General features: G+C 39.3%; 50 protein-coding genes and 2 rRNA genes (2 of these 52 only partly in view). 23 read left to right on the forward strand and 29 right to left on the reverse strand.

All coding sequences use genetic code 11. The annotated features are described in order from the left end of the window. Window positions 1–298 (forward strand): 23S ribosomal RNA (locus QE422_RS04095) (it extends 2,462 nt beyond the left edge of the window). A gap of 151 nt (window positions 299–449) precedes the next feature. Next, window positions 450–558: ribosomal RNA gene (gene rrf / locus QE422_RS04100) — 5S ribosomal RNA — on the forward strand. Window positions 559–1,015: 457 nt separating this feature from the next. Here rrf and QE422_RS04105 read toward each other — a convergent pair. The 7 genes from QE422_RS04105 to QE422_RS04135 form a co-directional block, all read right to left on the reverse strand. Then, window positions 1,016–1,531, reverse strand: coding sequence for a hypothetical protein (locus tag QE422_RS04105; protein ID WP_307455257.1), 516 nt, complete (start codon window positions 1,529–1,531; stop codon window positions 1,016–1,018). 7 nt (window positions 1,532–1,538) lie between these two features. Next, complete coding sequence (locus tag QE422_RS04110; RefSeq protein WP_307455259.1) at window positions 1,539–2,066, reverse strand: hypothetical protein; 528 nt, start codon at window positions 2,064–2,066, stop codon at window positions 1,539–1,541. Between the two features lie 7 nt (window positions 2,067–2,073). Then, the gene (locus tag QE422_RS04115) at window positions 2,074–4,803 is read right to left on the reverse strand and encodes a hypothetical protein (protein WP_307455261.1); all 2,730 of its coding nucleotides are present in this window, start codon (window positions 4,801–4,803) and stop codon (window positions 2,074–2,076) included. Further along, entirely contained in the window at window positions 4,796–5,596 is an 801-nt protein-coding gene (locus QE422_RS04120) for a WxL protein host-binding domain-containing protein (RefSeq protein ID WP_307455263.1), read from the reverse strand. The genes QE422_RS04115 and QE422_RS04120 overlap by 8 nt, the downstream gene beginning before the upstream one ends. A gap of 96 nt (window positions 5,597–5,692) precedes the next feature. Beyond that, complete coding sequence (locus QE422_RS04125) at window positions 5,693–6,271, reverse strand: hypothetical protein (RefSeq protein WP_307455265.1); 579 nt, start codon at window positions 6,269–6,271, stop codon at window positions 5,693–5,695. A 359-nt stretch (window positions 6,272–6,630) separates the two neighbouring features. Beyond that, window positions 6,631–8,235 (reverse strand): hypothetical protein, encoded by a 1,605-nt coding sequence (locus tag QE422_RS04130; protein WP_307455267.1) that lies wholly within the window; start codon window positions 8,233–8,235, stop codon window positions 6,631–6,633. 108 nt (window positions 8,236–8,343) lie between these two features. Then, window positions 8,344–9,138 carry an SDR family oxidoreductase gene (locus QE422_RS04135; protein WP_307455269.1) on the reverse strand — a complete coding sequence of 265 codons (795 nt, stop codon included), beginning with the start codon at window positions 9,136–9,138 and terminating at the stop codon, window positions 8,344–8,346. A 418-nt stretch (window positions 9,139–9,556) separates the two neighbouring features. On the opposite strand from QE422_RS04135, the gene QE422_RS04140 reads away from it, so the two are divergent. From QE422_RS04140 to QE422_RS04150, 3 genes are all read left to right on the forward strand, one after another. Continuing rightward, complete coding sequence (locus QE422_RS04140) at window positions 9,557–12,445, forward strand: SusC/RagA family TonB-linked outer membrane protein (protein ID WP_307455271.1); 2,889 nt, start codon at window positions 9,557–9,559, stop codon at window positions 12,443–12,445. Window positions 12,446–12,471: 26 nt separating this feature from the next. Then, a complete protein-coding gene (locus QE422_RS04145) occupies window positions 12,472–13,980 on the forward strand; it encodes a RagB/SusD family nutrient uptake outer membrane protein (RefSeq protein ID WP_307455273.1) in 1,509 nt (502 codons plus the stop codon). Window positions 13,981–14,050: 70 nt separating this feature from the next. Further along, the gene (locus QE422_RS04150; protein ID WP_307455275.1) at window positions 14,051–15,874 is read left to right on the forward strand and encodes an alkaline phosphatase; all 1,824 of its coding nucleotides are present in this window, start codon (window positions 14,051–14,053) and stop codon (window positions 15,872–15,874) included. Between the two features lie 74 nt (window positions 15,875–15,948). Here QE422_RS04150 and QE422_RS04155 read toward each other — a convergent pair whose 3' ends face one another. From QE422_RS04155 to QE422_RS04170, 4 genes are all read right to left on the reverse strand, one after another. Then, the gene (locus QE422_RS04155; protein WP_307455277.1) at window positions 15,949–17,181 is read right to left on the reverse strand and encodes a 3-phosphoshikimate 1-carboxyvinyltransferase; all 1,233 of its coding nucleotides are present in this window, start codon (window positions 17,179–17,181) and stop codon (window positions 15,949–15,951) included. Window positions 17,182–17,265: 84 nt separating this feature from the next. Further along, window positions 17,266–17,592 (reverse strand): nucleotide pyrophosphohydrolase, encoded by a 327-nt coding sequence (locus QE422_RS04160; RefSeq protein WP_307455279.1) that lies wholly within the window; start codon window positions 17,590–17,592, stop codon window positions 17,266–17,268. Further along, entirely contained in the window at window positions 17,592–17,783 is a 192-nt protein-coding gene (locus QE422_RS04165; RefSeq protein ID WP_307455281.1) for a hypothetical protein, read from the reverse strand. The genes QE422_RS04160 and QE422_RS04165 overlap by 1 nt, the downstream gene beginning before the upstream one ends. A gap of 15 nt (window positions 17,784–17,798) precedes the next feature. After that, window positions 17,799–19,211 (reverse strand): hypothetical protein, encoded by a 1,413-nt coding sequence (locus QE422_RS04170; RefSeq protein WP_307455283.1) that lies wholly within the window; start codon window positions 19,209–19,211, stop codon window positions 17,799–17,801. Between the two features lie 182 nt (window positions 19,212–19,393). Between QE422_RS04170 and QE422_RS04175 the strand changes: the two genes are divergently transcribed. After that, window positions 19,394–19,645 (forward strand): type B 50S ribosomal protein L31, encoded by a 252-nt coding sequence (locus QE422_RS04175; protein WP_002976190.1) that lies wholly within the window; start codon window positions 19,394–19,396, stop codon window positions 19,643–19,645. Between the two features lie 110 nt (window positions 19,646–19,755). Beyond that, window positions 19,756–20,916 (forward strand): GlmU family protein, encoded by a 1,161-nt coding sequence (locus QE422_RS04180; RefSeq protein WP_307455285.1) that lies wholly within the window; start codon window positions 19,756–19,758, stop codon window positions 20,914–20,916. Between the two features lie 122 nt (window positions 20,917–21,038). On the opposite strand, the gene QE422_RS04185 is transcribed toward QE422_RS04180, so the two are convergent. The 3 genes from QE422_RS04185 to QE422_RS04195 are packed head-to-tail and all read right to left on the reverse strand — an operon-like array spanning window position 21,039 to window position 23,758. Continuing rightward, window positions 21,039–21,689 carry a hypothetical protein gene (locus tag QE422_RS04185; protein WP_307455287.1) on the reverse strand — a complete coding sequence of 217 codons (651 nt, stop codon included), beginning with the start codon at window positions 21,687–21,689 and terminating at the stop codon, window positions 21,039–21,041. A 12-nt stretch (window positions 21,690–21,701) separates the two neighbouring features. Beyond that, window positions 21,702–22,271 carry a DUF6705 family protein gene (locus QE422_RS04190; protein WP_307455289.1) on the reverse strand — a complete coding sequence of 190 codons (570 nt, stop codon included), beginning with the start codon at window positions 22,269–22,271 and terminating at the stop codon, window positions 21,702–21,704. An 8-nt stretch (window positions 22,272–22,279) separates the two neighbouring features. Further along, complete coding sequence (locus QE422_RS04195; protein WP_307455290.1) at window positions 22,280–23,758, reverse strand: hypothetical protein; 1,479 nt, start codon at window positions 23,756–23,758, stop codon at window positions 22,280–22,282. A 256-nt stretch (window positions 23,759–24,014) separates the two neighbouring features. Here QE422_RS04195 and QE422_RS04200 point away from each other — a divergent pair, with 256 nt between their 5' ends. The 7 genes from QE422_RS04200 (at window position 24,015) to guaB (ending at window position 29,808) form a co-directional block, all read left to right on the forward strand. Then, a complete protein-coding gene (locus tag QE422_RS04200; protein ID WP_307455291.1) occupies window positions 24,015–24,365 on the forward strand; it encodes a helix-turn-helix domain-containing protein in 351 nt (116 codons plus the stop codon). An 84-nt stretch (window positions 24,366–24,449) separates the two neighbouring features. Beyond that, window positions 24,450–24,959 (forward strand): RNA polymerase sigma factor, encoded by a 510-nt coding sequence (locus QE422_RS04205; RefSeq protein ID WP_307455293.1) that lies wholly within the window; start codon window positions 24,450–24,452, stop codon window positions 24,957–24,959. After that, on the forward strand, window positions 24,934–25,593 hold the full coding sequence (locus QE422_RS04210) for a hypothetical protein (protein ID WP_307455295.1): 660 nt from the start codon (window positions 24,934–24,936) through the stop codon (window positions 25,591–25,593). Before QE422_RS04205 ends, QE422_RS04210 begins: the two co-directional genes overlap by 26 nt. A gap of 60 nt (window positions 25,594–25,653) precedes the next feature. Continuing rightward, the gene (locus QE422_RS04215; protein WP_307455297.1) at window positions 25,654–26,922 is read left to right on the forward strand and encodes a DUF4252 domain-containing protein; all 1,269 of its coding nucleotides are present in this window, start codon (window positions 25,654–25,656) and stop codon (window positions 26,920–26,922) included. Window positions 26,923–26,940: 18 nt separating this feature from the next. Continuing rightward, a complete protein-coding gene (locus tag QE422_RS04220) occupies window positions 26,941–27,447 on the forward strand; it encodes a DUF4252 domain-containing protein (protein WP_307455299.1) in 507 nt (168 codons plus the stop codon). A gap of 29 nt (window positions 27,448–27,476) precedes the next feature. Further along, complete coding sequence (locus QE422_RS04225) at window positions 27,477–28,181, forward strand: hypothetical protein (RefSeq protein ID WP_307455300.1); 705 nt, start codon at window positions 27,477–27,479, stop codon at window positions 28,179–28,181. Between the two features lie 166 nt (window positions 28,182–28,347). Next, a complete protein-coding gene (guaB, locus tag QE422_RS04230) occupies window positions 28,348–29,808 on the forward strand; it encodes an IMP dehydrogenase (RefSeq protein WP_307455302.1) in 1,461 nt (486 codons plus the stop codon). A 124-nt stretch (window positions 29,809–29,932) separates the two neighbouring features. On the opposite strand, the gene QE422_RS04235 is transcribed toward guaB, so the two are convergent. Beyond that, the gene (locus tag QE422_RS04235) at window positions 29,933–30,130 is read right to left on the reverse strand and encodes a KTSC domain-containing protein (protein ID WP_307455304.1); all 198 of its coding nucleotides are present in this window, start codon (window positions 30,128–30,130) and stop codon (window positions 29,933–29,935) included. Window positions 30,131–30,212: 82 nt separating this feature from the next. Further along, entirely contained in the window at window positions 30,213–31,283 is a 1,071-nt protein-coding gene (locus tag QE422_RS04240) for a DUF4407 domain-containing protein (protein ID WP_307455306.1), read from the reverse strand. A gap of 169 nt (window positions 31,284–31,452) precedes the next feature. Here QE422_RS04240 and QE422_RS04245 point away from each other — a divergent pair, with 169 nt between their 5' ends. Continuing rightward, window positions 31,453–31,863, forward strand: coding sequence for a hypothetical protein (locus QE422_RS04245; RefSeq protein ID WP_307455308.1), 411 nt, complete (start codon window positions 31,453–31,455; stop codon window positions 31,861–31,863). 52 nt (window positions 31,864–31,915) lie between these two features. On the opposite strand, the gene ruvC is transcribed toward QE422_RS04245, so the two are convergent. Further along, window positions 31,916–32,470 carry a crossover junction endodeoxyribonuclease RuvC gene (ruvC, locus tag QE422_RS04250; protein WP_307455309.1) on the reverse strand — a complete coding sequence of 185 codons (555 nt, stop codon included), beginning with the start codon at window positions 32,468–32,470 and terminating at the stop codon, window positions 31,916–31,918. A gap of 214 nt (window positions 32,471–32,684) precedes the next feature. Between ruvC and QE422_RS04255 the strand changes: the two genes are divergently transcribed. The 3 genes from QE422_RS04255 to QE422_RS04265 are packed head-to-tail and all read left to right on the forward strand — an operon-like array spanning window position 32,685 to window position 34,357. Beyond that, window positions 32,685–33,008 carry a PadR family transcriptional regulator gene (locus QE422_RS04255; RefSeq protein ID WP_307455311.1) on the forward strand — a complete coding sequence of 108 codons (324 nt, stop codon included), beginning with the start codon at window positions 32,685–32,687 and terminating at the stop codon, window positions 33,006–33,008. Beyond that, on the forward strand, window positions 33,005–33,622 hold the full coding sequence (locus QE422_RS04260; protein ID WP_307455313.1) for a hypothetical protein: 618 nt from the start codon (window positions 33,005–33,007) through the stop codon (window positions 33,620–33,622). The genes QE422_RS04255 and QE422_RS04260 overlap by 4 nt, the downstream gene beginning before the upstream one ends. Before the next feature lie 18 nt (window positions 33,623–33,640). Continuing rightward, window positions 33,641–34,357 (forward strand): hypothetical protein, encoded by a 717-nt coding sequence (locus QE422_RS04265; protein ID WP_307455315.1) that lies wholly within the window; start codon window positions 33,641–33,643, stop codon window positions 34,355–34,357. Window positions 34,358–34,532: 175 nt separating this feature from the next. Here the strand turns inward: QE422_RS04265 and QE422_RS04270 are convergent, their stop codons facing one another. Next, window positions 34,533–35,243, reverse strand: coding sequence for a diphthine--ammonia ligase (locus QE422_RS04270; RefSeq protein WP_307455316.1), 711 nt, complete (start codon window positions 35,241–35,243; stop codon window positions 34,533–34,535). 62 nt (window positions 35,244–35,305) lie between these two features. Here QE422_RS04270 and QE422_RS04275 point away from each other — a divergent pair, with 62 nt between their 5' ends. Continuing rightward, the gene (locus QE422_RS04275; protein WP_307455318.1) at window positions 35,306–35,920 is read left to right on the forward strand and encodes a tetratricopeptide repeat protein; all 615 of its coding nucleotides are present in this window, start codon (window positions 35,306–35,308) and stop codon (window positions 35,918–35,920) included. A gap of 34 nt (window positions 35,921–35,954) precedes the next feature. Here the strand turns inward: QE422_RS04275 and QE422_RS04280 are convergent, their stop codons facing one another. The 3 genes from QE422_RS04280 to QE422_RS04290 all read right to left on the reverse strand — a co-directional run bounded on the left by QE422_RS04280 (window position 35,955) and on the right by QE422_RS04290 (window position 41,741). After that, window positions 35,955–37,079, reverse strand: coding sequence for a polysaccharide deacetylase family protein (locus tag QE422_RS04280; RefSeq protein ID WP_307455321.1), 1,125 nt, complete (start codon window positions 37,077–37,079; stop codon window positions 35,955–35,957). After that, a complete protein-coding gene (locus QE422_RS04285; RefSeq protein ID WP_307455324.1) occupies window positions 37,079–38,239 on the reverse strand; it encodes a tetratricopeptide repeat protein in 1,161 nt (386 codons plus the stop codon). Before QE422_RS04285 ends, QE422_RS04280 begins: the two co-directional genes overlap by 1 nt. A gap of 136 nt (window positions 38,240–38,375) precedes the next feature. Further along, window positions 38,376–41,741, reverse strand: a complete 3,366-nt coding sequence (locus QE422_RS04290) for a methylmalonyl-CoA mutase family protein (RefSeq protein ID WP_307455328.1) — start codon at window positions 41,739–41,741, stop codon at window positions 38,376–38,378. 235 nt (window positions 41,742–41,976) lie between these two features. Here QE422_RS04290 and QE422_RS04295 point away from each other — a divergent pair, with 235 nt between their 5' ends. From QE422_RS04295 to rpsB, 4 genes are all read left to right on the forward strand, one after another. After that, window positions 41,977–42,309, forward strand: a complete 333-nt coding sequence (locus QE422_RS04295; protein WP_307455331.1) for a hypothetical protein — start codon at window positions 41,977–41,979, stop codon at window positions 42,307–42,309. 270 nt (window positions 42,310–42,579) lie between these two features. Continuing rightward, entirely contained in the window at window positions 42,580–43,035 is a 456-nt protein-coding gene (rplM, locus tag QE422_RS04300; protein WP_042722889.1) for a 50S ribosomal protein L13, read from the forward strand. Between the two features lie 5 nt (window positions 43,036–43,040). Continuing rightward, the gene (gene rpsI / locus QE422_RS04305; protein ID WP_072883409.1) at window positions 43,041–43,427 is read left to right on the forward strand and encodes a 30S ribosomal protein S9; all 387 of its coding nucleotides are present in this window, start codon (window positions 43,041–43,043) and stop codon (window positions 43,425–43,427) included. A 207-nt stretch (window positions 43,428–43,634) separates the two neighbouring features. Continuing rightward, window positions 43,635–44,396, forward strand: a complete 762-nt coding sequence (rpsB, locus tag QE422_RS04310) for a 30S ribosomal protein S2 (protein WP_146943200.1) — start codon at window positions 43,635–43,637, stop codon at window positions 44,394–44,396. A 98-nt stretch (window positions 44,397–44,494) separates the two neighbouring features. On the opposite strand, the gene QE422_RS04315 is transcribed toward rpsB, so the two are convergent. The 8 genes from QE422_RS04315 to QE422_RS04350 form a co-directional block, all read right to left on the reverse strand. Beyond that, window positions 44,495–44,962, reverse strand: a complete 468-nt coding sequence (locus QE422_RS04315) for a DUF6759 domain-containing protein (RefSeq protein WP_307455335.1) — start codon at window positions 44,960–44,962, stop codon at window positions 44,495–44,497. 44 nt (window positions 44,963–45,006) lie between these two features. Next, a complete protein-coding gene (locus tag QE422_RS04320; protein ID WP_307455338.1) occupies window positions 45,007–45,633 on the reverse strand; it encodes a DUF6759 domain-containing protein in 627 nt (208 codons plus the stop codon). Window positions 45,634–45,795: 162 nt separating this feature from the next. Continuing rightward, window positions 45,796–46,473: a tRNA (guanosine(46)-N7)-methyltransferase TrmB gene (gene trmB, locus QE422_RS04325; RefSeq protein ID WP_307455341.1), complete on the reverse strand. Its 678-nt coding sequence runs from the start codon at window positions 46,471–46,473 to the stop codon at window positions 45,796–45,798. 82 nt (window positions 46,474–46,555) lie between these two features. After that, window positions 46,556–47,341 (reverse strand): DUF6759 domain-containing protein, encoded by a 786-nt coding sequence (locus QE422_RS04330; protein ID WP_307455343.1) that lies wholly within the window; start codon window positions 47,339–47,341, stop codon window positions 46,556–46,558. 214 nt (window positions 47,342–47,555) lie between these two features. Further along, window positions 47,556–48,344, reverse strand: a complete 789-nt coding sequence (locus QE422_RS04335; RefSeq protein ID WP_307455346.1) for a hypothetical protein — start codon at window positions 48,342–48,344, stop codon at window positions 47,556–47,558. Window positions 48,345–48,507: 163 nt separating this feature from the next. Next, window positions 48,508–51,909: a T9SS type B sorting domain-containing protein gene (locus QE422_RS04340; RefSeq protein ID WP_307455349.1), complete on the reverse strand. Its 3,402-nt coding sequence runs from the start codon at window positions 51,907–51,909 to the stop codon at window positions 48,508–48,510. Between the two features lie 263 nt (window positions 51,910–52,172). Then, on the reverse strand, window positions 52,173–55,025 hold the full coding sequence (locus QE422_RS04345) for a T9SS type B sorting domain-containing protein (protein ID WP_307455352.1): 2,853 nt from the start codon (window positions 55,023–55,025) through the stop codon (window positions 52,173–52,175). Between the two features lie 138 nt (window positions 55,026–55,163). Then, window positions 55,164–57,671, reverse strand: the 3' portion of a protein-coding gene (locus QE422_RS04350) for a gliding motility-associated C-terminal domain-containing protein (protein WP_307455354.1). Its footprint extends 591 nt past the window's final position; the window shows 2,508 of its 3,099 coding nt (coding positions 592–3,099); the start codon falls outside the window, past its right edge — the gene reads right to left on this strand; its stop codon occupies window positions 55,164–55,166.

Here is a 57,671-nt window from a genome sequence, read left to right on the forward strand (position 1 = left end):
GAACGTCGTGAGACAGTTCGGTCTCTATCTATTGCGGGCGTTAGATGTTTGAGAGGGCTTGATTCTAGTACGAGAGGACCGAATTGAACAAACCTCTGGTGTATCAGTTGTACCGCCAGGTGCACCGCTGAGTAGCTATGTTTGGAAGAGATAAACACTGAAAGCATATAAGTGTGAAACTCGCCTCAAGATGAGACATCTTTTAAGGGTCGTGGGAGATGACCACGTTGATAGGCTACAGGTGTAAAGTTGGTAACAGCATAGCCGAGTAGTACTAATTACCCGTAGATTTATTGCCTATTGGTTCTCAATAAAGCCTTATAAGTGCAACCAAGGTTTTGCCTTTGTGATGAAATTTACCGATAAATTGATTTAAGGTTCAATGTTTAAAATTCAAAATGATAAACTTTGAACATACAACTAAAAACCTTAAACCTATATACAACCTTTAGGGTGGTTTTAGCGGTGGGGCTCACCTGTTCCCATTCCGAACACAGAAGTTAAGCCCACCAGCGCCGATGGTACTGCGAATAGCGGGAGAGTAGGTCGCCGCCAGTTTTTATTAAAAGTCTCATGCATTCATTTGCATGAGACTTTTTTTTGCTCAAGATTCAACATTCAACATTCAACATTCAAAATTCAAGGTTCAATATTCAAAGTTCAAGGTTTAAAGTGGATACTCACAAGACAGGAAAGATACAGCAGCAATCATAGCACAACAACCATTACAAAATCTTATCATTCATCATTTATCAATTATCAATTATCACTCATTGCTCATTACTTATCGTTTATTGCCCTAATTTTCCTTCTAACAGACTTACATTTAAATATCGGCATCTCCCTAGCCCCGATAGTAGCATATACCCCGCAGCAAGTGGTGGAAAGCGAGGCACCAGCCAAGGAAAAGCCAAGGCGTGAGGAGTAGAAGCAAATAGCGGGAAATTGCTCCTGAAAAGAATAGTGATGCTCCAACAACAGCTTTTAATATTTTACACATAATCTAAAATCACCTTTATAATGCACCAATCGTAAAAACAATACGGCTGCTGTAAGTACCTGTGGGAATGGTGACAGATACGCCGGCTAATTCCAGCTGAACCGGAATATTGGTATAGGAAGCCAAAGCCAGAACCGCTGTTATTCTGAATAATTCAACATCAGTGGTCAAAGGGATATTGGTATAGGTCGTTCCGCCGGTAATCGTACATGTTGTGCATGATGTTGTTCCGTTGCCGGTACGCCGTGCACGTAAAAGAAGGTTTGAATTCCAAGTAGGATTAGCTTCATAATGCATGGTTACCTTTCCATTTCCCAAAACTAATGGGACGGAAGCGTTCAGGAGAATTTCGTTGGACGCACTTTCATAAGTTCCGGAATAGTTATTTCCGGCTTCTGTGATGGCCGGAATATTTACCACCCAGTTTGTTCCACCGACGGTTAATGTCCTCTGGGATTTTATTTGTGAGAATAACAGAAAAAGGACAGGTAAGATGATTTTTTTTATATGATTGTTCGGCAGTAATTTCATTTGTTTCTTATTCGGTGATGGTATAGGTAATAACTATAGGAGTATTGGATCTGGCGGTTACATTAGCATAAGAATTTGTAGTTAATGTTATCGTTAACTGATGCCCATTGTTGGTTCCGTTCCCGGTAAAAGCTCCGCCAATTCCACTGATGATGGTTTGCGCTGCAGTTGTCAGGGTTGTTTGCGCGGAAGGTGTTCCCAAAGTACCACCTCCCGATCCGGAAGCTGCGGCTGCCTGAATTCTGATATCAGTTCCCGGAATTACCTGGTTAACGGCAGCGGTAATTCTTCTTGTAACACCTGAGGTCGCAATGGCAGAAGTATAATTGATCCATTTTGTTGTATTAGCTGCAGGAACAATTATCGGGTTTCCGGCTTCGGTAGGCGCTGTATAGTTCAGGCTGATGGTTCCTGCAGGTTCCACATCCATTAATGTTACAACAGGCAATGTTAAGGTAACTGTTCTGTTGCCTGTGGTCTGTGAAAATAGAGAACAGGAAAGCAATAGGCTGAGAACAAAGGTGAGTTTTACCATATTCAATTTATTTTTTGCTATAACTTACCCTGATTGATTCCTGTTGAAATTTGACCTCCGTCTGCTGTTTGATAACATGGAATGTAACCATCTTTGTTTCCGAAGGTTTTAAATGAAGCTCACACTGCTCTATTGGAATTTTATATTTTTTGTCGAGGCCGTTTCTGTAAATTTTCACCTTCCATTCGCCGGGGCGGAGATAGGTAAAATCAAAAGGTTCTCCCAAGGCTGCCATTTTCCGGTACGTTTGGTCGCCATTCGAAGTTTCTACAATAATATAATCTTTTTTCTTTTTATCTTTTATTGACGGTAGCTGGGCAAAACTGGGCTGTCCGGTTTCAGAATAGTCTATGGTTCCCTGAATGATTGCCGCTTCAGTAAGACCGAAATTGAAAGTGTTTTCTTTACCTGTTAAATGCAGAGAAGCGGGAATATTCACATTTGGAATATCATTGATGTTTATGGTCGAGCGGTCAATCTCCAGTACATAATCTCCGGGAACTATATTTTTAAATGTAAAATTTCCGTTTTGATCTGTTATCGATAAATGATTTCCAAGCATCAGCCGAATGCCTTCCACCTTTTTAACCCCGAGATTACTGATATTTCCGTAAAGAGTGGTATAGTCTGCTTTTTTTTGCGTAGGAAGATGCAAGCGTAATGTGTAACGGAGAGAAAAAATAAAATCTTTGTTTCCCAGTTCTCCGCGCTGTAAAGTGTATCTGCCCGAAAGATCAACTTCATGTCCCGGAGAAATCTGCTGATGATATAATAGTTCAAATAGGTTCCGGTCTGCAAAGTATTCCTCAGGCATATAATTGTTCTGATAAAACACGCTGAAACTGCTTTTGTCTGAAAAACGGTTTAATATCCTGGCTCCGTAATATACCTGTTTCTGGTTGGGCATCTGATACCGTGAAGTAATAGCGTAGCTTCCGTATAGATTAAATGAAGTCCTGAATTTTTCGAAACTGATATTCGCCGTGTAGAAACTCGAGTTTCCTGAAAACCCTAAAAGATAATTATCTGTTTTGCCGAACTGACCCTGCAAGTTTATCTGAAAGATCCCCAGCTGCTGATCAAGGCTGAGCCGGAAAAACCTTTCTTTATAATCGAATTCTTTGGGCATCAGCCGGTCTTCATAACGCTGAAATCCGCTGTAGAGCATTAATGATCCGTTTTTATTATATTTATATTGGATTCCATACTGAAGATATTTCCTATAAGGCGCTGCCAGAAATAAAGTATCCCGCTGAAAATTCTTGGCATCCTGTACATAATTAGCCATAATATTAATTTTTCTGAAAATTTGGTATTGAAAATTGCCGTTGAAGGTACTGGTATTGTTGAAATATCCTGCATATTCCGGGCTGGTCCGCATATACATCATGTTGCCGCTGATTTTATCGAGACTTACAACGGTTTGAAGCATCGATGCATTTCCACTTGTTTTATCGGTTTTGCTGAAAGATACCTCTCCCGAAACTTCGATATTTTTATTAATTTTAAATTTACCTGTCACATAAGGAAGATGGGCATTTGAATCTAACCGGAAGGTTGAAAACCCAAATCCTGTATTTTCTGTTCTTGGGATTTTGTATAAATAACCGGCAGTAATTTCGGATTCTCCGGTGATTTTATACTTTGTATAAACATTGAATTCATCTTTGATATCCCTGAAGAATCTCGGGTGGTTATAAAATCCTCCAAAACCGAATTTTTTCGTATTCAACCGGACTTCCATTCCCCGGCCGTATCTTGCATATTCCGTTAAGAAAGAAGAAGAATAATTTTTATCTCCCGCATGAACAAATACATGATCTCTTTTAAAATTTACAAAATATTCTTCGTAGGGCGTAAAAGAATTGAATTCGATGGGATTTCTAGTGACAGCATGAAATTCGATGAGATTTTTATGATCTTTATCCAGACTTCCTTTTCCGTACAGTTCGCCCTGAAATCCGTCATGATATTCGCCACGGTTCTGCATTCCGATAAAAGAAACCGATGCAGCCACCGGCAACCGGTGAAAAATATCCTCTTCACCAGGATTCGTGGAAATCACTTTAATACTGCTGTACGCACTTTGATTTTCCTTGGGATAGTCTGCAGAATATACTGAGAGATTTACATTCTGATATTCATTTTTTCCCAAGGCCGGATCGGTATTTTTCGTTACTGTAATTATTCTTTCTTCCCCTGCTGATAGTGTAATAGCTGCCTGATGGTCAATAACTGCATTTTTGCTTTCCAATACCAGGTTTTCCAAAACATTTCCATTGTTTTTTAAATGGAAAGTGGATGTAATGATTTCCCCGGCTTTTACAAATTCAGGAGAACTTAGAGCAGTTAAGGAGATTTGTCTTTTACCGGCAACCATAAATCCAATTTGCTTATTAAATTTTTCACTGCTGTTTTTTCCTATACCTTTTAATCTGACGAAATATTTACCTTGCGGAGTTTCCACTGCAATTTTCAGAGGGACGATATACACACTTTTTCCGTTGCCTGGAATTTCTGCTTCCCCCTGTTGAACGACAGGAATAATAAAGGAGTCTGAAGTTTCTATCTGCAGATCATATCGTTGGGTTTCATTAGTAGGATTTTCGAGAATAAAGGAAACAGAGGTAATTGTTCCCGGCGGTAAACTATCTTTTTTGTCTACAAAATCTTTTTGTTGGGAAAAGGTGAGTACCGGAAAGAGTGAGAATATATATAATTTAAATTTTTTAATCATCCTTTACTTCTAATTCCACAGTAAGGGCGAAAACATTCTCATCATCATCGGTAGCAATGAGTACGGCGTTATATCGGGCAGGAGGGATTTTTTCAAGAGGAATTGGAAATGATTTTGAGGTCTGTGGCAACAATCCCATCGCCTGGCTTGAAAAAGTCCCGATTTTCTGTCCGCTGGTGTTATGATAAAGTTCAACAGCTACCGTCGGTTTGCAGTATAGATTCCCCTTATTGGAGATAGCCACATTCAGAAACCTGCTTCCGCCTTCCTTTTCTATTTTTACCCCTTCAAATTTCAGTTCCGGTTTTGCTTTTTCGGAATCCAGATCGGTAATTACCTGTACAGCATACCGTATCACCGAAGAAATGCTTACTCCCTGTGTCTTCTCATCAGGTCGTATATCTTCTACAGGCTCTACAATAACAACACTCCAATAACTTCCGGAAGCAATAACCTCATCTGGAATAGTAATCTCATAAAGAATCTCTGTTTTTTCCTTTGGCTTAAGACTGACCAGATTGGTATTCATACGGATCCACCCAGTATTGGTTCTGCTATTGCTTCCCGGCTTCAAGTACTGGATCGTACCATCCGATTCATAGCTGAAATCCTGAAGAAAAAGTTTTATATTCTGAGGTTGTTTACCATTATTTTCAATAGCAATTTTTCCCCGGTAGACTTTTCCTTTTTCTACTTTGTGCAAGTGGGATAATCCGTTAAGAACCACAATGCCCGCTTGTAAAAAACAGAACTGAAAGAAAAAGATCAGCAATAGCGATATACGCTTTATCATAATCATGTAAAGTTTAATTGTAATTGTTGGCAATAAAAATCCTGAAAGAAACTTTACCGTGTTTCTTTCTTAGTCCAATCTGAAGAACAGTGAATGTTAGTTGTCTGAAATAGTATAGGTAACAGTAGCTACTGTAGTGGCGGTTGCCTGCAGGTCTGCGTATACGGCAACACCGCCGGGACCGCTTCCCGGAGCCAGGGAATACGTAAGATTATGACCGTTATTTGCACCATTTCCCGTGTAAGCGCTTCCGATGCCTGAAATAATGGTCTGGTCTGCGGCACTTAGCGTAAGTTGGGCGGCCGGAGTTCCCAGGGTACCTCCTCCCGCACCGGTAGCTGCAGCTGCAGTTACCCGGATATCGATACCGGGAATGATGGCATTTAATTTTACGGAAACGTTGCGTGTAGGATCGGCAACCGATTTAATGGAAGAATAGTTGAGCCACAAGGTATTGTTGGCAGCATTGGCGACAACGGGATTACCGGCTTCGGTAGGGGCTGTGAATCCTAAGGTAATATTCTTGGTAGCGGCCGGTTCGATGTCTACCAGCGCGACTTCAGGAACAGAGATCGTTATCGTGTGATTGTCGGTGTTGGTGTCTTGTGCACTGAGGCCTGTAGTTGCGGCCAATGCAGCGAAAGACAAAGCAAGGGTAAGTTTAAATCTTTCCATGGTGATATATTTTGTGAAATGAAATTAATAAAATTCAGCATTATATAAAAGTTTTTTAACAATAAAATTCATCCTTATGATTTCGATATCAATTTATTAGTAAAATAATTCGTAACGAAATTTTCAGGAATATTAGTCAAAAATGGTTTTATAATTTTATGACTGAAGTCAAGTTTGCAAAATTTTTTATTGACCTAAAGGTGAAACGTAAATATATTTCGCTGAAAGCAGGGAAAGAGAATAGCAATGTCCCATTGTTTTATGAACCTTAACCCGTTGATGATTTTCTGATAGGCAACGTAAAATGAATGGGAAATTTGGGATAAATTATTTCTAAAAATAATTTTAAAGAGTAATATTTAAAACCTGCTCAGGATTCCCCAATGGATTTTTATATCATTGAACTTAAAAGGATTTCCAAACTCGTTACCGTTCGAAAGCTGGAAGCTCATCAGACCGATCGGAATGAAGAAATTAAAGCCGAGACCTACACTATAAAGCTTGGGCCTGACGTTGAGCGATTTATTGTTAAGCTGCCCATACTGCCCGAAGACATCAAAGAATGCCTGGCTCCCGATCAGGTATCGATACTCCAGTCCTCCGTAATAATAAAAGTCGGCCGCCAGGGAGTTTTCGTTGAACCCCCGCATGGAATTCCAGCCTCCGAAGCGGTACAGTTCATTCGCCGAAAAATCAATCTTCGAGTCCATCATGGCGCCTTCCGCTTTGATGTTCAGGAAGTGGTTGCCGTTGATGTGGTAATTATGCTCTCCGAAAAAGTAAAACTGGTTTTGCGGTGCGGTAATGTTATCTTTAGTATAAGTCGTCGTCAGGTAATCATACCCGCCGTTGATTTTCGTTTTGTAAAGGAAAAGGTCGATATCCGTAGGTTCTACCATTTCGAACCAGATCCCGATTCCCTTTTTGTTATAATCTTTCCCCTGAACATAGAGGGTATCGATAATGCTGGAGCTTTCAAAAGTTCCTCTCAGACCGATTTTGTTCCGGGAATTGATGTGGTAATAAAATGCGGGAAGTGCCTTCACATTCGCAAAAGTGGAATCCTGCCGGAAAATATTTACTTTCATATTCAATCCGACATTGGATTTGAAAAGGTAAGGAATATCCGTCTGCAGATCGAACGTCTGTCCTTTATCCGGATTCCGCTGCCAATATAAATTTACGGTTTCAAAACCGTTGAAAATATTCCTGAAATTTACATTCAAAGTACCGTTCAACGTGAATTTATCGGTCTTGTCATTCCCGAAACCGATCACCCCGTCGAAACTGTTTGTCTTTTTCTTTTCCATGAAAAGATAAATGCTCGTCGAATCTTTGGTAAACAAGGTTTGCGGCGGCCGTTCCAAGGTTACAAACTGATGGCTCTGAAAACTTTTATTAATGGCAATCAGGTTTTTGTCGTCATAGGTCTTTCCCTTGAATTCCTTTTCCAGATTTTTAATGAATCTTTTGGGAACGCTGGTGTAGCCTTTCACCACAAAACCGTCAATGGTTCTTTTGTTGTTTTTATTAATATCCAGCTCTACAACAGGATACCCGTTTTTCTGGCCTTTGTATTTGGATTTGATCCTGCTGAACGCAAATCCGTCATCAATATAGGTTTTATTAATCCTCTTTTTCGTAGAATCCAGATTTTTCGTAAAGAACTCTTTTTGAATATTCGTCCGTCGAGCAATAGAATCTGAGAGGCTAACGTATGTCTGATTGAAATTTTTTCCCTTATCGTAAACAATTTCCGTACTGTCGCTCTTTTTTCTTACTTCTTTCAGTTGGGTGAAAAAGTAATTGGTTTGCGCCAGAGAATCTAAAAATTTCACGGCTGAAACAGAATCTTTTACTTTTTTCCTCACTTTCGTTTCCGAATCGATCAGGAAATAAGATTTCTTCTGCGCCTGGACGAAAACGCAAAACAGTACAAAAAATATTTTCAGAAACAGTTTCAAGCTTTAAATTATTAAACCATTTGGTTATTTTTGAGAAATTAAGTTAACTCGCCGAGAATCTAGTGGCCTAAAATAATAGGAATGTTATTTTTGTTTAAATAACTGAATTTACGCCAGTTTATTATATTTCTTCATTAAATTCTCATAAGTTCCCTGTGGCAGGATCCATTTCAGAGGAACTCCGATTTTCTGCCCGAACTTACCGAAATAGTAATGCGCCTTCCATTTCTTTTTAGCTAAAAGTCCGTCTACATATTCTGCGACTTCCAGCGGTTCCGTACCATCGCCGACATGGGAATTCATCAGGGCATACACTTTATCAAAAACATTTTTATACGGTTCCGAAACTTTTGTTCTTACACGGTTTTCAGCAATATTCGTTTTTATGTCGCCCAAATGTAAGGAGCACACTTCAATATTCCATGGATAAACCTCGTATCGCATGGCTTCCGTCACTTTATCCAAAGCCGATTTCGAAGCGGAGTAAAACCCGCGGAACGGCAGTCCCATTTCACTTCCGATACTGGACACATTGATAATCTGCCCGAATTTATTTTCGCGCATCTTAGGCATCACGGCACTCATCATCTGCACGGCACCTACCAGGTTCAGGTTAAATAATTTCAGAATATCTTCTTTCGAAGAATCTTCCACGGAACCCACCATTCCCATTCCTGCATTATTGATCAGGACATCAATCCGGGTCTCTGTTTTCAGCACCTCGGCAATTGCCTGCTGTACCGCCTGGTTATCCGTAACATCCGTCGGAATCGATTTGAAATACGGGCTTTCGGTAGACTTTCTGCTCAGGCCGTAAACCCGATGGCCTTTTTTTCCGAAATATTCCGCTAAAACAAAGCCGATTCCCGATGAAGTTCCTGTGATGATTATTGTTTTTGACATTCGTAATTAAATATTGATATAAATAGGGAGGAAACGAATTTTTTCCCGGTTTTAAAATTATTATTTTTCGCTGGTTTTCTATATAGAATACAGCTTCAGCAAATGTAAAAAAAGAAAACGGAACTCCTTCATTTATTAATCCTGAAATAAAGATCCTTAAGGACGTTTCCAGAAATATTTTAGTCTAGATTATCGGTCGGATAATAACCTTAAAATAAATTTAATCTTAATCCGGAATGGTTTATAAAAGAAATAATTATCTTGATTGTCTATGTTGCTGATGCATAATGTTTTAATTTTTGTGGTAGCTCAGCATTGATTCACCGGGATAAAATTTTTTAATAAAAGCGCAATGTAACCTTAATGATTTCTGCGGTAGCGCTGTTCTAATTTTGCATCAGCTTAAATCAAGGATTTTATGAATGTATTTAAAATCCCCATCTCGGTAAATTATTTTACAGGAAGGGTATTACTTATTGGTGCAATAACCGCTTCACCGCTATTTCTGGCTCAGAAAAAAGACAGCTTAAAAGAAAGAAGTCTGGAGGAAGTTGTGGTCGTGGGATACGGAACACAGAAAAAAAGCAAGGTATCCGGAGCCGTTACAGAAGCTTCATTAGACAAATTAACTTCCAGATCGTTATCCGGAGTAGGAGAAGTGCTCCAAGGAAAAGCTGCCGGTGTTACCGTAGTAAATGAAGGCGGGGATCCTAACGGTACTCCCAGAGTGAACATCCGCGGTTTAGGAGGGATAAACGGAGAAACGCCGCTGTATGTCGTGGACGGAGTCGTTTTTAACGGAACGCCTTCTATTAATCCCAATGATATTCAGGACATTTCCGTTCTTAAAGATGCTTCTGCAGCCATTTATGGGGCACGATCATCGGGAGGGGTTATCTTAATTACCACGAAAAAAGGGAAGAAAGGAAGCCTGACGGTAGATTTTGATGTAAAATACGGATTGAATCAGGCTTGGAAAATAAGAGAAGCTTTAAATGCAGCCGAATTTCAGGATGTGATGTATAAAGCTTATGAAAATGCAGGAAAACTGAACAGTTTACCGATGGCTTTCAACCCCAATCTCTATCCGGATGGAAGAGTGACGAGAACAAACTGGATGAAAGAGATTTTCCGTACGGGTGCTATCCAGGAATATAACGTGAACGTAAGCGGCGGAAATGAAAAATCGAGGTATTTCGTTGGCATGAATCACAGAAATCTAGAAGGGATTTTATTGAATACACAGGCCAAAAGATACAATTTCAGAGTCAATTCCGAACACAAAGTGAAAGATTGGCTGACCATCGGTGAAAACATGTATTATAATTATTCCGATGGAAATTCGGCGGATACCAGAAGTGCGTATACCGGTGCTTTGGTCGCTGCCATGTATTATCCACCCAATGTTTCCGTATATACCCCGTCGGGAGCTTATTCGGGACTGCCGGTTAATGTGGCCGGAGGTTACGGAGACGTTATCAATCCGGTGGCTTATCTCCAGCGAATTAATATAAAAAATCCGACTCATGAAATCCTGATCACCCCGTACGCAGAGATCATGCTGGCAAAAGACCTGAAATTCCGTTCCAATTTCTCTCAGACTTTTAGAATAGGGAATGTCAAGAATTTTACGGCAAGGGTGTTGGAAGTGGGTAAAATATTCGATACCAATAATCTGGAATACCAGTCCAACAATTCTTCCACCGCTCTCGCGGAGCAGCTTCTTACCTACAAATTTGCTCCGGGTAAGCATAACTTCGATTTCCTTACCGGATTTACTTTCCAGAAAACAATCGATGAGGGTTTTATGGCAAAAGCCTATGATTTCAGAAGTGAATCGGAAACCTTTCAGTATCTTCAGAATGCAGCAGATACCAATAAAGATATTTCCAGTTACCGATACAGGCAATCGTTGGTATCTTATCTGGCAAGGATAAATTATGATTATGCCGGCAAATATATTGTGAGCGTGTTGGGAAGGCGCGACGGCTCTTCCCTCGTAGCACAGCAGAACCGTTTTGCTAATTATTATGCGTTGTCCGGGGCCTGGGTGGTAACTAAAGAAAACTTCATGCAGGGCATCGACTGGCTTTCCAATCTAAAGTTCAGGGGAAGTTACGGTATTCTTGGGAATTTGGGAGGCATTTCATCCCAGGCAGTAAATCCGCTGATGACCCGATACAATAATGTGGTCTTCGGGCAGGATCCCTCTCAAAATATTGCCTACTACGCCACCACCCGTCCGAATCCGGATCTGAAATGGGGGAAATCTGAGCAGACGGATTTGGGAGTAGATGCTTCATTCCTGCACAACAGTCTTTCTGTTCAGTTTGACTATTTTATTAAAAATTCCAGGGATCAGATCTTTAATGTAAGTCTTCCAAGTACTTCCACATATTCCAATCAGTATGTAAATGCGGGATTATTTGAGGACAAAGGTTATGAAGTGGGAATCAATTACAACAGCAAAACCCAAGGAGATTTTACCTACTCAATAGGTGCGGTATTCAGTCAACTAAGAAACACGGTGAAGCAGTTGGCCGGGGTGGATGAAATCTTTATCAATGATAATGGTGTACGAGGGGTGTTAAAGCCAACAAGGGTAAAAGTAGGAGATCCGTTGTATTCATTTTACGGATACCGGACAGGAGGGATTTTCCAGACGCAGGATGAGATCAATAATTATAAAGATGCCAACGGAAACCTCATCCAGCCCAATGCCAAGCCGGGAGACATTAAATTCCTGAAAAAAGACGGCAATACCGGAACTCTGAACAACAATGATTTTGTAAACCTCGGAAGCCCATATCCTAAATTTTCCTATGGACTTTCCTACAACATGGCGTGGAAAAACTTTGATCTGAATGTATTCTTCCAGGGTGTTTACGGAAACAAAATATTCAACGGATTTAAGTTTGTTTCACTGAATCCGGGAGGAACGGGACAGAACTACAACATGGACCGCGATATCCTGAATGCTTGGACCCCACAAAATACGGATACCGATATTCCAAGGCTGGTACAGGGCGATCCAAGCGGAAACTATTCCAAGGTATCGGACTTTTATGTGGAAGACGGATCTTATCTGAGACTGAAAAACTTTACGGTCGGATACTCGTTCCCGAAAGACCTTTATAAAAGGCTGGACATTAATAAGCTGAGGATCTATGTGACCACGAATAATCTGTTCACTATCACAAAATATACAGGCTTTGATCCTGAAGTGGGAATGAACTCTTACGGAGTAGATACGGGAAGGTATCCTCAGGCACGTTCATTTATTTTCGGGGTGGAAGTCGGACTATAATTTTTAACCATTAAAAGAAGAGAAAAATGAAAATTTTCAATAAAATATTTTTAATATCCGGAATCGCTGCCATGCTTTTATCATGTACGGGAGAGCTGGACGTTCAGCCGGAAGGAACTCCTACCGAAGCGAGTTTCTGGAAAACGGAAAACGACCTCATCACAGGAGCGAATGCGATGTACAGGCCGCTTGCTGACAGTGAATTTTACGGAAGAGGCCTTTTCTGGTTCATCAACGCCAGTGATGATATGGTAACGGGAAGATCTAAAAGTGAACCTGATAATGCCAAAAATTTCAGCAGCAACTATATTGCCGCCGGAGACTTGGAAACCCAATGGAATAAAAGATACACTGTGATCGGAGTCGCTAACCGGGTCATCCGGAATATCGACAATATTCAGACTTCAACGGCGGTGAAAAACAAATATCTTGGGGAAGCCCTGTTTATGAGCAGCAGAATGTATTTCGAACTTGCTTATAACTATGGAAATGAAAAAGCCGGAGTTCCTATTGTAGACCGTACCAAAGATCCGGATCCTAATCCTGTTCCGAGAGCAGCTAACGTAATGGAAAATTACAATTACATTGTTCAGGACCTGAAAAAAGCTGCTGATCTACTTCCATATCAGGAACAGCTTCCGGCAAAAGATTACGGTAGACCGCATAAAGCAGCTGCCTGGGCTTTGTTGGCAAAAGTGTACCTGTTTATGAAAGACTGGCAGAATGCAGCGTTCTGGGCGAATGAAGTGATGACTAAAGGGAACAGGAACCTTCTGTTCAATTATGCGGATGTTTTCAAAGCAGAAAATAATTACAGCTCAGAATATATCTGGTCGGTACCAAGTACACCCAAGTTCAATTCCGTAGGAAGCATTCTTCCGGGAGTTATGCTGGAAAACAAAGGTTGGGGACAGTATAATGGCTGGGGATATTTTCAGCCTACCAAAGAATTGTATGATGAATATGAAACGGGAGATTTAAGAAGAAGCGCTACGATTCTGAAGCTGGGAGATAAATTCACTTTCAACGGTACGGAAAGAACCTATGCTTCTACCAATTCGCTTACCGGATATCAGTTCAACAAATACATGGATGCCTTTAAATACGCGCTGAACAGTGGCCACGTAAGTGCTAACGGAGATTATCCGTGTACCGATCTTGCCGTTCCGATCATGCGTTATGCCGAGGTTATTCTGATCAGGGCGGAAGCTTTGCTAATGATGGGGCAGAATGCCGACCAGGAAATCAACAGGATCAGAGTTCGTGCAGGATTATCTCCTAAAATAGGATGTACCCTGGCAGACCTGAAGCATGAAAGACGTTGCGAGCTTGCCGGCGAATGGGCAGACCGCCACCGGGATCTTGTGCGTTGGGGCGATGCGCAGGCCAGTTACGCAAAACCGCTGCATGGCATCAACGGGCAGACCGTTTGGGCAGCCAGAAATTTTAATCCTTCGGTACACAACGTCTGGGCAGTTCCGCAGGTAGAAATTGTTAACAGCAAAGGGGTAATCAAGCAAAACGAAGGCTGGTAAAATTTAATTTAAAATATAAACCGCAATCATCACGGAACTATTCGTGATGATCGGTTTTTCTAAAGACAATATGAAGATATTTAAAATATGGATAGCGTTGGCCGTTGGGATCTGGTCGCAAAATCATGCACAGAATTATTTGAATTATAGGGTAAGCAACGCCCATTCGCATAACGATTATATGCAGGATGTCCCTTTCTGGGATGCTTATTATGCCCATTTCGGATCTATTGAAGCCGATGTTTTCCTTGTGAAGGGTGAGCTGTGGGTAGCTCATACGGAAAAAGACCTTTCTCCGGACAAGACATTGGAAAATATGTACCTCAACAATATTTCCAGGCAGATCAAACTGAATAAAGGACACATCTATAAAGATAATCAGAAGCTCCAGTTGCTGATCGATATTAAAAAAGATGCAAAAGCTAGTCTGGCAGCCCTGATCACTGAATTAAAAAAATATCCTGAAATTACAGGAAACCCTGAAATAAAGATTGTAATAACAGGAGACCGGCCGAAACCTGAGGATTTTAAAAGCTATCCGGATTACCTGTACTTCGACGGAAACCCTGATATAACTTATACAACGGATCAACTGCAAAGAGTAGGGATGTTCAGTTCCGATTTTACGGATCTGGTGAAATGGAGCGGGAAGGGAATCCCAAGAGATGAAGAAACGGCAAAGATCAGGAATGCAGTTGAAAAGGCACACGCCCAAAACAAAGCCGTACGCTTTTACGGAGCACCCGATTTCACAAATGCCTGGATAAACCTGATGGACTTGGGAGTGGATTATATCAATACCGATCATATTCCTGATCTTAAAAAGTTTCTGAACACAATCCCGAAAAACTTTTATAAAAATAGCAAAGAATACAGCACATACGCACCTACTTATGAGACCGACGGGATTCATAAGAAAGTAAAAAATGTAATCCTGCTGATCCCGGACGGAACATCTCTTCCTCAATATTATGCTGCTTTTACAGCTAATAAAGGAAAGCTGAACGTATTCAATATGAAGGCGACGGGATTATCCAAAACGAGTTCCTACAATGCCTATATTACCGATTCGGCTCCGGGATCCACAGCTTTTGCAACCGGCGTAAAAACCAAAAATACATTTGTTGGAGTCGATGCGGCGGGAAATCCTTTAACCCAGATTCCCGATATTATTGCTGAAAAAGGAATGGTTTCCGGGCTGATTTCAACAGGAGATGTTACCGATGCGACACCTGCAGATTTTTATGCCCATTCGGATAACCGGAACAGCTCGGAGCCGATTCTGAAAGATTTTATCAGTTCTAAAACTAAAATTCTGATCGGCGGACCTTCCGGCGGATTAACAAAGGAAACGGAACAGAAATTCAAAGAAGCAAAAATTGACATTTACCATGATTTGAAATCAGTAGGGAAAATGAACGGCCGCACCTTGGTGGTCGATCCTCTGGCATCCAGACGGATAACCAATGGAAGGGGAAGCTGGCTGGCTGATGCTTTTGATCTGACCCTGAATAATCTCAAATCCAATGAAAAAGGCTTTTTCATGATGGTGGAAGCTTCACAAACTGATGGAGGCGGGCATAGCAATAACATCGGACAGCTGGTTACCGAATTGCTGGATTTCGATGAGGTCGTAGGAAAAGCCATGAAGTTTGCTGATGAAAATAAAGAAACACTTGTCGTTGTATTGGGCGATCATGAGACCGGAGGGCTCAGCCTGCTGGACGGAAGCCTAAAAGAAGGCTGGGTGTTCGGAAACTTCAGTACGAATGATCATACCTCATTGCCTTCCAGTGTATTTGCTTATGGTCCAAATTCCAAAGAATTTACCGGATTTTTTGAAAATACGGAAATTTTTAACAAAATACTGGCTGCCTACGGTATTCAGAAATAGGAAATCGATTATTTTTGATAGGAAAAGGCTGCCTAACATAAGGCAGCCTTTCTCATTTATTTTAGATTAATATTTTAATTGGTATCACGGGTTAAAATTTTTTCAAGATCCTGCCAAAACATCGGATATGATTTTTCAACAACATCTTCGTCTTCTATATTCAGTTCCTTGATTAGACAGAACGGCGCAAAACTCATCGCCATCCGGTGATCCTGATAAGTTTTGATCGAAATGTTTTCCTGGGGTTCACCGAAACTTATCGATTTGATGGTTGAATCCGTGATTTCAGTTTCCGCTCCCAGTTTTTGTAATTCGTTGTATAAAGCCAGCAGCCGGTCGGTTTCTTTTACTCGCAAAGTTCCTAATCCTGAAATCTCGAATGGAATTTTCAGAGCCGATGCGGTCACACAAAGCGTCTGGGCAATATCCGGGCAATTGTTCATATCCAAAGCAATCTTTTCCGGAAACTGGAAATCTTCTACAGGCTGAAGGGTAACCTTATGTTCTCCTTCCGTAAAAATTGTTTTAATGCCGAAAAATTCCTCATAAATGTTGGCAATGGTAGAATCTCCCTGGGTGGAAGTTTTATAAAAGCTTTTCAGGTGCATAATTTCCCTTCCCAATGCAGCAAAGGAATAAAAATAGGAAGCAGAACTCCAGTCGCTTTCCACTTCATAGCTGATGACGGATGACGGATATTCGATAAACGGTTCAACTTTGATAACATTTCCGGTAAAGCTTGCCTGAATACCGGATTTCGCTAAAATATCCAGTGTCATTTCGATATAGGAACGTGAAGTAATTTCGCCGACAAGGTTGATTTGTAATCCGTTTTCCAGTTTTCCGGCAATCAGCAGGAGAGAAGTGATGAACTGGCTGGAAATATTCGCCGGAACGTCTACCTGGGTTTCGGTAATTTTTCTTCCCATAATCTTTAGAGGCGGATATCCTTCATTTTCCAGATACTCGATTTCTACACCAAGATTTTGTAAAGCTGTCACCAGGTTTTTAATGGGTCTTTCCTTCATTCTTTTCGAACCTGTCAGAATGGTTGTTTTCCCATCCTGGATCGAATAATACGAGGTCAGAAAGCGCATGGCTGTTCCCGCGTGGTGGATGTCGACCGTTTCCGTATCTTCAGAAAGGGCTTTTTTCAACAGCTGGGTATCCTGTGAATTGGAAAGGTTTCCGATTTGTATATTGTTAAACAGGCTTTCTAAAATTAATAAACGATTCGAAATACTCTTCGAACCGCTGATCTGTATGGTTTGGTTGGGTTTTAATGTTGATTTTTCTAGCTTCTTCATTGTTCATCGGGTTGGGAAGCCGGAGAAGAGGGTGAAAGTGATATCCTGTGCAAAACTTTCGTTCCTGTCATCCGTCTTCCGGCATTATTTTAATTTTTCATTATTCTGATGGCGATCTTTATCGCGTTCCGTTTTGATCTTCATTTTTTTATCGAAAGCTTCCTGAAGGTTCACGCCGGTCTGGTTGGCCAGGCACAGCGTTACAAAAAGTACATCGGCGAGCTCTTCGCCTAGGTCTTTTGTTTTATCGCTTTCCTTTTCGCTCTGTTCGCCGTATCTTCTGGCAATAATTCGCGCCACTTCGCCGACTTCTTCCGTTAGCATTGCCATATTGGTAAGCTCGTTAAAATAACGGACGCCGATCGTTTTGATCCATTTGTCCACTTGCTGCTGGAGATTTGTAATTTCCATTACGGTTTATGTTTTAGCTGTTCCTCAAGAACGGCAACTTTAGATTTTAATTGATTCAGTTCCTCTTCGTAACCTGCTGTATTCCCCATATTTTCAGTAAAATCGGCGACCTTCCCGAAAAATTTTCTTATCGTAAGATATAATACAATTAATACGATAAAAGCACCAAATTTAAATATATTGAAATCCATACCTTAAGACCTGTTTTAAAAATACTGGTAAGCGCCCAATGTCGGATTTGAAGTTCTCGATACATTGGCAATATCCGTAGGAACAGTGGCTGCTACCGATGCATTTCCTTTTCCGATGGCAGGCGAATTCTGCTTTACCCGCATGTTCATTTTGGCAACAAAATAATTAACAAATAAAGGATCCTGATTTTTAATTGATTGAATGACGCTGGTATTGGTGTCAAAATTAAAACCGGCTTCCGATGTACCGGAATATTTGATCAGGCAATTCTGAAGAAGGAAATTAAACTGCTGTCCCGGCGTCTGCTCAAAGCTCACCGAATTATCCCGGTCCGAATACACAATACTGTTTCTTACATTAAGCATTAAAGCACCCTGCTCCTTTGTGCCGGATTCGTTGGTCCATTCGTTGCTGGCATGCAGCCCGTTTCTGTTATAGGAATGCAGAAGATCCGAATAATTAGCAATGGTGGAGTGCGTAAAATTATAGTTTCCTCCCTTAAAGATGCCAACCGCCGATTCGCCACAATTGTTCATTACTAAATTTTTTGCATTGATGGTGGAAGCCACCGAATAAATCCCGTATTCCTGGAAAGTATGGATAAATGAGTTACTGATGGTAGCATTGGTCTGCTTCAGATCAAGCCCTCTGGTACCGCCGAATAACCGGGCATAGTTCATGTTTAATGTAGAGCCGGCACTCATTTTAATGGAATTCCAGTTCTTAGGAATCGTATCGTAAGCCGGATCATTCCGGTCTCCACGAAGCGTAACATTATTGGCAAGGGTACCGTTAATATTCAGGGTAGCTCCGGAAAGCACTTTCATTCCGCTGTTTTTATGGAAATATACTTTGGTACCCTGCTGGATATTGAGAACCGCGTTCTGATCGATGGTAAGATCTCCGTAAATAATTTTCGCTTTATTGCTGGTCCAGTTGGTTGTTGAAGTAAGGATATTCGGATTCGTCGGTGTCTTAATAAAGAACTCCGCATCCTGTACCACGGAGAATAAAACCACCTGTTGCTGACCGGCCGGACTCTGGAACAAAACTTTATCTTCAGCAATCGCTTCCGGTCCTGTTGCTTCCGGAGCAATTTCAACGAAAATATATAGGCTGTCTTTCTTTCTTAAAGGGACATCTTTAAAATCGTAGCCCGGTTTTCCGTCTACATTGATCTTATATAAAGAAGCAGCGCCTTTTTCCAGATGAATCCTCGGGATCAGAATATCTTTGTCTTCATTATTATATACTTTTACGGCATAGGTTTCAGAACGTACCTGGTGATATACCGTATCACAGAAAACGGTATCTCTGGAAAAGCTCAGTTCCTGCGAAGGAGCATCGAAACTGATATCATCCTTATTACACGAGACCGCCATGACAAGCATCCAGAAAGAAAAAGCCAGTAATAATTTGAATTTCATCGAAATTAAAGTTTAAATAGATTTCAAATGTAACGAAAATACTTTAAATTTCTTGTGAAGAAAAAATTATTGATGTGTTATTTGTAATTTTAAAAAAATATTGTATTTTTGCACCCTAAAATTAGCAGAGAAATATCCATTACTATTTCGAAAGCAAACTTTAATTTTTTAAAAATTGTATTATGAAAAACGGAATCCACCCAGAAAATTATAGACTTGTTGTTTTCAAAGATATGAGTAACGACGAAGTGTTTCTTTGCAAGTCTACTGCAGAAACAAAAGACACCATCGAGTACGAAGGACAAGAGTATCCTTTAATCAAAATGGAAATCTCTTCAACTTCTCACCCTTTCTACACAGGTAAAGTGAAATTAGTTGACACTGCTGGTAGAGTTGATAAGTTCATGAACAAATACAAAAAATTCGCTAAGTAATTTTTTGAAATTAAAATATTTAAAAGTCTTCCAAATTTTGGAAGACTTTTTTATTTGTATTTTTGTTACACCTTAAACTTTGAATCTTAAACCTTAAACTATACTGAACGATGCAATTGGTATTTTCAGATGCACAATATTGGGAAGACTTCCTTCCGCTTACCTTTACCCGTCCCGTTGCAGAAATGCGGTGCGGCATTCTTACCTTTTCTGAAAGATGGCAGAAAATCCTCCGGAATACAGAAATTTCTTTCTTCACGGAAATGTATCTTCAGAAAAAATTTCCTGAACCTCAAAAAAAAGAAAGTCTTTTTCTGGTAACGAATTTTTTACCGACAGAATCTGTAATTCAGCAAATAAAAGATTTAAAACAAGGAGAAGCATTGGTTTATGAAGACGAATTAGTGGCTGCAAAGATCAATATGGACGGTTTCTCTCTCCAGCAGATCGAGAAGATGACCGATATTAAAGAAGAACTGGTTTTCTTTAAAAAGCCAACGGATCTGTTTACCTATAATCAAAAAGCAATCGATTTCGATTTTGAACTGCTGACCAAAGGCAGAACTTCTCAGGAGCTTTCCTCTACCAACGGTTTTTTAGGAGATAAAAAAGACCTTTTTATCGAAGAAGGTGCGCAGATCGAATTTTCCACCCTCAATACCAAAACCGGGAAAATTTATATCGGAAAAGATGCTGAGGTAATGGAGGGCTGTCATCTCCGTGGACCAATTGCGCTCTGTGAAGCCTCTAAATTTAATTTAGGCTCAAAAATCTACGGCGCAACAACGATCGGCCCTCATTGTAAAGTGGGCGGAGAAGTGAACAACATCATCATTTTCGGCTATTCCAACAAAGGGCATGACGGCTTTATCGGAAATTCCGTGATCGGGGAGTGGTGTAATTTCGGAGCAGATTCCAATTCATCCAACATGAAAAACAATTACGGAAACGTAAGACTTTGGAACTACCGCACCAAAGCGTTTGAAGATACCGGGCTTCAGTTCGCCGGACTGATTATGGGCGACCATTCCAAAACCGCCATCAATACCCAGCTGAATACGGGAACCGTAATTGGCGTGGCCTCCAATATCTTTAAAGAAGGTTTCCCGCCGAACCACGTTGAAAACTTTTCATGGGGTGGTTTTAAAGATGATGAGAAATTTAAACTGGATAAAGCTTATGAAGTTGCCGGAAGAGCGATGGCCAGGAGAAATGTGATGCTGCAGGACGAGGATAAGGCTATTTTAAAACATATTTTGGATACGTATTAATTCTAATATATAAAAACGGTTTCAATTTTGAAACCGTTTTTAGTTAAATTTTATTACTTTCAAATAATATTTGTCAGAATATCTATTAATGTTCTTCCAGTAGAAAAAAATTAGTGTAATATCTATGTTTTTATTTTAAAGAAAAACATTTTACTTTTTTTATTGGAAAGATAAGAAGATGTATTAATAATATTTTTTTTCATTCTTCTTGGCACTATATTAAAATCCACTTCTTTAATTGTCGTGATTTTTAATGTGGTATAAATTGGTTGTATTGTTTTTACATCAAGCCTGTTAGACCAAATTTCATCTTTTTCAATATTATTTTCTTTCGTCGAATAAATATTTTCGAGTAAGGTATATTTTCTATCTAAATATTTAGTAAAATATTTTAGTTGATTTTTACTTAAATTATTAATAAATGAAATTATATAGCTGTTTTTGCCTATTGTTTTTATCTTAAATATATATTCCGATTCTTTTAATAGACTGTCATGGAACTCTACAGGGATATAAATTTTTTGTACATTCTTATAAATATCATAAACAGAAGAGGCAGGCTTATTTAGTTGGCCATTATTTTTAATTTTTTTTTTAATATTAAAAACAAATAAATCTACTTTTACCGAATCTTTTACTCCAACTTTTTCACTCGAATTATTTTCTATTAAGGAGTAATAAATATTTTCATCAAGTTTTTTCCATTTAATACTCTGCCCATAAACATTAAAAACTGTTATAATTAAGAGAAATAAAAATATATTTTTCATCATTCACTCATCTCTTTATTGCTTTATCAAAGTAACGCTCGTTGGAATCCCCCAACCTGCACCGGGAGTAGGAGAACTCCCGTTAATATTAATATTTTCTCTTGGGGTCATCTTCCATTCCATAGTTGTGGGATTAATTATTTTTAGTTCGATATAAACAGGCTTGTGGACAACAACATCGTCGCCTAACAAACTAATGGTATTATAGTTATTTGAAAGATTTCCACTTCCTAAAATAATCGGAAAGTTTGGATCATAAAGTCCATTTAACGTAAAATTAAATTTATCAACAATTAAATTTCCATTCTTAAAATACTTGTAACCACCATAAAGAACATCTTGAAAATAATCATTTAAATCAAAAAAATTATCATGTTCTTTTTTGATTATTTTCACATTAAATTCATCATTTCCGTTGGTATATTTCCATGTTCCAACAAATTTGTCTAAAACACCCGTAGTGTCTTTTATGTAATTACCACTATGCAAAACATTGGTATTATAGCTAGTTAGTGGATAAGTAGTTTGGGATTTTATAAGTGAGGTTGAAGCAAATAAAATTGCAAATAAAAATATATTTTTCATAATGTTTTTTAATTTGGGCAATTGGTTTTGTTTGTTTTATTAGTCAGTGGATTATAGATCAATTGTTGCCATGTAGAAAAATCAGTAGATGACTTAATTAACTGAACTCCTGCGAATTTTGTATCAAAAAACTCAGCAAGTCCATTCTCGTTTTGGTCAATAGTATTTTTTAAATTCACTTTTTTTTCATAATCATCTTCTCTCATTTTCTTAATATTATCAAACTCCCAGCCCGCAAAGTAAAAATTAGCCCAAGAAGTAAAAGAGTTAAGATCTGTTATGGTCATAGCATACTGTGTACCGTTATCGGTGACAAGATAGAAAACGGTATTTTCGTTAAAGTTTCCGTTATCAATCCCATCTTTAATCGCAAAAATATCAGCTAAAGAAAATATAGTAAGGGCATCTACTTTATGTGTATGCATAAAAACGGGATATATATAGCCGGGACCCAAAGAAGGCTCAACTTGATGCTCAACATTATCTTCCTCAAATATTTGATATTGCCAATCAGTATTATTAGGATTCTGAAAAATAGCATAAACGGTTTCTCCTGTAATCTGCGGATTTACCGATGGTAGTTTGTTAGTTTTCAAATCAATTAATAATCCTTTTACATTTGTAGCTGGATTAGTATTAATAACATTTCTTAATAGTGAATTTTTTATTTTGTTGCAAGGATTGTCAGTAGTAGTTGTTCCACCAAATCCACCTCCGGGATTATTGCCATTATAAGGTCCTGTAACTACAGGTCCGTTACCAGGAGATGCACCACCTCCATCACATGTATTAAAAAGATCATATGAGATGCCTGTATAAGAATAACTGTCAGTAGGTAATCCATTTCCTGTGCATGTGCAGCTGCCAATTTGTGAATAATTGTGGATGCCGTGGCAGCATATTGTGCCGGGAACATAGATGTTTACAAAGCTTGGAACCATGATCTGACATGGGTTTGCCATATATTTTCCAAAAATATCAGTCCCATTCCGTTTTCCTATAGGTGCTATGGTAATATGCTTTTTTAGATCTTCAAGAGTGAATTTATCCAGACTTTCAATGGCTACTTTATCATAAGAAGAAATAAAGGCTTCAAATTCTGAGTTTCCCAAATCGCTCAATACCAGATTTTCAAGAATATCCAGATTGGTTTCTTTTCTTTCAATTTTGAAGGTGTAGGTTTTATGCCCTTTTTCATCCTCAATATAAATAGATTTTTCGGTATCCACCGAGAACTCTTCTTCTGAATCTATATATGTTCGGGAATTTTGATCTTTAAGACCGGATAAAGTTTTGAAAGCGGCAATTTTTTCCGCTACAGTCGGAGACTGTTGTTTCAACTGCTCATAATTAAGCTGTTTTGCGGTATAAGATTGTTTTATTTGATCGGTTCTTCTTTCGTAATCTATGAACTCGTTTCGGCAGGAATATAATGTTGTTAATAAGACTATCAGTAAAGACAGCCGGAAGACTAATTTTTTTCTCATTTAAGGTTTTCGTTTTTTTAGTTGTTAAATATAATCTTTTTATACTATAGATGCATTATTTTGTCTTTAGGTTGGAAAGTGTGTAAAATCTTTATAATTTTTTCCTGTTGGAACATTATGTTTTTATGCTTACAACTGATTTACATGACAAATATGTGATATTTTCTTCAAATATCTTATATCAAAAATTACTGATTTCCGCTTTATTTTTCTAAAAGAAAAAATTATGTACTTTTGAAGGAAATACTTTTGTGCTATGACGTTAGGTGAAAAAATAAAAAAAGCAAGACTCGGTAAAAACTTCACGCAGGAATACCTGGCCGAGGTTCTGAATGTTTCCCAGAAAACCTATTCCAACTTTGAAAATGATAAGACTAAACCCGATTTCCATCAGGTGGAAGATATTGCAAAGGCACTTGAAATAAGCGTGCTTGATTTTTTGAGTGGAGATAGTATTACTGTTAATCAGAATAACAATGAAATTGCCGTAGCACAGAATTATGCACCCATCACATTATCTGAGAAACTTATTGAACAATATGAGCAAAGGCTGAAGGATAAAGACACGGAGATCGAATTTCTCAAGCAGCTTCTCGGTAAAAAATAGAAACTTCAAAATTTTTTGAAGTTTTTTTGTTTTCGGTGTAATAAAATGTAAAAACCGGTTGTCTTAATTATAGAAACAAAACTTATGACTCAGGAAATCTTCAGGGATACGGTATTTATTCTCAAAAATGAGATGTATCGCTTTGCGAAAAGGTTTGTCATGAGCAGTGATGAGGCGGAAGATGTGGTGCAGGACCTGATGATTAAGTTTTGGCAGAAGAAAGAAGAGCTGGCACAGTTCGGGAACTTAAAGTCCTATGCACTGAAAGCGGTACGGAACGAATGTCTCAACAGGCTGAAACATCACGATGTAAAGCTGGGATTCGCCGATATGCAGCTTCACCGCTCCGAGCTGTACAGTATGGAAGTGAACAATCTGAAGGAACACATCATCGGTTTCATCAATCAGCTTCCGGAAAAACAAAAGACAGTGATCCATCTGAAGGATGTGGAAGAATATGAAGTTTCGGAGATTGCCGAAATGCTGGAGATGGAAGAAAACGCAGTACGGGTAAACCTGATGCGGGCTAGACAAAAAGTAAAAGAACAAATTTCACAATTGATGAATTATGAGCAAAGACAAATTTCAAGATAAATACGATGAAATCTTCCAGGGAATAAAGGAAGAAAAAATGGACTGGGATTTTGAAGATTTCCTGAAAAAAGCGGAAGGCAAAGAAGAAGAGGCTCAGGGAAATAAAACGCCGATTATCCCGATCGGAACACAAACAAAACCTTCATTCCCGAAATGGTTCTGGATGGCAGCAAGTGTGGTTTTACTTTTGAGTATCGGTTTTATCTTCAATTATAACCAGAATGCTGATCTTAAAGATAAAGCTCAGCTGGTTGAAAACCAGATCAGGCAACAGAAAAATAATTTCATCGAAGAGAACCGCGATCATCAGGTAGCAATCAACAACCCGAACGATTCTCTTGCCGAGGCCAAGAAAGATTCGATCTTTCAGGGTAACAGAATGGCGGAAAAGGATGTTCTGGATGAAATCCTGCCGAAGAGAGGAAGGCTTAAAAAAGAAAGAAGGCCGAAATATGTATATAATTCCTCAAAAACTGATTCTACAGGCTATAAAGATTCTTACGTTATCGTTAATGGTAAAAGAATCGATAATGTAGAAGAAGCAATAAACGTGACTAAGTATTCATTTCAAATATTTGCAAATAACGTCAGTGAAAAATTAGTACAACCTAAAGTCGTTGACGACGATTATTAATTAACCTTAAAAAAGATTATGCACCTGATCAGGCACTAATAATCAAATAAAAATTGACTCATGAAAAAAGTATTCATCATATTCGCATTGGCCTTTTCGCATTTCTTCAATGTGTACGGGCAGAAAGATAAAGTAGACCAGCTTTTTGATAAATATCAGGAAGTGGAGGGCGTAACGACCATTAAGATTGCCAAACCGATGTTCGGGATGCTCAGCAGTCTGGATTTGGGAGATGCAGAACTGGACCAGATCAAACCTTTACTGTCTAAAATTAACGGACTGAAAGTTTTTATCGCCGAAAAGCCACAGGAAGGAAACTCTGCAAAGGGGCACCAGCTGGCTCAGATCAATAAAGATATTAAATCGTATCTGAGCAATCTGAACTACAGTGAAATCATGTCCGTGAACAGCAACGGCGCGAAGATCAAATTCCTTTCCGCGGAAGAAAAAAACGGTGTCCTTGATGACTTATTGCTCAGCATCGACAACGGAGGAGAAGAAAACATCCTGATCAAACTGGACGGAAAACTGTCGATGAACGACATTAATAAAATCATCAATTCCACGGAAACCAACATCAATCCGGTAACCAACTCCAGAAATAACACGATTTCCGAAAATACCTCTTCCTACCTGAACGGAGAGAACAGAAATGTAGGAGAATTCTCAGGGATTCAGGTAAGTACGGGCGTTAATCTGGTTTATAAGCAGGAAAACCCGACCAGCGTGAAAGTAATTGCTGATGCCGACAAACTTCAGTATATCATTACCAAAGTTGAAGGCGGTATTCTGAAAGTCTATGTCGATAACAAAGGACAGAAAAATTTAAAATTCAAAAACATCAGTGTCAATGTCTCCTCACCGAGGATGGATAATATCAAAGCGTCTTCGGGAGCCCTGTTCACCGCCATCAGTCCGGTTCAGGAAAACAATCTGAGTATTGATGCTTCCTCCGGGGCAATGGTAAAGGGAATGTTTGATGTTTCAAATAATGCAAAGATTGAAGCTTCCTCCGGAACAAGTATCAAAGTTGGGGTAAATGCCAAAAATGTAACGGTAAAAGGATCCAGCGGTTCCGATACAAATATTGAAGGAGAGGCACGATCAGCAGCTTTTGACATCAGCAGCGGCGCAGTTTGTAAAGGAGAAAACTTCAGCGCAGATCACGTAGAGGCAGAATCTACTTCGGGAGCCAGCTTATCGGTAAGCGCATCGCGTACTTTAAAAGCAAAAGCATCTTCAGGCGGTCTTATTAAATACAGAGGAAATCCTGAAATTACGGCTGATATCAGCAAGATGTCCGGTGGAACTTTAAAACCGATCAATTAATTTTAAATACGAATCACCATGAAAATAATAAAAACCATTTTTCTGATGCTTTGCACATTGATGATGATGCAGTCCTGCATCGTATCTTCCGGAAAATCGAATATGACATATTTTTCAGATTCCGGAGAAGAATTTAAAGGCGCGAAGTTTACGAGTATGAATCTTCCAATGTTCCTGGCAAAGCCCATCATTAAAAAAGCATTACGGGAAGACGGGGAAGATCACGAAGATGTTATCCGGATCATCAAAAAGATTTCAAAAGTGAAAGTGCTGACGATAGAAAATGGCGACAAAAGCATGCTGAGGGATTTTGCAGCCTATCTGAATAACAACAATTATGAAGATTGGGCAACCATCATGCATGATGGCGACCGGATCAACATCCGCGTAAAGCAGAAAGGAGATGCTATTAAAAACATGCTGATCACCATAAACTCTAAGCAAGAACTTTTATTCGTCGATGTCAAAGGAAATTTTACCTCCGGTGATATCTCCAGATTAATTGCTTCTGCATCAGATAAATAGTCTTACATTTAACCAAAATTATATTGGTTATGGAAAGATTAATCCGAGAAGTACGTATCCTTAAAATATACGGAGCAGTACTTACTATTTTGTGTGTGATGTTCTTTTTCCTTGCCTTTAAAGGCAACCCTAAACAGCATTTTAAGGAAATCGATGTCGAAAGGATCAATATTATCGAAAAGGACGGAATGCTAAAAATGGTCATCAGCAATAAAGAAAGGCAGCATCCCGGAATGGTTAATCATCAGGCCATGAAGCCGCGAGCAAGAGAAGCGGGAATGATTTTTTTCAATTCTAAAGGTAATGAATGCGGCGGACTTGTTTATGACGGTGATGATAAAGGTTCCGGAATGGTATATTCGGTAGACCAGAGAAACACAGACCAGATTATGCAGCTGCAGTATTCGGAAGCCGTAGGAAAGGAAAAAGGAAGAGTATACGGATTAAAACTTTGGGACCGACCGGACGATTTTATGCTGGAGCAACTGATAAAAGTTGATGACTCCCTGAAAAAGCTTGATAATCCGGTATTGTACAAAAAAGCTTTTGCCAAACTGAGTGAGGAAGGAAAACTCGGGAACGAACGTTTCTTTGCCGGAAAAACCGCTAACGGCGATGTAGGCATCTTTATCCGTGACAACAAAGGAAGAGTACGCCTGCAGATTTATGTGGATAAAAATAACCGAACCAATATAGAATCTTTAGATGAAGATGGAAAGGCTGTTAAAAAATGACTGAAGAGGTGAGCCATCGCCTTAAAAAGTATAAATTATTTTGTTAGAAACCATTCCATAGGGAGTGGTTTTTTAATTTAAAGTATTGATTATTAAGTTTTATGTAAACTATTAAACTTGATTTTCATATTTCGATAAAATACCTTAATTTTGCAAGAAAGTAAAGATGTCTATTCATAACAAAATTGTAGAGACAGCCATCACTTTCGATGACGTGCTTCTAGTCCCTTCTTATTCAGAAGTTTTACCTAACCAGGTTTCATTAAAATCAAGACTTACCGACAAAATTACGCTGAATGTTCCGATCGTTTCTGCTGCGATGGATACGGTAACGGAAGCTGAACTGGCTATTGCCCTGGCAAGAGTGGGAGGTTTAGGTTTCATTCATAAAAATATGACGATTGCCGAGCAGGCCGCTCAGGTAAACCGTGTAAAACGTTCCGAAAACGGAATGATCTCTGATCCGGTGACGCTTTCCAAAGAAGCAACCCTGGGAGAAGCCCGAGAGCTTATGGCGAAATACAAAATTTCAGGTCTGCCAGTAGTAAATCCGGAGAATGTATTAATAGGGATTATTACTAACAGGGATGTAAAATACCAGGAAAACCTCGAAATGAAGGTAGAAGAGATCATGACAAAAGAAAATCTGATTACTTCCGATAAAAATACCAACCTTGAAAAAGCGAAGGAAATCCTTCTTCAAAACAGAGTAGAGAAGCTTCCGATTGTAGATGCTGAGAATAAACTGGTAGGTTTAATCACCATTAAAGATATCGACAATCAGCTTGAATATCCGAATGCCAACAAAGATCAGAACGGAAGGTTAATCGTTGGAGCAGGAGTTGGAGTAGGAGAAGATACTTTGGATAGAATCGCCGCTTTGGTGGAAGCCGGAGTGGATATCATCGGTATCGATTCAGCTCACGGTCATTCCAAAGGAGTTTTAGATAAAATCTCCGACATCAGAAAAGCTTATCCGGATCTGGATATCGTTGGCGGAAATATTGTAACGGCAGAAGCAGCCAGAGATCTGATCGAAGCAGGAGCCAATGTTCTTAAAGTAGGCGTAGGGCCCGGTTCTATCTGTACGACGAGAGTAGTAGCAGGAGTAGGTGTTCCGCAGCTTTCGGCTATTTATAACGTATACGAATATGCCAAAACCAAAAATGTTGCGGTGATTGCAGACGGTGGAATCAAGCTTTCCGGCGATATCGTAAAAGCGATTGCCAGTGGAGCAGGAGCAGTAATGCTGGGATCTCTTTTAGCAGGTACGGATGAGGCACCGGGTGAGGAAATTATTTTCCAGGGCCGTAAATTTAAAACCTATCAGGGAATGGGAAGTCTTTCTGCCATGAAGAGAGGTGGAAAAGAAAGATATTTCCAAAGCGAGGCTAAAAAATTCGTTCCGGAAGGAATTGAAGGAAGAGTGCCAAGCAAAGGAAAGTTGGAAGACGTTATTTTCCAGTTAACCGGTGGACTTAGAGCCGGAATGGGATATTGTGGCGCTAAAGATGTGGAAGCATTGCAGACGGAAACCAAAATGGTCATGATTACAGGAAGCGGATTAAAAGAATCCCATCCTCACGATGTGATCATTACTCAGGAAGCTCCGAATTATTCTCTATAATAATTGATCACTAAATAAAAGCAAGGCTGTTTCATTTGAAGCAGCCTTTTTATTTTAATAGAATTTGTTACAATCTGATTAGATTTAATAGTTGTAATGAATTTCAGAAGCAGTTGAGGTATGGTCATTTAATTTTACAGCAGCTGAATTTCTTCTTGATCACATAGTTTAAAAACCTTCCCTTAGATTGTACTGTTCTGAATCTTTCAAAAACATCTTCAGGCAATTCCAGGTAATCATACACAGCACCGGACTGATAGGTAATTCTCAGAATCTCAGTCTGCGGAAAATAGACATAAGTATGAATAACAGATGACGGCATGATAAATGGGATACAAAAAATATTCCTTTATCAACAAATAACCATCGCCGGAAAGCGATGGTTATCAGGTTTTTTAATTAAATCATTTACCTAAATTATCCTTAAAATCATCAATCCGGAAATCTGTAAGGGCATTTCCTTTTTCTACCTTTTCTTTGGCGTACAAACGGAAATCGTTTTCCGTTTTTTCCAGAAGATAATCGTAAGGCCCGACATGGGAAATAAGTTTTACCAGCACAGGGGAAATTTCAAGACAGATGAAAAGACCCATGATAAAAGTTGCTGCCAAGCCGATGACCGCAGAATTTTTTCCCAACTCATCCAACGCCTGTAGTCTTGCTGCAAAACCGTTGAATTTATCTTCAAATGTTTCCGTAGATTTTCGTTCCGTTTCCAGATTGGTATAGACTTTCGAAATTTCCTTATCCAAATATTCCAGTCGGGGAGCAGCCTGTTTTCTATAATTTTCCAGATCCTGCCTTCTCTGTTCTTTCAGCTCCTGCTTACGTTTGGCATTTGGTCCGAAGCCTTCCTTACCGCTGGTTAAGCCGGATTGTTTTCCTAGGATCTCTTTTTCCAGTTCTACAGACGCCGAATCATATGATTTCTGGTAGCTGGCAATTTTATCGGAAATCTGTTTCTTTTCCGTTTCAAAAGGACCGCTTTGCTGAAGGATCCTGCCGCTCATTTCGCCCTGAAGCTGCTTCTTATTTCGCTGGATAATAGTGTTCAGCTGCTTGTTAACTTCCTTTTCAAAAATTTTAAGCTCCAACGGTTTGGAAATAATAATTCCTAAAAAAGTAGCCAGAATCAACCTCGGGATGGCCATTAAAATCTGGTTCCACCACGTCCCTGTTTTTTTGATGGAAGAAACGATATAGCGGTCGAGGTTAAAGATCATCAATCCCCACAGGACACCGAAACCAATAGCCGCCCAGATATCATCAAATACCGTATACATCGCATAGCCCGCAGAAAGGGTTGCAAAAACCGCAGTAAATAGAACGATCCCGCCGATCCCTGCAAATTTATTCCATTCGCTCGGCGTTTTTCGTAAAATGTGAATATTTCCTCCGGAGCATACCATCAGAAACTTCTGGAACCAATTGATGTTATGATTCGCTTGATTTATAGTTTGTTGGTTGTTTTTCATGACAGAAAATTTATACAAATGTACTACTAAAATCTATACCGATGTAAAAGATAGTATTATGTTTTACCCAGTATAGTTGTTTAATTATCTATTTTATTGTTAATCAGTAAATTAAATTTATTAAAGAAAATATTCTTATCTTTAAATAACAATCATTAAAAATTTAAATATGAAAAATGCAATCAGCTTTTCCCTGGTGTGCCTTACATTGGCTTTAACTTCATGTAAAAAAGAAGACAAAGTTGATGATGATCTGAAAGAAGTAGCAGCCAACATCAACAAGACCACTCCCCAGATCCTTGCCGACGGAGTTCGCCTAGACAGTGTTTCGGTACAGCCCGGTAAAATTTTCAGATATAATTATACTTTAACGGATGATACCAAAGATTCGGTAAGTCCGGATCAAATCGAGACCTTTAAAACCTCTGCAAAAGAAGGGGCACTGCGTGTAGTGAAAACATCTCCGGAAATCAAGGAATTTCGGGATCGGGATGTAACCATGGTCTATACTTACTACGATAAAGACGGTAAGAAAACTGCTGATTTTAAAATTACACCGGAAGAATACAAAACGAAGTAAGTTTAACCAGAAAATAATGAAATCCCGCAGATTTGTATAGCTGCGGGATCTTTTATTTTAAACGGTTGGGATTCTGCTTCAGAAAACTTTCCCAGCCCGTATAGGACTTGGTATCGGCAATTGTCCCCGAATTGAAGTGGTGGCAAACCGCTACCGCCAGGCCGTCGGAGGCATCCAGGTATTTGGTCGGGAATTCTTTTAAATTCAGAAGATTCTGTAGCATTCCGGCTACCTGCTCCTTACTCGCATTTCCGTTTCCGGTAATCGCCATTTTTATTTTTTTGGGAGAATACTCCGTGATCGGGATGTTCCGGTAAAGACTGGCGGCCATTGCCACGCCCTGCGCACGCCCCAGTTTCAGCATACTCTGCACGTTTTTTCCATAAAAGGGAGCTTCCAGCGCAACCTCATCTGGATGAAATTCATCAATCAGGGCAAGGGTTTTATCGAAAATATATTTAAGCTTGGTTTCGTGATTCGGGTATTTTTTTAGCAATAATTCATGAATGGAAATCATTTCCATTTTCCCTTTTTTCACGGAAATAATTCCAAAACCCATGACGGTTGTTCCTGGATCGATCCCTAAAATAATCTTCTCTGCAATCATTAGGTCAAAGATATGACTTTCTAGACTTTTTTATTAGAAATAAGAAATATTAAATCTGACAAAATTATCAATCAAAGGCTATGACTTTCAGCAAACAAAGCTATCAACTAAAAAATTAGTTCAATTAATTTATCCGAGTGTAGTATAAAAAATTAAAAATAATTTAATACATAAGAAAATTATGTATAGATTTGCTAGGTATAAAAATTCAATATTGAAAAAGAACAGTCTATATAAAGGAACTCTGCAAAACATCATTTTAAAGCTGCTGGCAAAAGAAGTAAAAATGTATGGTTATCAGATTACCCAACACGCGAAGGAGCTTACCCAGGGCGAACTGGAAATGACGGAAGGCGCGCTGTATCCTCTTTTACATAAGCTGGAATCGGAAGGCATTATTATTTCCGAAATCCAGAAAATAAACGGAAGGGACCGCAAATATTATCTGTTGACCGACAAAGGCAAAAGGCAGCAGGTAGAGCAGGAAGCTGAAATGAAAAATTATTTGTTTAATTTAAATACAATCTTCAATATATGATCACCAGGGAACAGGAAAATCAGATTACAGTTTATCTTGCTTCGAAGAAGCTATCTCCGCAGATATTTATAGAAATTAAAGATCATTTTATCCTTCAGATTACAGATCTGATGGACCGTGAGAATAAAAATTTTCAGGAGGCATTTTTAGAAACCAGATTAAGCTGGAAAAAGGAACTCGAAATGGTAAGGGCGGATCTTTTTTCTTTCAGGAGAATAGCGAGAATAGAAAAGGAGGTTTTACAAAGGAGGTTTAATAAAATGACCCTTACGGCATTACTCTTTTCCATGATCGCTGGCGGTGTCTATCTATTTTTGGGTGAAACGTATTATTATTTTTTGATTTTCGCCTTATTTATCTTTGTGTCGATCGTATTATTTGGAATTTTTTCAGGAAAAATAAGGTTCATGGAGTATCAGCAAATAAGTTTTCATCCTCTGATCATAAGAAATACTATTTTGGGGATGTTTATATTTCCGGTAGGATGTTATTTCTCGGGAGAATATGAATTCTGGAAACCGGTCTGCAATCAACTGATTATTTTTTATTCGATGACGATACAGGTTCAGCTTCTTTATTTCAGAATTAAAAAAATTAATGTTCTTATTCGGTAAATTTTAAAATTATTACACATGTTTTCAAATCAGCAGGAACAGGCCATAACCGATTATCTAATCCTTCATAAGCTTCCGCTGGATATTTTGCTGGAGGTAAAAGACCACATGATTTCCCAGATTTCGGATATTCAGGCTGACGAAAACCTGACTTTTGAAGAGGCTTTCCATAAAACACAGAAATTGTGGGAAAGTGAATTTAAACTGACGGGGTATTCATTGTTTTACAAGGAGCAGATTCCTGTTATCTTAAAGAAGATTGTTAATGAAAAGTATGCCGGTATATTCAGAAAAGCTTTGCTTTTCGGGCTCGCTTCTTTTACTGTTAATTTATTATTGGTGTATTTCTCGGCGAATCAGGAAATGTACAATGATCTTTTCCGATTCTACAATTCACTTCTGGTCATAATACCTTTCTCATATTGGGCTTTCAGTAAAAAAATGAGAAGGTTTGTGAAAAGAGATTTTAAATACCGAGAGAATTCATTTTTCACAATGTATCAACAAAATTTTGGAATGTTTGCTATCTGTGGCAATATGATTTTCCAGCTGATTATTCGTGATGATAAACATGTTTTCAGATTTTTCCGGACGGATGATCCTGTGACCGTACTTCCGCTTGTATTATCTCTAATATTGCCTTACCTCCTTCATACCATTATATTTTTTGTTCTTATCAATTTCTATGAACATAAAAAATCTCTTGATAAAATGAAGAATTTTCTGCAGGCCTAACCATGATAATTCACAGTAGTTCTGGAGGTAAGTCCCATATTCTTTTTGAGCAGGAGCTATGAAATTTTTCGTCCGCAATATTCTTCATTTTGTCTAAAGGCTATTAAAACGACTTATCAATTTTTAAAATCAGATCATAGCAACAGTTTAAACCTTAACGGAAATTAGTATTGGATTATTTTGCCATCAGATCACAGAACCAGAAAACATAGTCGCCATCTTCGTCATTGTCCGCGGACTTGGGTTTCGGATAGGATTTCTTTATAATTTCACCCATTTCAAAACTGATCGGATTTTTAAAGATCGGGCCATCAAAAGTGAACGTGTGGAATTCTCCGTTTTCTCCGCAGGGATCAACGTTTTCCGGTAAATCCGTAATAAAATACTGATCGATAATTCGTCCTGCGAAGCTTTTATCTAGATACATTTCATTTACACAAGTGACAATGGTTTTAAAACCAAGATCCAGGAATTCATGGATGAGGTCTGTGGTGTTGATTTTCCACAAAGGAAAAACGCCCTGTATGCCTACGGACTGTAACTGATCCTCCCGGTATTTCCTTAAATCTTCCAGGAAAATGTCGCCAAAAACCGAATGTGTAATGCCTTGGCTTTTACATTGATTCATCGTCCGAAGCATCAGTTCCTGGTATTCCTCCATCGAAGGTTCTGCCGGAAGCTCCAGTTTAATAAGAGGCAATCCTAAACTTTCCGCCTGTTTTTCCAGCAATGATACAGGCACACCATGCATGGAAATTCTCTGAAACTCTTTATTGATGCTGGTTAAAAGTGAGGTGATTTCGAATTGTTCTTCCTGTAAAACTTTGTACAGAGCCAGGGCGGAATCTTTTCCGCTGCTCCAGTTGAAGATGGCTTTGGGTTTCATATTGAGATAAATCTATCAAAAATAATAATGTTTTAGGTATATTTAGAAAATAAAATTTAAGAATGAAAAAAGTTTTGCTTCTTGTTTTCTTTGTACTAAGTACCTTTTCCTTTGCTCAGAGTATTAAAGTGCTAAGACAGGAAGCTGTAAAAGCTATTAACAATTATGATTTTGAAACGGCTAAAGGATATTATGAAAAAATTTTAGATAAAGGATATAAGACGTGGGAGACCTATGTTTTACTTGGTGATTGCGAGTTTCATCTTGGAGATCCTGATAAAGCGTTAATTTATTTTAATAAAGCAGAAGCAAAAGCGGATGTTCGATACCACGCAACGATTTACATTAGGAAAGGAACTATTTTTATGCAACAGAAGAAATATGAAGAAGCATGGATGCAATTTTTAAAGGTCGAGATTACAAGGCCGGAAGATCCGTCAGCAAAAAAATTACAGGCAACTGCATTATATCATATGGAAAAATACAATGATGCCTTGTTCACCCTTACTAAAGCTGAGAAACTGGATAATTCTGATCTGGAAATTAAATATTATAAAGGATTAGCGCTTATGAAGCTAAATAAAATTCCCGAAGCCTGTGAAAATTTTGAATTGGCTAAAGGTTTGGATAATACTGAATTAAAGATTGTATCTGCTCAGCATTGTATAAAACCTTAAAAAAACCTCAGAGAATTTCTCTGAGGTTTTCTAATTATTGTATTTCATCAGGTTTGAGCCATTTTATTTGGCAATCTTTAAAATATTCATTAATCGCAGGAACGGCTATTGCAGCTTTTGGATGTACATCATGAAATAAAATAATTCCTTTTCTCCATAACAGCATCAGCGTAATAACCCTGGATGAAACTTCCTGTGAAGAAATCTTTTCACTCCAATCCTGAGAATCAATATTCCATAAAAGGATCGGTTGTTTACCTTTCAATAAATAATTAATAATTTCTAAGTTTCTTTGTCCGTAGGGCGGACGAAAATAAAATGTTTTATTATTGAAATTAAATACATCTTTTATAATAGCATTGCTTTCATCGATCTGTAATTTCCAGTCGGGAAGATATTGATGGGATTTGTGGACCATGCTGTGCGAACCTATCCAATTTTCTCCATACATAGAAGCAACATTGTTTTTACCGTTCGCAGCAATTCTTTGCTGTAATTTGTCTCCTGATAAGAAAAAAATACCAATTAAATGTTGTTCTTTCAAAATGTTGATTAGCTTATCTGTATGTCCGTTTTTCGAAGTCGGCCCGTCATCAAAAGTTAATAGATAGCTTTTGTCTTTTAATTCGAAACCATTCTTTTCGGTCGAATCCAATGTGCTAATCTCGCTGCTCCTTTTATTGGATTTTGCAGCCAGACGAAGACACTCTAGAATATAGGTCTTATAAAAGTTTTTGGAATTTTGATACCAGCCTTTCAACTCTTCGGGTAATTTGGCTGGAAGACTTTTTGTAGCTAAAAGCAGTTCCTGATAAGTAGGATTTGCCTTTACAGAAATTATTTCAGAGAGAGCATTTGATTCCAGATCTTTAAAATTAGTAACCAATCGATCTTCAGTCTGCTTCTTCCATGTTTTTATGCCTTCGGAAGTGCCGTCTTTAACCCCTAAAGTTTTTAATAATTCTGTTCCATTATAAGCATCAATCTCATTAAAAGTCTTTAAAAATACCAACATTTCCATTTTGGAAGCAACATCAAAATCTTTACTGCTTTTCATCGACAGTTTCCATAAATCGCGATTTGCGGTCGCAATATTAGAAGGGCCTTGTGAAAAGAAAAAATTTGAGAATAGGATGAAGAATAAAAAAAGTTTTCTCATTATCTCATCTTTGCTTTTACCCTTAACAGAGCTTTATCATATACCGGATTTTCTTTATTTTCTTTAGCTAAACCATAATAGTAGAGCGCATCAGAGTATTGTCCGCTGTTTTCATAAATTTTAGCAATATTATAATACGAACTCGCTTTAATCGTATTATCATTTGCAAATTTAATCGCTTCTCGATTTGCCCAGATTGCTTCTGCATGTCTGCCTATTTTACTGAATGCAAGACCTAAATTGCTGTAGATTTGTCCATCAAAAGGATTATATTCCAGTGCCTGCTGATAATAGTTAACAGCCAACTCTATTCTGCTTGCATGATAATAATTTTCTCCTTGTTTATTAATATCAAGTGCTCTCTGCTTGTCGCTTTCGGTAATAGAAGTGCTTGGGGTTGATGAATATCGGTAGTTGCTTAGTAAGCTCTTTACTCCTTCCCACGAAGTGGAATTTTCAAAATTATTAATATCAATGATATTTCCTGACTCATCGATCATAAAAACGACCCAAACTGTACCCTTTTTCTGTTTAGGAACTTCATAGCTTTTAATTAAAGTATTTCCGATATAAACATATACTTTGGCGTTACTTCTGTTTGAAAGCGTCTGATTATCAATTTCTGTTCTGTCGGAAAAATCATGTACAGCGTAAATATATTTCTGGTTTTGGGCTCTTTTCTCAATCGTAATGGTTTCCGGACCAAAGCTGTCCGTATCGTCTACATCAAGATTGGCATTGGTCCCTTCTTGATGATAATAACAAATATGATTGTTCGGATAAGAGAGATGTGAATCCAGATCAGAAGGATATTTTCCCCAGCTCAGAACGATTCTCATTCCGTCCAGGTCTTCCATAATGGGACTTAAGGCATAAGTTAGGCCACCGAAAGGCCCTTTTGTAACCAACGTAGAATAGCCGTCTTTTTTAATAATTAAAGTAATCTCATTATTCGCATCGATAAATTGTGGTGGGATAGTTGCTTTCCCGGAAGCATCTGTGCTTGTAGTTTCTGAAGTTTCACCGTTTTTTTGGAAAATAATCTGTGCATTTGGAATGACTTTGTCTTTAACGACAGCACTTAAAACCAGCAACTCATTATTTTTTTGAGCAAAAACTAGAGATTGCCAAAAAAGAAAAAGCAAAAGAATTTTTTTCATGGAATGTTTTTTTATTTAATCGGTCCCAAATATAAAAAATCCTCCAATATTTTGAAGGATTAATTTCATTTGAATAAAATCTTATTTGTATTATTTAAAACAGGTAGCAGGAAAAATTGCCTGTCCGGCTACGGACCTACATATTCCTTCTATACTTCCCGCCCACTTCAAACAGGGCATTCGTAATCTGCCCAAGCGAACAGTATTTCACAGCATCCATCATCACCTCAAATAAATTTTGCTGGTTGATGGCAGCATATTGTAGTGTTTTTAAGGCTTCTTCCGATTTATCTTCATTTGATTTCTGGAAATTGTGAAGCATTTCGATCTGGGCCTGTTTTTCTTCTTCGGTAGAACGGATGACTTCTCCCGGACGAACCGTTGGTGAACCGTCTTTTCCTAAGAACGTATTCACTCCGATGATTGGATATTCTCCGGTGTGCTTCAACCATTCGTAATGCATGGATTCCTCCTGGATTTTGGAACGTTGGTACATGGTTTCCATTGCTCCCAATACACCGCCTCTTTCCGTAATACGGTCGAATTCTGTATAAACGGCTTCTTCTACAAGATCCGTCAGTTCTTCGATGATGAACGAGCCCTGAAGCGGATTTTCGTTCTTCGCAAGTCCCAACTCTTTATTGATGATCAGCTGAATTGCCATGGCTCTTCTTACAGATTGTTCCGTAGGAGTGGTAATTGCTTCATCATATGCATTGGTGTGGAGTGAGTTACAGTTATCATAAATCGCATACAATGCCTGTAAAGTCGTTCGGATATCGTTAAAATCAATTTCCTGCGCGTGAAGCGAACGGCCGGAAGTCTGGATGTGGTATTTTAGCATCTGGCTTCGTTCGTCAGCGCCGTATTTCAGCTTCATGGCTTTGGCCCAGATTCTTCTGGCAACCCGGCCGATCACCGAATATTCAGGATCGATCCCGTTGGAGAAGAAGAAAGATAGGTTAGGGGCAAAGTCGTTGATGTCCATTCCTCTGGATAAATAATATTCCACATAGGTGAAACCGTTGGCCAGGGTAAAGGCCAGCTGGGAAACAGGATTTGCACCGGCTTCCGCAATATGGTATCCTGAAATGGAAACGGAGTAGAAGTTCCTTACTTTTTCCTTAATGAAGTATTCCTGAACATCACCCATCAGCCTTAAGGCAAATTCTGTAGAGAAAATACAGGTATTCTGAGCCTGATCTTCTTTTAAAATGTCGGCCTGAACCGTTCCACGGACTGTAGCGATGGTTTTGGCTTTTATTTCTGCGTATACATCGGCAGGAATGATTTCATCACCGGTAATTCCCAAAAGTTTTAAGCCTAGGCCATTATTGGAAGGTGGCAATTCGCCGTTGTATTTCGGTCTTGCTAAACCTTTGTCATCGAATTTTGCTTTTAAAGCGTCCTCAACCTTAGCCTCAAGCTTATTTTCAATAATATATTTTTCAACGTTCTGATCGATGGCAGCATTCATAAAGAAAGCAAGCAGCATCGGCGCCGGGCCGTTAATCGTCATGGAAACAGAAGTCAGTGCATTTACCAGATCAAATCCGGAATAGAGTTTTTTAGCGTCATCCAATGTCGCAATAGACACTCCTGCATTCCCGATCTTACCATAGATATCCGGTGGTAAAGCAGGATCCTGACCGTAAAGCGTCACCGAGTCAAAAGCGGTAGACAACCGTTTGGCCGGCATTTCTGCTGATACATAATGAAATCTTCGGTTGGTTCTTTCAGGACCTCCTTCTCCGGCAAACATTCTCGTCGGGTCTTCTCCGGTTCTTTTGAAAGGATAAATTCCCGCTGTATAAGGGAAACTTCCCGGAAGGTTTTCCTGGCCTTTCCATTTGATCAGGTCACCCCAATCGTTGTATTTCGGTAAAGCGATTTTCGGAATTCGTAGGTGGGATAAAGATTCCGTTGAGGTTTCCACTTTAATTTCCTTCCCTCGTACGAAATAGGAATAAAACTCTTCATGGAATGCTTTTTTGGTATCGTCCCACGTTTTCAGGAAGTCGATGTTTTCCTGCTGAAGTTCTTTTTCAGCCTTTTGATATTCAGCATCTAAAGTCTCATTCGAAATAATTTTTTTAACACCGTTGATATGATACATTGTTCGGGCCAATTCTGCCTGTTTTTCAATGTTGGCGTCATATTGTCGGTTGTTTTCTACGATTTCAGAAAGGTAGCGGACTCTTTTTGGAGGAATAATTGTCACTTCTTCCGTCACTTCCTGCTCAACAAAAGTCTGGAATTGAGGAGCATTATTACCCTGAGCCTGTCGAAGGGTATCATTAACTTTAGAAACCAACCGGTTGTAAAGCTCTGTGGTTCCGTGGTCATTGAACTGGGAAGCCTTCGTAGCGTACACCGGCATTTCATCCAACGGCTGCTCCCATAGCAAATGATTTCGCTGGAACTGTTTTCTTACTGCCTGAAGGGCATCCAGCGCACCGCGTTTATCCGATTTATTTAAAGCGACTAAATCAGCATAATCCAACATGTCGATTTTTTCCAGCTGAGTGGAAGCTCCGTACTCAGGCGTCATCACGTACATGGAAACATCTGCAAAATCAGAAACTTCCGACCCAGATTGTCCGATTCCCGAAGTTTCCAGGATAATGACATCAGGATGAGCCAGTTTCAAGACGTTTAAAGCAGACTGAATAAACGGAGAAACGGAAACGTTATTTTCCCGGGTTGCCATCGAACGCATATACACTCTCGGATCATTGATGGCATTCATGCGGATCCGGTCACCTAGAAGGGCACCTCCCGTTTTCTTTTTGGAAGGGTCGATGGAAATAATGGCCATTTTTTTATCCGGATTCGAACGAAGAAAACGTCTCACCAATTCGTCGGTTAATGAAGATTTTCCGGCTCCTCCGGTTCCCGTAATCCCGATGATCGGGATGGTCAGGTCTTTCGATTTTTCATCAATGGCCTGTACCAGTTCCGGTTTTTCTTCGGAGAAGTTTTCCACGGCTGAAATAATTTTGGCAATGCTCGTCGGGTTTTCGAAGCTGATCGCATCAAGATCCTGCGCTGTTGCCTCTTTTCCGGTTGCAAAATCGGATTTCTGAACCAGGTCGTCGATCATTCCCTGAAGCCCGAGTTCACGGCCGTCATCCGGAGAATAAATCCTGTCGATACCGTAATCCATCAGTTCTTTGATCTCTTCCGGAAGGATCACTCCGCCGCCGCCGCCGAAAATCTTAATCTGCGGTGAGTTTTTTTCCCGTAAAAGATCATAGATGTATTTAAAATATTCGTTGTGCCCTCCCTGGTAGGACGTCAGGGCAATGGCATTGGCATCTTCCTGAATAGCGGTATTCACCACTTCTTCAGCAGATTTGTCGTGTCCGAGATGGATCACTTCACATCCGGTTCCCTGGATCACACGGCGCATGATGTTGATCGCCGCATCGTGGCCGTCGAACAACGACGCTGCCGTCACGATTCTTACTTTATTGTTTGGAGTATATTTTTGGGTTTCCATAAAAAATCTAGAAAGTTTCTGAATTTCCAAATATAACAATAAAATAGAAACCGCTTGTTTAATAATAATTCGCTGTATACTAGTTTGTTAAATCGAATTGATTAATTGAAATACTAACCATTAAACTAACATTTGTTAGAAACTGTTGGTAACCAGAGGCTGTGCTTCAATTTCCCTATACCTGCTTTGAGATTTCAAATTAAAAATTTCTACTTTTGCATATTATTATCAGGATATGAAAAAGGCACTGCTGTATTTTGCACTCGGAACGGTTTTAAGTTTTTTAATCAATTATCTTTTTTACAGTTCGGAAAATATCGGGCTCGATGTATTCTATGCCATTGCATTCGGATTTGCCTGGGGCGTTGCCTATTATCTTGATACTCCCCGTTTTACACTGCCTCAGAAATTGGGATTGTCTTTTCTGGCGATGGGACTGCTGGTTTTAATCGGTACCTTGATTTTCACTCTTGAACTGGCCATTCCGTCCATCCTTAAATTTTCTACGGTTTTTGTTGCCTATTATCTTATTGCAAGCTTCAGGGCGAATAAAACGCTTCGGGATTAATTTGCATTTACTTTCTTATTTAATTAAATTATAGAAGATTGGCGGCGCATGTTTAAATAACAAACTAAAATTGGGATTTTAATTTTATTCCCAAATCCTGAATTACCGATTCTTTAATTTTTGATCCTAACGGGCTTTTTTTCAATGTATAAGGTTGATTTACGGAAATGTGCTGAGATTAAATAAAATATGTTTTTGCGTTCCGAAAATAATTTGTACCTTTGCACACCCTTTTAGGGGAAAATTATGTTTAATCTTTAACTAAAACGTGTGAATACATTAAGTTACAAAACTGTTTCAGCGAACAAAGCTACTGCTAATAAAGAATGGGTTGTGGTAGACGCTGAAGGACAGCCGTTAGGAAGACTAGCTTCTACGGTTGCAAAGATTTTGAGAGGTAAGCACAAAACAAACTTTACACCTCACGTAGATTGTGGTGATAACGTTATCGTTTTGAACGCTGGGAAAGTTACCCTTTCCGGAAACAAGTGGAACGACAAGACTTATATCTGGCATACAGGATATCCTGGAGGACAGAAGTCTATGACTGCGGCTGAACTTCAAAAGAAAGATTCTTTAAAAGTATTGGAAAAATCTGTAAAAGGAATGTTGCCTAAAAACAGATTGGGAGCTGCTTTATTAAAGAACCTTTACTTATATGAAGGAACTGAGCACAAACATGAAGCTCAACAGCCTAAAACAATTAATGTTAACGAATTTAAATAATTAATATGTCTACAGTTCACAAAATCGGAAGAAGAAAAACTTCTGTAGCAAGAGTTTATGTAAAGCCAGGAACTGGTAACATTACAGTAAACGGAAAAGATGCTAAAGAATATTTCTCTACAGATGTTATGGTTTACAAATTAAACCAACCATTTATCCTTTCTGAAACTGTTGGTCAGTATGACGTTACCGTAAACGTATTCGGTGGTGGAAATACAGGTCAGGCAGAAGCTATCAGATTAGGGATTTCAAGAGCTTTATGCGAGATCAACGCTGAGTTCAGATTAGCATTGAAGCCTGCTGGTTTACTTACAAGAGACGCAAGAATGGTGGAAAGAAAGAAGCCAGGTCAGAAGAAAGCAAGAAAGAGATTCCAATTCTCAAAACGTTAAGATTTGCTGTTGGCGAATGGCTTATGGCTATTGGCTACAGAAATGTACTACATTTTATTTAAACTTAATCTCGGCGAAAAGCCCGCTGCTGTCAGCAAAAAGCCAGACGCCCATTGCCCGTTACGTTTAGCATCCAAACGCTTCTCCCATCTAAAGAAGTTGTTGATTGTTTAAAAAACGGAAAGTAAACTAACAAAAACAGAAAACATGGCAAAAGCAAATGTAAAAGACCTTTTAGAGGCTGGTGTACACTTCGGTCACATGACCAGAAAGTGGAACCCAAATATGGCTCCATACATTTTTATGGAGAAAAACGGTATTCACATTGTAGACTTACATAAAACAGCTGTTAAATTGGATGAAGCGTGCAGCGCTTTAGAAAAATTAACTTCTGCAGGTAAAAAAGTTCTTTTCGTAGCTACTAAAAAGCAGGCGAAAGAAGTAGTGGCAAAACACGCTTCTGAACTGAATATGCCTTATATTACAGAAAGATGGCCTGGTGGTATGTTAACAAACTTTGTTACTATCAGAAAGGCTGTTAAAAAAATGAACTCCATCGACAAAATGAAAAAAGATGGGACGTTCGAAACATTATCTAAAAAAGAAAGATTACAGGTAGACAGACAAAGAGCTAACCTTGAGAAAAACTTAGGTTCTATCTCAGACATGGTTCGTCTTCCTTCTGCAATCTTCGTTGTAGATATCATGAGAGAACACATCGCCGTAACTGAAGCTAAGAAATTAGGTATTCCAGTTTTCGGTATTGTGGATACAAACTCTGACCCAAGAAAAGTAGACTTCGTTATCCCAGGAAACGATGATGCTTCAAAATCTATCGATATGATCTTAAACATCGTTTCAGATTCTATCAAAGAAGGTCAGTCTCAGAGAAAAGCTGATAAAGAAAAATCTAAAGAAGAAGGAGAAGTAGTATCTGCTGATAAAGATGCTGATTTCGATGCTGAATAATTAAAGATTTTCTTTAAAAAATAAAAAGCCGCTGAATCTTAGATTCAGCGGCTTTTTATTTTGATGTATGAAGAAATTACTGATGCTGAAGTCAAATATCAATTTGAAACCGCTGTACGGTGCGGTCCTGATACGAATTTTGTTTTCTGATAGACTGCATTACAAACCATACCGGAAAGATTATAATTCTGGTTTTTAGGGACCATCACCGCTCCGATTTTACCGGCTGCGATCGGAACTTTCTTAAAATAGTTGTTTCCGCTGATGGTTAGCACCATATTGCATCGGGATTTGTTCTCTACCGTTACGGAGGTCTTATCCTGATCGGCAGATCCGTTTAGAATATCCGTTAAGACCGCAGCGGTTTCCGATTTGTAAGTTTTGCTTAATGTCTGGTATTCTATTTCCGTCTGATTGGCCGGTGTTGTCCGTGTACCGGTATTGGAAATAGCAGGAGCAGATCTCCTTACAGGGGTAGAGACGGTTTTATGATGGGTAGCTTCACAGCTGTTAAGCGCTACCACAGCAAAGAGGATGAGAAATGCCTTGACGTCTTTGGTATTCATATTTCTGATGGTAAATTTAACCTTTGTTTTTAGAGGAAAACAATTTATTTAATGGTCCTGACCGGATTATTGATCGTTAAGAACATACTCTTATTCAAATCCTTTTTGGAAGAGTACAGGATATCACAGACATTACTTGCCAACGTATAATTTCCTTTATTAACAACAATAAAATTCTCGCTTTTTGCAGGCACTGCCATATTATAAAAATCTTTTCCGCTAATTCTTACAACGAGATTACAATCGGAATTATTTCGGAACAGAAGAATTACTTCTTTGCTCGTGATATCTTCATTAAACATAGCGTTCAGAAGTTTCACCGTTTTGTCCTGATGTTCTTTTGAGGTTGAAGCAAGAAGACGCTTATATTCCTCTGCTTCAGAAGAGTTGGAGCCGTTCATGATATGACTGGGAATTTCCGAGATAACAGGCCTTGCTTCCATAGGATGTGCGTTCTTTCCTTCTTTAGTCCATTCGGTATTTTTTAAGGCTATCAGTTTCGGCTTCAGAACACTTTTTCTCGGATCATCAGGATGGCAGGTTTTCAGGAAATATTCTATCTCCGGAATACTTTTGCTTTCTAGAATATTCTGAAAAGCACTTTCGGAAGAATTTACCTTACAGGAAGTGAGGAGAGAGCATAAAGAGATAATCAGAGTAATTTTTTTCATGGTAAGTTTTATGTTTATATATGACGATAAAAGGTTGTAAATGTTACAGCCTTAAATGCATTTTAGTCAGATTAAAATAAAATTACTCGGAAATTACCGTTGATGTTGAAATGTTTGTGTGCTTCGAAATAATGGTGTTTTTCATCATAAGTTTTTTTGTCTTTAGTTGATTTTAAATTTAATATACGTAATCGTTTTTCCTTTTGCTGAAAAGAGTTCTTCGTAATAAGTTCGGATGTCTTTCAGGTGAGGGGTATCCGGATTGTATTCTACCGCTCCGTAAATATCGTGATGAGCCGTTAGGATTTCATAGCCTGCTCCCTGCAGATAGCCTAAGGTATAGCCGTGAAGGAATTCCGAATCGGTTTTCAGGTGAATAATTCCGCCAGGCTTAAGGAACTTTTTGTAACGGTTTAAAAAGTCAGGGTGGGTGAGCCTGTGCTTGGTACGTTTGTATTTGATCTGCGGATCTGGGAAAGTAATCCAGATTTCATCCACTTCGTTTTCCCCAAAGAAATAATCAACAAGCTCGATCTGGGTTCTCAGAAAGGCTACGTTATGCATTCCGTTTTCCACGGCTTCTTTTGCCCCGAACCAGAATCTCGCGCCTTTAATATCTATGCCTATAAAGTTCTTATCGGTGAATGTCTTGGCAAGACCTACGGTATATTCTCCTTTTCCGCAGCCCAGCTCCAGAACAATCGGATTTTCATTTTTGAAAAAATCCGTTCTCCACCTGCCTTTAAGATCAAAGCCATTTAAGGCTTCTTCTCTGGTCGGCTGGATAACGTTTGGTAATGTTTTGTTTTCTGCGAATCTTGCTAATTTATTTTTACCCATGAGAAATTTATAAAATCCCGCAAAAATAGCGAATTTTACACAAATGCCTCTTTTTTAGAGGTAAAAATAATGCTGACGGACCTTATTTCTTCAGAGAACTTCCCAAAGCAACCATCAGAGGTTTCTGAATTGTTTTTTGAGACGCATACTGTGCACCGCAGACAATACTTGTAAAGAGATAATCTCCTTTTTCTACAACAATTGAGTTGTCGCCATGGGAAGGAACAGGAAGCCTGTATTTGGTCGTGCCGATTCCTTCGATCCTTACAATGATATTACAGTCGGATTTATTTTCGATCATGACGATGCACTCCTTAGCGTTCGGATCATTATCGAAAAGGGAATTTAAGATTTTTACGGTTTTATTTTTGTGCTCTGCCGGATTTTCAGACATCAGCATGTTAAATTCTGCCGCTTCGGTATCCGGAATAGCTGAAACGGTTGCTGTTGCCACGACCGCAGGCGCAACATATACATTTTTCGGGTTGCTGGGGGTGTAGACGATTGCGGCCTGACCGACCTGCAACTCTTTCTGGTATTTGGCGATTTGCTTCTGCTTGATGATGGCATTCATCTCATCAAAAGAAATCTTTGTGGAAGGACGTCTTTTCAGCATGGCCAGCCAGTCCTGCATCTGCCTTACTTTCAGATCTCCGGGTTTCGCATTTTTGATGTATTCTTTCATCATCTCCATTACGCGGGGCTTCAGTACGGATCTCCTGGGGTCGTCCGGGTGGGCATCGCGTAAAAAGGCATTGATCTCATAGATGCTTTTGCTCCGTAAGATATTGCTGTAATCTTTTCCTTTCGACTGTGCTGAAAGATTCAGGAAAAGCATGGCACTGAAAAATATAAGTAATTTTTTCATTTACTGATATTTAAGGATTAAAAAAGGAATAAACGCTCTTGCTCTCTTTTAATTGACTTCTTCAGGTTATTGATGGATAAATTGCAACGGCAATTGCACCAGCTGATGCTTACGCACAAATTTTTGCTAAAAATAAACATTATTTGAATAAAACAAAAAATGTATACTGCGATTTTGCAATATACATTTTTAATTTTTATAATTGATAGTTATATTATTTTACAACATCCTGAAGGTGAGAGTTTTTCAGCCTTCGCTGGTAAATCGGCAGGTATTTTTCGATGGGAATTTTTATTGCTTCAAAGTTCCCCGCCATTACATAAGGCTCAACATTTTCCGAAGTGTATACAAACTGAAGGAAATTGTCGATCAGATTTTCAGGAATTTTAAATCTTGTGAAATAGTCTTTTCCTAAATAGTTTTTAATCTGGGTAATAGAATTGTTCATTCTTTCGTATGCTACGTAGCGCTGCTTTTTCTTTCGTTCCCCGGAAAGAATATCATAAATACTCTCGAGGCTGAATGTAAGTCCGCCATCCCTAAGCCCGGCTACCGGCAGTTGCGGTGGTGTCCCGTCGCCTTTCGGTTCCGGCAGACCAATTACTTTTTTGATGGCCAGTGCCTTATCCTCTTTACGGATTGAGTTGATATCGTATCTCAAATTCCCTGTAGGTCTGAAACGGTTGATTACCACTTCCTGGATATCGTGGTAAGCAATTTTAAGCTCTACTAGATTTTGCTGATCCATCATCTGCTGTGTCAGTTTAATATCTTTCCGTTCTGTCACGATAGAGGTAAAACGGATGACGTCTCCTGGATTCGCCTGGATGGAAAAATCACCGTTATAATCACTTAGAACTGTTTTCAGCGTATTAAGATTCGTAACGTAGATCTGATTGAGATACAATACGGAATTATCCCTCAGGAATACTTCGCCGGAATAAGATTGTGCGTTAATTTTTGCCAGAAAAACCAACAGCAATAGGGTAAATAGCTTCTTCATAGAATATGGCAAAATTACACAGAAATTGTACCAACTTATACCTGTCTTAGCGATGAAAACAGGTTAAAGTTATATTAAACTTTAATCTAAAACTGTTAAGGAATGTTATAAGGTTTTATTTATTTAAAAATATTATGATCAGCTGCCGGATTTCTTATTTAAATTAATAATTTTTTACCAGCAGCCAGCTTGTATATTTCACGGTCGTTGAGCCTCCGAATTCCGTCCAGCTGATAAAATACCAGTAAGTTGCCGTATTGACAGGGCGTCCTGTTATTCTCCCGTCCCAGATAAACTTATTGCTAGAGGAACCCCTAAAAACTTCGGCACCATACCGGTCGAAAATCCTGAATATGACGTTTTCGTTATTCATTAAAGCGGAATAATCGATCACATCGTTATAGCCATCCAGATTCGGCGTAATCGTATTAATAAGATTAATGATTACGAAAGTTCTTGTTGCCTCTTCGCATCTATTGGAATCACGTACGTGAACGACATGATTTCCTCGCGGTACGTTATTGAATACGTTGGAGCTTTGCCAGCTTGTACCGTCCAGAGAATACTCATAAGGTGGGGTACCGCCGCTTACTCCGATGGTTACTGTGTTGCCGTTAATCTCAATCGTGGTAATCACTGGAAGCGTAGATTCGGTAACATCTACCGTCTGCCGGTAAGTACATCCATCAAAAGTAAGATCTACATAATAGGCTCCTGAAGAAACGTTGGAAATAGACTGGGTCGTGGCACCTGTACTCCAATGGTAGCTGTCAAATCCAGGTCCAGCATCAAGAGTCGTCAGTGTACTAGGGCAGATAATTTTATTAACCAGCACCGTCGAATGTTTTGGAATTTTAACCGTTACGGTAATTGATGCAACATTTGGGCATACACCGGACTTTTGGAATCTTATGTAGATCGTCGTTGAGCCGGTTAAATTCATAGGATTCGACAGTACGGCTGTATTATTCTGTGCGTCCAGCAGAGTAGGATGAAAGGTTGCCGTTACCAGCGGATCTGTTGTAAACTGATTGATAAAAGACTGCAGGTCGATCGATTTGGTGCCGTCCAGATCATCATCGCACATCGTAACGGTATGCGTTGTTTTCAGCAAAGGAATTTTAGCACCGATGGTAAACGTTAGCGGCTTTATGACCGGTGGACATCCGTCCGGAGATTCCACTCTGATATAAATCGTCGTCGTGGTAGTATATGACCAGTTGTTGGGAAGGGTATTGGTACCTCCCGAAGTGGCTGAAGTAAGGTCCCCATAATATTTTACAATGGTAAAATAAGAAGGATTGCTCAAAACAATAGGGGTGATGTCGGAAAGCGTAACATTCACCACGCCATCTAAGTTGTCATCACAAAAGATTCCTGTATAATTACTAAGTACATTCGCAAAAGGATATAGGTTTAGCGTAATCTGTGCAATAGCTTTACATCCTATATTATTTTTTACGACTGCATACACAATGGTTCCGTTAGAAGCAGTATATGCTGTAGGATTGGCAATCGCTGTTCCGGTAGTTTCGTTCTGTGCATTGAGCAGGGTGGTGTAATAGGTCGTTGTAACCGGAGAATTGGTGGTCACGTTTGCGGTAGTTAAATTAAATATCCCCTGCCCGGATCCGTTGTCACAGGCTTTGAGCGTCGTATTATTTACTGTCAGAACCTGAATGTCCATGGTTACTGTTACCGTTTCGCAATCGGGAAAATCAGGATTGTTTCCGCAGAAGGTATAACTGAAGGTATCGGTTCCTGTAGTTCCCGGATTGGTTACTGTATAAGTGATTACGCCGGTCGCCGGATTGATTGCAGCAGTACCTAATGTAGGAGCTGTAAGAATGGCTACTGTCGAAGGTACTGGCGTCTGGCTCGAATTCGTAAAAGCCGGTGTAATGGTTTTTGTTGTACATACGCCATAAGTCGCATTGGTAAGACGGGTACAATTTAATACTTTAAACTGTTCGGTGATTAAAGGAGCACAGCTTCCCATAGTAACGGAACATGTGTAATAGCCGGGCTGCGTCGGAGTAATTGACGAACCGGTAGCGCCCGGAATCAGTACACCGCCGACATACCATTGGTAAGTATCATAAATGATTGGGTCAACCGTAAGCACAATTCCGGGGATACAATTGCCTCCTGATCTCAGGATCACCGGTTGTGTTGGAAATCCTGCGAAAAAACCACCGTAACCCACGGCGTCACTTCCTGCATTGATTCCTGCCGTAATCGCTTTTGAGGAATTAACGGTGATGGTTCCGGTAATATTGGGAATACCATAGGTCACCCAGTTGTTGGTTCCTGTCATATCGAAAGGACCTGTGGTAGCCGGCGGAACAGTTCCGTTTACGGTAACAACGGCCCCTCTTTCGGTAATGAGATTCAGTTTGGTAGGAATGTTTAAAATTCCGCTCGGGTTGCCGTTGGAATAGACAAAATTCTCGTCGATAAAACCAAGCTCATTAATCTGTTTCGGAAGATAACAGTTGAGCGCGGGAATAAAATTAAAACCTCCCGTAGCTGCTTCAGCTCCGGCAGTGTTTGCCCCGGCAAGCACCTGGTAGATATAAGCATTTTTAGATGTTCTGATATATAGATTGTAATGCCCGTTCCCCTGAAGCTGGTATTTGGTATCCGGAATCATGAAATATTGCCCGATATTTAAAGTGGCAATAGGAGTGGTTTCATTGTTTACCCGAACTTCCGTATTGTTTTCAGTGGCTATTACAAGAGCGCCTTCCATATTGGCCCCTATACTTCCGTTGCCCTTTACCAAAGCAAATTCATTTCCCAGTCTTTCCACGGGAACGGCCTGGTCCATCAAAATATCAGAGCTTGAAGGAAAGTTTCCGGCATATTGCCCGTTAAAGTTTCCGTTGGTAACATTTATATTTTTATTGGCTACAATTTTAGCTCCGATAAAGCCGTCGAAATTTCCCGTATTGGTTCCGATCCCATCGATGATATAAGACTGCCCTTTATTTAAAGTGAAAGTCATCGTCGGAGTAGTAGTTCCGGTAGTTCCGTTTGAAAATTGTACGGTAGGTTTGTATCCTGATATCGTAACTGTGGTATTGTCGTCCGTAGCGAGTACACTCGTCATGAAATTCAGGATCGAGTTGTTCACGGTAATCGGCGCATTGGCTGCGTAGAAGAGTTTTCCGGTAGAAGGAATTCCTTTTGAGGTAATAATTTCCGCATGATTGAAAACCGAAAACCGAAGGTTGGCATAAAAAGGGAATTCGGCTTTTACGTAAATTCCTTTTGTTGTTGGTGTGAAAAGGTCCGTCTGTTGCGTCGTAATAATGTAATCCCTTAAAATATCTACTTTCTGAGGATTTCCTTTACTGATTGTAACCGTTGCGATGATTGTGTTATTGTTATAGATGTTCACCGGAAACGGTGTTGTACGGTTGGTGGAAAGGTATAATTTCTGATAGGGATTGGAATTTCCCGTCCTGTCTACCATCGGGGCGAACCAATGTTCCCTATCCAGCTGAGCAAATGTAAAGGTGAAAAAATAAAATACAAATAGAAAGGATAGAATTTTCTTCATTTAGGTAGCCTTTAACACAAATTTAATAATAAAAAGCATTATCCTGTTAAAAAATTAACAAAAAACCATGATTTCAAAATCATGGTTTTCAGTATTTTACTATAAGGTTATAATCGACATTTTCATAGAAAGCGGTTGGAGTATTCAATCCGAAGCTAGGGCTCGCTGTAATCCACTTCATGTACTTTGTTATCATTAAATCTAAAAAGATAAAAAAGCACAGTTTCAGAACTGTGCTTTTAGTAATTGGTTTCAATTTTAATTTAATCTCTGTTCTTAACAACAATCCATCCCGAATACTTTATCGGTGTTTGTTTGCTGTTCGGCTCGTTCCAGCTCAGATCGAACCAGTAGTTTCCGGTAGGTACTTTTTTACCTCCAATGGCGCCGTCCCACTTATATCCGTTGGTTTTATTTCCCTGGTGCATTTTTGCTCCATACCGGTCATAAATATTAAAGACAAAATTCGGTTTATAAGCCAGTGCGGAGTAATCCAGTACGTCATTAACGCCGTCTCCGTTTGGTGTGATGATGTTGATGAGGTTCGGTACCGTAACTTCTACATCAATAGGATCACAGTCATAAGCATCTTTCAGATAAAATGTATGGTTTCCTCTGGCAACATTGGTAAATACATTAGAATCCTGCCAGTTGATGTTATCGATCGAATATTTGTAAGGAGCGGTTCCTCCTGCTGCATTTATTGTAACAGTATTGTTTGAAATGTCGATGTTTGAAATAACCGGCTGTTCTGAAGCATATACTTTTACAGTCTGTCTGGCTGTACATTCTCCTGTTTTCAAATCTACCCAGTAAGTTCCTACGGTTACATTATTGATGCTCTGGGTTGTTGCCCCGGTATTCCATTTATAGGCAGTAAATCCTGGGCCCGCATCTAAAGTCGTCGTATCTTCCATACAGATAATCTTATCTTCAAGAAGGCTTGAATATACCGGAGGAAGAACTACCAAAGTAATTTTCGCTACTCTGAAACATCCGTTCGCATTGGTTACCCTTACGAAAACAACCCCATTGGGAGCGATATAATTTGTAGGATTTTGAATCTGATTTGTTCCGTTTTGCGCATCCGTAAGCGACGGATAATATTTTTTGGTAATACCCGGTGTACTTGTTACGATAGCAGTTGTTAAATCAAATAACGCCTTTGCCGGAGTTGCTGTTATAAAGCATGATCTTAAAGTCGCCTCATTTACATCAGGACTTGCGGACACTGTAAACGTTAGGGTTACCTGTTCACAATCTGTAAATTCCGGGTCGTTTCCGCAGAATTTGTAAACGATGGTATCTGTTCCTGCGAATCCGAAAGTCGGGGTATAGATAATAACTCCGTTAGGATCGATAACTACAGTACCGTTCGTCGGAGGTGTTACAATCGTTACGGTACTCGGAACGTACGTCTGGGTAGAATTGGTAAACGATGGAATTACGCTCTGGAATCCTTCGCATACGGTTAATGCTTTTGTCGTTTGGTTAAGACAGGTATATACTTTAAATACCGGAGTAACTACCGGAGCACAGGTTCCTACGACAACGCGCACTGTATAATTTCCTGCCAGCGTCGGCGTAAATGTGTTTGAAGTTGCTCCCGGAATAGCGGTATTATTTCTGAACCACTGATAAGAATCAAACCCGTCATCCACCTCAAGGATCAGACCCGGAATACAATCTCCGGTCTGTTTGGCAATAACCGGGATCGAGGAGAAGCCTGCAAAATAACCACCGTATCCTACAACACCACTACCTCCGGAAATACCGGCTGTAACGGCTTTTGTTGAAGTAATCGTCATATTTCCCGTAACATTCGGTACAGAGTAGGAAACCCAGTTGTTGGTTCCCGTTACGTTATAGGGTCCCTGAGCGGCGGTAGGAGTAGCTCCATTTACTGTAACGGCAGCCCCCTTTTCGGTAAGAATATTTAATTTTACGTTATTCGTCGTAGGCGGAAGAATGTTAATCATTCCGATTTCATCAATTTTTCTCGGTAAATAACAGTTCAATGGCGGAATATAATTAAATCCGATCGTTGCATTGCTGTTGGCAACCCCTGCCAGTAGCTGATAAACATATACATTCTTTGTAGTCTTAATGTACATATTATAATGATTATTCCCCTGATTAATGTAATTGGTATTGTTTACTTCATTTACCCTGTAGCTCTGTCCTTCATTAAGAACAGCTGCCGGGGTGGTCCCTGCATTGATATATACTTCAGTATTGTCTTCTGTTGCTACGATCAGGGCATCTTCCATTCTTTTGCTAATGTCGCCGTTTCCTTTTACCACTACAAATTCATTTCCAAGCCTGTCGGTAGGCACGGACTGGTCCATGACAGTATCCGATCCGTCATAGAAAGAACCTGTTGCAATGGCGAACTGTCCGTTGAAATTTCCGTTGGTAACCGAAACCGGTTTGTTGGCAACTATTTTGGCACCAAGGAATGCTTTTTTATTGGCTGCGGTATTTCCTACCCCTTCTATTATGTATGACTGTCCTTTATTTAAAGTAAAAGTTAATGTCGGATTTGTAACCCCTGTCCAACCATTGGTAAATACGGTATTAGGAGAATATCCGGAAACCGTAACGGTTGTATTGTCTTCCGTTGCCATGATTCCCGCCATGAAATTAAGAAGCGTGGAGGATGCAGATCCTGTTGTAATATTTTCTATCGGAGATACCACAGCATAAAATTTCGTCCCGATTCCTGCTTTTCCTTTTGAAGTAAGGATTTCTCCATGGCTCGTTACAGAAAAACGCAGTGTGGCATAATAAGGACGTGTACCTTTGGTATATAATCCTTTACTGATTGGTGTAAACAAATCCGACTCCGCGGAAGTAATGATGGCTGCCAAAGGAACCGTGAATGTCTGTGGGCTTCCTTTGCTGATCGTTACAGTACCAATCAAAACATTGTTGCTGAATATCTGTACAGGAAACGGTGTTGTTGAATCCGTAGAGAAATATAAAGCTTGTTGCGGGCTGGAGAGAACAGAGCTTCTGGCTGCCATTGGAGCAAACCAGTGATCTGTATCCCTTTGCGCAAAAATTGTATTAATTCCGAAGAGAATCAACACAAGCGATAATAAAATTTTATTCATAAATATGGAATATGGATTTTTGCAAAAATAGTAGAAAATTGTATTAAGTATTCAATTAATTGCTGAAAATTACAATCTTGTTTACAAAAAAACCACGATTTTAAATCGTGGTTTTAAGAATTCTCCTGCAAAAGATCTTTAGTTTATATTTTTTACCATGATCCAGCCGGTGTATTTTATTGGGGTCTTTTCTTTGTTCGGTTCATTCCAGTTGATGTGGTACCAGTAGGTTCCGGTGGAAATTTTCTTATCAAAATGTCTTCCGTCCCATTTGTAATTATTGAATTTATTCCCTGTGAAAATCTTATTTCCGTATCGATCGTAGATTACAAAGCTAAGGTTTTCTTTATATGCCAATTCGCTGTAATCGATATAATCATTTTTATTATCACCGTTTGGCGTAATAGCATTTACTAAATTCGGTACGGTAACTTCCACGGAAATCGGTGTACAGTTATAAAAATCTTTTACATAGAATATATGCTGCCCCCTGGAAAGCCCGGTGAATACGTTGGAATCCTGCCAGTTTGTAGGGGAATCCACTGCGTATTGGTAAGGAGATTTACCACCTTTTACATGAACAGTTGCCGTATTATTGGAAATTTCAATCTCTGAAATCACTGGCTCTTCTGCTTTTTTAACACTTACAAGCTGCTTAACAGAACATCCGTCGGCTTTTAGAATTACCCAGTAATTTCCTACAGCTACTCCGGTTATTACCTGTGTAGTAGCACCGGTACTCCAAAGGTAGGATTGGTAGCCAGATCCTGCATCAAGACTTGTTCTAGCATCGATACAAATGGTTTTGTCTGCAAGAACAGTAGATCTCTTCGGAGGAATTACAACGAGGTTTACTTTCGCAATTGCGTAACATCCGTTTGAATTATATACTCTAACATATACGGTTCCGTTTCCTGAAATATAAGCTGACGATAGAGTATTTAAGATTTCATTGGTCGCATTGCTGGCATCAACAAAAGTAGGATAATACTTTTTAGTGATAGGCGTTTCTGCTGAAACATTTGCCGTCGAAAGATTGAACGCAGCTTTTGTTTCGTCTGTCTCAAGGAAACATTCCCTGATTGTTGCTTCCGTTACTACAGGCGTAGGAAGGAAATCCAAAGTGATCTTCGCCGTTCCGGTACAGCCTTCATTAGTCGTTACTTTTACATAAACAAAGCCGGCTCCTGAAAGATAATTTGTAATATTTGTTGTGATTTCATTGGTTCCTGCATTTAGTGCAGTCAGTGTCGGATAGAATTTCTTAACTACAGGGCTATATGTCGTTACATTAGCGGCTGTCAGGTCAAAGAATCCTTTGCCGTTATACTGACATGCTTTAATCGTTGTATCCGTTAAAATAAATGGTACAACGGTTAGATTTAGGGTGACTTGTTCACAGTCAACGAATTCCGGTGCATTTCCACAGAATTTATATACAATAGTATCGGGTCCTAAATATCCTGGGTTTGGAATATAAGTGATCTGGCCTGATCCATTGATGGTTGCCGTTCCGTGGGTAGGCTGCGTAATAATAGTTACGGTGCTGGCTACCGGCGTTTGTGTTGTAGTAAATGAAAATGCAGGCGTGATAATTTTCGTAGCACATGCATTTAGAGCTGTTGTGGTATTTCTTACGCAGCTTGTTACTTTATAAATCGGTGTAGTAACAGGAGGACAGCTTCCGATGGTTACCTTCACGGTATAATTTCCTGCGGTTGACGGTGTAATTGTATTTTGTGTGGCACCGGTAATGGCTACACCATTTAAGAACCACTGATAGGTCTCATAGCTGTCATCCACTTCCAGAACAATTCCGGGAATACATTCACCGGTCTGCTTTGCAATTACCGGGATAGATGAGAATCCGGCAAAATATCCTCCATATCCAGCAGTGCTATAGCCTCCATTTACTCCGGCAGTTACAGCTTTTGTCGAATTCACCGTTAGGTTTCCTGAAATTCCTTCTATCGCGTAGGTTACCCAGTTTGTATTTCCTGTTAAAGTGTATGGGCCCTGAGCTGCTGTTGGCGTTGTTGCCGGACCTCCATTTGTACTATAGGTAACGGTCGCTCCTGCTTCCGTTAAAATATTTAGTTTTAATGTAACCCCTGAAACATTCGGCATTTCATCAATCTTTCCGATCTCATCTATTTTTCTGGGTAGGAAACAGTTCAATGGTGGGATGTAGTTATAACCTCCCGTATTGTTTGCCGTACCTACACCTACCAGCTGATAGAGGTATACATTTTTAGAAGTGGAAATCAACATATTAAAGTGTCCGCTTCCTGCGGTTTGCTCGATATAATTTGTTTCGTTGATTCTGTACCATTGCCCCGCGTTGATTGTTGCTAAAGGCGTTGTCCCGCCGTTCACGAAAATCTGGGTATTGTCTTCCGTTGCAATTACAATTCCTCCTTCCATATTTTCAGATGGAGCGGTAGATCTTGTTTTTACCATGGCGAATGTACTTCCTAATCTTTCTACAGGAACGGATTGGTCCATGATTAAATCGGAACCGGAAGAACCTCCTGCCCCAAAGTTTCCATTCGCACTTCCGTTGGTTAAGCTGATCGGTTTGTCGGAAACAATTTTTGCGCCGATAAATCCTGTAAGATTCGCTGATGTTCCGTTATTTCCGGCCAT

It is taken from the genome of Chryseobacterium sp. SORGH_AS_0447, assembly GCF_030818695.1.
Taxonomy (GTDB): domain Bacteria; phylum Bacteroidota; class Bacteroidia; order Flavobacteriales; family Weeksellaceae; genus Chryseobacterium.

Coding starts and splice junctions, on each gene's coding strand:
- QE422_RS04190 (WP_307455289.1), bottom strand. CDS start 22,271: ATGAAAAATATATTTTTATTTGCAATTTTATTTGCTTCAACCTCACTT.
- guaB (WP_307455302.1), top strand. CDS start 28,348: ATGTCTATTCATAACAAAATTGTAGAGACAGCCATCACTTTCGATGAC.
- QE422_RS04160 (WP_307455279.1), bottom strand. CDS start 17,592: ATGGAAATTACAAATCTCCAGCAGCAAGTGGACAAATGGATCAAAACG.
- QE422_RS04330 (WP_307455343.1), bottom strand. CDS start 47,341: ATGAAAAAATTACTTATATTTTTCAGTGCCATGCTTTTCCTGAATCTT.
- QE422_RS04345 (WP_307455352.1), bottom strand. CDS start 55,025: ATGAATAAAATTTTATTATCGCTTGTGTTGATTCTCTTCGGAATTAAT.
- QE422_RS04180 (WP_307455285.1), top strand. CDS start 19,756: ATGCAATTGGTATTTTCAGATGCACAATATTGGGAAGACTTCCTTCCG.
- QE422_RS04315 (WP_307455335.1), bottom strand. CDS start 44,962: ATGAATACCAAAGACGTCAAGGCATTTCTCATCCTCTTTGCTGTGGTA.
- QE422_RS04225 (WP_307455300.1), top strand. CDS start 27,477: ATGGAAAGATTAATCCGAGAAGTACGTATCCTTAAAATATACGGAGCA.
- ruvC (WP_307455309.1), bottom strand. CDS start 32,470: ATGATTGCAGAGAAGATTATTTTAGGGATCGATCCAGGAACAACCGTC.
- QE422_RS04220 (WP_307455299.1), top strand. CDS start 26,941: ATGAAAATAATAAAAACCATTTTTCTGATGCTTTGCACATTGATGATG.
- QE422_RS04155 (WP_307455277.1), bottom strand. CDS start 17,181: ATGAAGAAGCTAGAAAAATCAACATTAAAACCCAACCAAACCATACAG.
- QE422_RS04205 (WP_307455293.1), top strand. CDS start 24,450: ATGACTCAGGAAATCTTCAGGGATACGGTATTTATTCTCAAAAATGAG.
- QE422_RS04105 (WP_307455257.1), bottom strand. CDS start 1,531: ATGAAATTACTGCCGAACAATCATATAAAAAAAATCATCTTACCTGTC.
- QE422_RS04120 (WP_307455263.1), bottom strand. CDS start 5,596: ATGATAAAGCGTATATCGCTATTGCTGATCTTTTTCTTTCAGTTCTGT.
- QE422_RS04285 (WP_307455324.1), bottom strand. CDS start 38,239: ATGAAAAAAATTCTTTTGCTTTTTCTTTTTTGGCAATCTCTAGTTTTT.
- QE422_RS04185 (WP_307455287.1), bottom strand. CDS start 21,689: ATGATGAAAAATATATTTTTATTTCTCTTAATTATAACAGTTTTTAAT.
- QE422_RS04260 (WP_307455313.1), top strand. CDS start 33,005: ATGATCACCAGGGAACAGGAAAATCAGATTACAGTTTATCTTGCTTCG.
- QE422_RS04150 (WP_307455275.1), top strand. CDS start 14,051: ATGAAGATATTTAAAATATGGATAGCGTTGGCCGTTGGGATCTGGTCG.
- QE422_RS04210 (WP_307455295.1), top strand. CDS start 24,934: ATGAGCAAAGACAAATTTCAAGATAAATACGATGAAATCTTCCAGGGA.
- QE422_RS04240 (WP_307455306.1), bottom strand. CDS start 31,283: ATGAAAAACAACCAACAAACTATAAATCAAGCGAATCATAACATCAAT.
- QE422_RS04145 (WP_307455273.1), top strand. CDS start 12,472: ATGAAAATTTTCAATAAAATATTTTTAATATCCGGAATCGCTGCCATG.
- QE422_RS04170 (WP_307455283.1), bottom strand. CDS start 19,211: ATGAAATTCAAATTATTACTGGCTTTTTCTTTCTGGATGCTTGTCATG.
- QE422_RS04340 (WP_307455349.1), bottom strand. CDS start 51,909: ATGAAGAAAATTCTATCCTTTCTATTTGTATTTTATTTTTTCACCTTT.
- QE422_RS04335 (WP_307455346.1), bottom strand. CDS start 48,344: ATGAAGAAGCTATTTACCCTATTGCTGTTGGTTTTTCTGGCAAAAATT.
- QE422_RS04215 (WP_307455297.1), top strand. CDS start 25,654: ATGAAAAAAGTATTCATCATATTCGCATTGGCCTTTTCGCATTTCTTC.
- QE422_RS04270 (WP_307455316.1), bottom strand. CDS start 35,243: ATGAAACCCAAAGCCATCTTCAACTGGAGCAGCGGAAAAGATTCCGCC.
- QE422_RS04135 (WP_307455269.1), bottom strand. CDS start 9,138: ATGTCAAAAACAATAATCATCACAGGAACTTCATCGGGAATCGGCTTT.
- trmB (WP_307455341.1), bottom strand. CDS start 46,473: ATGGGTAAAAATAAATTAGCAAGATTCGCAGAAAACAAAACATTACCA.
- QE422_RS04265 (WP_307455315.1), top strand. CDS start 33,641: ATGTTTTCAAATCAGCAGGAACAGGCCATAACCGATTATCTAATCCTT.
- QE422_RS04235 (WP_307455304.1), bottom strand. CDS start 30,130: ATGCCGTCATCTGTTATTCATACTTATGTCTATTTTCCGCAGACTGAG.
- QE422_RS04125 (WP_307455265.1), bottom strand. CDS start 6,271: ATGGAAAGATTTAAACTTACCCTTGCTTTGTCTTTCGCTGCATTGGCC.
- QE422_RS04290 (WP_307455328.1), bottom strand. CDS start 41,741: ATGGAAACCCAAAAATATACTCCAAACAATAAAGTAAGAATCGTGACG.
- QE422_RS04295 (WP_307455331.1), top strand. CDS start 41,977: ATGAAAAAGGCACTGCTGTATTTTGCACTCGGAACGGTTTTAAGTTTT.
- QE422_RS04275 (WP_307455318.1), top strand. CDS start 35,306: ATGAAAAAAGTTTTGCTTCTTGTTTTCTTTGTACTAAGTACCTTTTCC.
- QE422_RS04140 (WP_307455271.1), top strand. CDS start 9,557: ATGAATGTATTTAAAATCCCCATCTCGGTAAATTATTTTACAGGAAGG.
- QE422_RS04115 (WP_307455261.1), bottom strand. CDS start 4,803: ATGATTAAAAAATTTAAATTATATATATTCTCACTCTTTCCGGTACTC.
- QE422_RS04200 (WP_307455291.1), top strand. CDS start 24,015: ATGACGTTAGGTGAAAAAATAAAAAAAGCAAGACTCGGTAAAAACTTC.
- QE422_RS04175 (WP_002976190.1), top strand. CDS start 19,394: ATGAAAAACGGAATCCACCCAGAAAATTATAGACTTGTTGTTTTCAAA.
- QE422_RS04245 (WP_307455308.1), top strand. CDS start 31,453: ATGAAAAATGCAATCAGCTTTTCCCTGGTGTGCCTTACATTGGCTTTA.
- QE422_RS04110 (WP_307455259.1), bottom strand. CDS start 2,066: ATGGTAAAACTCACCTTTGTTCTCAGCCTATTGCTTTCCTGTTCTCTA.
- rpsB (WP_146943200.1), top strand. CDS start 43,635: ATGGCAAAAGCAAATGTAAAAGACCTTTTAGAGGCTGGTGTACACTTC.
- QE422_RS04195 (WP_307455290.1), bottom strand. CDS start 23,758: ATGAGAAAAAAATTAGTCTTCCGGCTGTCTTTACTGATAGTCTTATTA.
- QE422_RS04320 (WP_307455338.1), bottom strand. CDS start 45,633: ATGAAAAAAATTACTCTGATTATCTCTTTATGCTCTCTCCTCACTTCC.
- rpsI (WP_072883409.1), top strand. CDS start 43,041: ATGTCTACAGTTCACAAAATCGGAAGAAGAAAAACTTCTGTAGCAAGA.
- QE422_RS04165 (WP_307455281.1), bottom strand. CDS start 17,783: ATGGATTTCAATATATTTAAATTTGGTGCTTTTATCGTATTAATTGTA.
- QE422_RS04280 (WP_307455321.1), bottom strand. CDS start 37,079: ATGAGAAAACTTTTTTTATTCTTCATCCTATTCTCAAATTTTTTCTTT.